The organism is Geobacter sp. OR-1 (genome assembly GCF_000813145.1).
Lineage (GTDB): Bacteria > Desulfobacterota > Desulfuromonadia > Geobacterales > DSM-12255 > Geoanaerobacter.
This window is the reverse complement of sequence record NZ_BAZF01000003.1, coordinates 115,344-169,582: the sequence shown is the minus strand read 5'-3', so window position 1 is coordinate 169,582 and position 54,239 is coordinate 115,344. Positions and strand designations below refer to the sequence as shown.

The following is a 54,239-nucleotide window of genomic DNA, read 5'->3' as shown; positions in this document are numbered from 1 at the left end:
ATGCTCCAACTCGCTTATAGCCTGCCCAACAGCTCGCTGGGACAATAATTCTTGTGTCCGTACGTCTTCCATTATCACGGGTATCCATCCGTTGTAGGGATTATGAGCTTTCAGCTGACCATGCACTTTCCGGTAAGGTGGAATGGGTCGCTCACTATATCCATTCATCTCATCAGAACACCAATCTCGGAAGTCATGAAGGCGAAGCTTCGATGCAACGACCATAGCCTTTCTAAGGATAGCCGCAACTTCTTGGCTCTGATCCATGGCGGATTTTTGCAGTTCAAGCACCAATGATGTCATAGTTACCTCCTTCATGTTCAACTACTTAATCACCCGTTAGAGCCGAGTTTCTAAATGTACAATCTTTGACGGTTTATTGCCTCACCTCTCAGTTTCTATATCTATAAACCCGGCAGATCACAAAAATTATAGACTTTGCCCTGAATCGCCCTAACCAAGTCTCAAACACAACAACCCCTCCCTGAACTATCCCTTCAAAACGCAAAAAACCGCCCGGCCGTAAATTTTACGGCATGGGCGGTTCTCGTTTGGGACAGGGGCCGGTGCATGGCACGCTCTCAAGGGAGGGGTGACACGCCTCCCCGATTACAAGGCTGCAAATTACGTCATATTGATGAAACGTTTGTAACCCTGCCGAGCAGCCACTGTCAAGGGCAATCAAACGCCCCTTCTGATTTGCGACGCAGCGGCGATATTGTGCGCGCCGGCGCGGGCATGAGCCGGGTTCTACCCCGGCATCAACCGTACATACTCCTTCTCCGTCATCAGCTCCCGCGTGTCCTCCACCCGGTCAATGAAAACCATCCCCCGGACATGATCGAACTCGTGCTGGAACACGCGCGCCAGGAAACCGTCGTACTCCTCCTCCCGGAGCTCTCCCGAGCGGGTCAGGTAGCGCACGCCGATCCGCCGGTGCCTGGGCACCGGGCCGCGCAGGCCGGGGATACTGAGACACCCCTCCCACCCCTTCTCCTTCTCGTCAGACATCCAGACGATCTCCGGATTGATCATTGCAGTCGGCTCCATCTGCGGCGCATGCGGGTAGCGCGGGTTGGGATGCGAGGCAACGATGAAGAGGGAGAGCGGCTCGAACACCTGCGGCGCAGCGATCCCGACGCCGTTGGCATCCGCCACGGTTACCAGCATATCATCGATGAGCGCCTGAACCGCAGGGTCTGCCGGATCGGCGACCGCCGCCCCCACACCCCGCAACACCGGCTGCCCCAGTTGTGCTATCTGTCTCAGAATCGGCATCTTCCCTATTCTCCTGTTGCTCCAAGGCTTGACTTTACACATCGCAGTGTGTAAACATTTGTGTACGGAGGTTCCCATGGCAACTAATCTGGCAATTGACGACAACCTGCTCGAAGAGGCCCGGATTGTCGGCAAACATGCAACCAAAAAAGCGGTAGTCAATGAAGCGCTTGCAGAGTATGTTCAGCGCCGCAAGCAAGCGGAGATCATTAACCTTTTTAATTCCATAGAATATGATCCGGACTATGACTACAAAGCTCAGCGCAAGAAAAGATGAGAGTCCTGATTGACACATCAGTATGGTCCTTGGCGCTGCGACGCAATCAGCCCGCTGACAGCCCGGTGGTAGCAGAACTCATCGAGTTGATCAGAGAGGTGCGGGGCCAGATAATCGGCCCGGTCCGCCAGGAACTCCTCTCCGGAATCAAGAACCAGCCGCAGTTTCGGAAACTGCGCAATCACCTGCGGGCTTTCCCCGACCTTGAAGTAACAACCAGCGATTACGAGACTGCTGCCGATTTCTTCAATCTCTGCCGTGGCAAGGGGATTCAAGGATCAAATACCGACTTTCTCATTTGCGCCATAGCTGCGCGCCACAAGATTCCCATATTCACCACAGATCAAGATTTTACGCTGTATCAACCTCACCTGCCAATAATGCTCCACCGCCCCCGTACCTTAAAGAGCTGATTAAATCAACGGCGCTCTTTCCCCCTGGTCGTTAAGTTCCATGAAGCGGAGCGCCAGCCTGGGGCCCGTGGCCTCTTCTTCGTGCTTGAAAAAGACGAACGCCCGTTCCCATGGCTGCGCCTGAATCCGCTTGGCCCACTGCGCCAGGTCGGCCTCGGTGTAACCGGGACGACGCAGGCGCAGATACCCCCACTGCGCCGTGCTGACGATCTCCGCTGCCGGGGCCTCGTCAGTATCCGCGATGCAGAGGGAGTGGCCGCGCTCGCGCAACAGCTCGGCAACGCCGGCCTCCAGCCAGGTCGGGCTGCGAAACTCGAAGGCGCAGCGCACATGGGCGGGGATCAGGTCGAGAAAGGTCTCCAGCCGGGGGAGATTGGCCCGGAAGAATGCGGGAAACTGGCACAGGATTGCCCCGAGTTTCTCCCCCAGAAGCGAGACGGTCCTGAAGTAGTACTCCGCTTCCTCGTTCACCTCTTTCAGCCGCTTCACATGGGTGATCACCTGGGGCGCCTTGAGGACAAAGACAAAACCGTCCGCTACCTGCTCGGCCCAGGGGGTCAGAATCCGCTCGGTCGGCATGTGATAATAGGTGTAGTTGATCTCCACGGCGTTGAAACGTTCGCCGTAGAAATGAAGCATCTCCTTGGGGGAGATCTTTTCCGGATAGAAGATCCCTTTCCATTCCTTGTAGCCATAACCGCTCGTACCGACATGGAATTTCATGGTCGAACTCCTTCGCCGCTATCGCGCACCACCTCGCGGGCGGCCTTGTCCTCGCGCATCCGGAGGAAAACCGGATGCCTCATGACCGCGTCATCGGTCCAGCCAGAGAACGTCACTTCGCAGACCAGCTCGGGCCTTACCCAGGTGACCGGGGCGTTGGCCGGTGGCACGACCCTGAAGGGGCATGTCTCCTGGACCAGAGGCTGCAGCCGTTCGTGGATCAGCTTCAGTTCCTCTGCAGCGAAGCCGCCACCCGCATGACCGATGCAGATCAGCTCGTTGCCATCGTATTGACCCAGCACCAGGGTGCCGAAATGGCCTCTTCCCCCGCGGGGCGCCGTGAATCCGGCGATCACCCCTTCCTGGGTGAGCTGCCTCTTCACCTTGAGCCACTGCCGGCTCCTTTTCCCCACCTGGTACGTGCTCTGGCCATGTTTGGCAATGATCCCCTCAAGCCCCTTTTCCCGAACGACCTGGAAGAACAGGATTCCGTCGTTCACGACATGATCGCTGAACCGGATGCGCGGGCCGGACGGGAGAACCCTCTTCAGGATTTCCTTCCTCTTGAGCAGCGGCAGGCCGGTGAGATCGTGCCCCTGGAAATGGAGCAGATCGAAGACGTAATAGAGGAGATAACCGCTGCCGGAGCTCCCGTAATCCTGCAGCAGCTGGAAATCGGGACGGCCCCGCTCGTCCACGGCAACTACCTCGCCGTCCAGGACTGCCTCGAAGCGGCAGGCCTTGAGCGCCTCCACGATTGGGGCGAACTTCCGGTTCAACGAGAGCAGGTTGCGGGAGTAGAGCGCCGCCTCCGCCTCCCTGACCTCGGCGACGGCCCGGTAGCCGTCCCATTTCATCTCGAAGATCCAGTCCGGATGATCGAACGGCTCCAGGGCCGGGGTCGCGAGCATCGGCCGGACCGCGTGCGGCATCTCTGCCTCAGGCGCATCCTGCAGCCCTTCGCTCTCCTCGGTTTCCCGCAGCCGAATCCGGTCGATTTTCCGGTGACGTGTCGGGGTCTTTGACCCTGTTTCAAGCAGTTCCTCCAGGGTCCTGCCCGAAGCAACGGAACGGCTCTCGCCAAGGATTTCTCCGGAATGAACGAAGCGATCCTTTTTCTTCAGCAGCAGCCACGATCTGGCATCCCGCGTCCTCACCAGCGCGAATTCGCCCCGGAGCTTTTCCCCTTCGAGGATGAACTTCAGGTCCCCCTTGGCCAGGCCGGCCAGGAGCAGCTGCTCGTTTTCGGCCCGGTTCCGGCCGGCCGGGTGGCGGTAAAAGCCCCGGTCCCAGATGATGACGCTGCCGGCGCCGTAATTCCCCTCGGGAATGACCCCCTCGAACTCCCGGTAGCTGAACGGATGGTCTTCAACCATGACGGCCAGCCTTTTCACAGCCGGATCGAGCGATGGCCCCCGCGGCACGGCCCAGCTCTTCAGCACCCCATCCAGTTCGAGCCTCAAGTCATAGTGCAGAGCCCGGGCCGCATGCTTATGGACGACGAACACGAGCCGCTCTTCCCCGGCGCGTTCATCCGGCTCCGGTTCCGGAGTTTCCTTGAATCTCCGTTTGGCTGTGTATTCTTTAAGGCCCATTTCCCTCTAAGCCTCCCACTCCTCGCGCGTCACAGATGCGGCAATTTCTGCTCTTTCACCAGCAGCTCGCGAAACAGATCCCCATCCTTTTCCGCTCTCTCTACCGCCTCTCCGGGATTGATCCGGAATTTCCGCGCGTCCCCTCGGTTTGCCAGCGCCTCCAGTTCACCCCAGCCAAGGGGGAACGAAACGACCGGTTCTTCCCGGGCCCGCAGGGAATAGGCGCAGACTGTCGTCAATTTCGCATCGTTCTGCGACCAGTTGATGAAAATCCGCCCCGGCCGCTGGTCCTTTGCCATCTTTGCCGTCACCAGGTCCGGATAGTTCTTCTGCAGGATCACTGCCACGGCCCGGGAAAACTCCTTGGTATCCTCAAAGGTCGTTTCCGGCCGGTTCAACGGGACATAGAGATGGAGCCCCTTCTGGCCCGAGGTCTTGACAAAGGCGACAAGCCCCAACCGGGAGAGGAGATCCCGGATTGTCAACGCCAGACGGGCGCAATCGAGGATATCGGCCGGCACGCCCGGGTCCAGGTCGAAGACCATGGCATCGGGAGTATCCGGGGAACCGGTCCTTGCCATGGGCACATGGAGTTCCAGGGAGGCCAGGTTGGCCACCCAGAGGAGCGTGGCCTGGTCATTGACCAGGCAGACGTTCATCTGCTCGCCGTCGTCCCGGAGAACGTCCGCGGTCTGCACCCATGATGGATGGTGTGAAGGGCAGCGCTTTTCGAAAAAGAACCCCTTTTCCACTCCGTCGGGATACCGCTTCAGGGTCAATGCCCGGTCCCGCAGATGGGGGAGGATGAACGGCGCGATCCGGCGGTAGTATTCCAGGACCTGGGCCTTGGTGAAGCCGACTGCCGGGTAAAGCGCTTTTTCCAGGTTCGAGAGCGCAAGCCGGTTACCGGCGGTTTCGACGATATTACGATTCACCGGTTCTCCTTCAGATCACGAATGGCCTCCTCCAGCGCCGCCATCAGATCGGGCGGCCCTTCGGCTTCTTCAGCCGTCTGCGGGGCTGTAACCGGCCCGGTTTCCTCGGCCTTGGTCTTCAGGAGCGCCAGGATCTTTGCCCGCCGGCTATCCGCATACTTACCAGGATCGAACTCCGTCATCATCTTCTCGATACTCCCCTTGATCCGGTCTTTTCCGCCAGCCGCGCTTTCCCCTGCCACCGGCACGGCAACGGGCAGGACTTCCTCGCTGTAATGGAGCGTGATCAGGGTAAGCGCACCCTGGGTGCTCTTGACCGCCACCAGGTACTCCCGTTCGGCCAGCACGAACCTGGCAAGGCCGGCCCTGTTCGTCTGTCGCATCACCTCGGCCAGGAGCCGGTACGATTTTTCGCCCCCCTTCAACGGAACGAGATAATACGGGCGGTCATAATAGACCGGGTCGACTTCAGCCATGTCGATGAAGTCGATGATCTCGATAGTCCGGCTCCGTTCGGGGGATACCGACTCCAACTCCTCGTTCGTAATCGGCAGGTAGTGATCGGGGGCAAGCTCGTATCCCCTGATGATCTCCTCGGGCGGAACCAGTTCCTCCTGCTGCGGGCAGTACATCCTTCGGGCAAGGGGAGCGTAATCGGTGCTGTGAAGCAGGTGAAACGAGATGCGGCCGGGTGCCACGGCCCTGACCAGCTGAACCGGAATCGCAACCAGGCTGAAACTGATCGTCCCGCTCCATATCCCTTGCAGAGCCATTTCATCCTCCTGTATGACCGCGGCCCATGCTGCCGGGCCGGTCAGGCAACCTTCTTGAGGCTTTCCTCCAGCGCCTGCAGCAGTTCATCCGCTCCGGTCGGCTTCAGGACCTTCGGCCGCAACACCGCAACCTTCTCGCCGCGGGCCTTCTTGTCGATCAGCTGCCGCAGTTTCTTCTCGTGCTCGTTCTCGAACTTCTCCGGCTGGAAAGGCGCCGTCAGCTGGCTGATCAGGTCTCTCCCAATCTGCAGTTCCCTTTCCGATACCGGAATCTCCTGCAGGCCGAGAGCCGTCGCTGCGATCACTTCGTCGGCGTAATGCAGGGTTGTAAGGCGCAGAGCATTGCCACACGCCTGCACGGTCCCCAGATAGGAGCGCTTCCTCATACTCCAGGTGCAGATGCCGGCCGCGCCCATCTCCTGCAGGGCAACGACGAGTTCGTTATATTCCCCCAGCGGTGAATCCGGTTCCAGGTAGTAGACCCGGTCGAAGAAGATCGGATCGATCCGGGCGCTCTCAACGAATTCGTGGACCTCGATCAGTCGGCTGCTTTCCGGAGTGGTCTGTTCCAACTCCTCGGGATCGACGATGATGTACTTACCCTCCTCGACCTCGAACCCCTTGGTCTGGGCCTCCACCGCTACCGGCTTGTTTTCATAGGTGCAGATCATCATCTGGTGCAAACGCACCCGGTCGCGCCGGTGCAGGAGGTGGAACTGAATCCGCTCTTCCCTGACCGCGCTGTGCAGCTTCACCGGTACGTTCGTAGCCCCGAAATGGATAATCCCCTTCCAGATTGTGCCAGCCATAACTCCCCCGATTTCGCTTATCGTTTCGCGGTGTTATTGACTCCGCCTTTAATTAAATTATCGCACAAAACGGCCCGCTGTCCAAGGTAAGACACGAAACGTTACGGTCAGGCGATCGCCAATAAAAAAACGCCCACGGAACTGGCCGTGGGCTGATTGGGGAGACGCAATGCGGGTCGCTGTTATTTAAAAACGATAACCCACGCCAGTCCCTACGATGAAGGGATTCAAATCCAGGTCGTATGTGGTTCCGTTGATTCTTGCTTCTGTATCGACATTCAAATACTTGAGATCGAGGTTGAAGAACCAGTTGTTGCCAAGGGGGACATCGGCCCCTGCTTGGGCTGCCCATCCGAAGCTGCTGGAGATATGAAAGTCGGAAACATTGAGAACGCCGTCAGCCTTGTCATTGAACGGAATGACGTAGTTGACCCCGAAGCCGATATAGGGGCTGATTTTGGCTGCGGGGAGCGGGTGATATTTCAGGGTCAGGGTAGGCGGAAGCAGCCAGGTGGAGCCGAGGCTTCTACCCTGGGCAATCAGGTCATGCTTGGTGACTCCCAGAATCAATTCAGTCGAGATATTCCGGGTGAAAAAGTACTCCAGATCGAGTTCAGGAGCAACTGCCGTCTTTGCTTCGATTTCCAGGTTATCGAGGCGGCTGTCAACAGTTTGGTCCGGAATGACGACCAGCCCCCTGAGCCTGACACCGTAATGGTTGACCTCTTCGGCAAAAGCCGTTCCGGTCATCGCCAGCACTAACAGCGCCCCCAATAAGAATTTTAGCGGTTTTCCAAGCCACAAATCTCTCATCTTGTTCTCTCCTTTTCTACGTTTTCAAAATTGGTGTTACTCACCCGCATCTCCCGATTACACAACACGACCAACAAGACCATTTTTATCTTTTATTCTGACATAACAATTTCATTTTTAAATCTGCGGTCCATTCTGGTTTGCAGTCGATTGCACCACGAATCTCTGGCGCAAAACTGCCGATGAGAAATTTTACTTTTTTGAAACTGGCGGCGTCCTGGCGTTGCCTCCATATCAACAACACAAACGGAAGATTTTCTGGATGCCAAACGTTTACGGAGATATAAGACCTTTTATGTCTTTATAAGAATTCTTTACTAATGTCAACTTATTTTTCATCATCTGTGCGCAAGGCCCATTTTCCGGGCTATGACATAATATCGGTACTGGATTCTCGATTACTTTGCTGCCGGCGCAATTTGCCTCCACCAATAACGTCAGGTAAGCTTTATGGAAAGAGAAGACATTTTCCCGGGGAAAGAACAGCAGGGGCGTCTGTGGCGATAGTTGCAACCTTAAGCGGGATCGTCTTGATCGGTCTGGTTCTCTGGGAGGGGTTCGAGACCATTGTCCTGCCGCGCCGGGTGACCCGGCGGTTCCGGATGACCCGATTTTTCTATCGCCGGACCTGGATTCCATGGGTCAAGACGATCACAAAACTGGTGCCCCCCCAACGCCGGGAGACCTGGTTGAGCTATTTCGGCCCCTTGTCGCTGCTGCTTTTGCTCAGCATCTGGGCGGGCGGGCTGATCACCGGCTTTGCCCTCCTGCACTGGGGTTTAGGCTCGGCGGTCCTGAGCCATGTCGGAGATTCGGGATTTTTGGTCGATCTCTACCTAAGCGGCACAACCTTTTTTACCCTGGGGCTGGGCGACGCCGTTCCCCGGAACAGTGGAGCGCGGCTGCTGGTGGTACTCGAATCCGGGACCGGCTTTGCCTTTCTCGCCCTTGTCATCGGCTATCTCCCGGCGCTCAACCAGACCTTTGCCAACCGCGAAGTCAGCATCTCGCTCCTTGATGCCCGTGCCGGCTCACCGCCGACCGCTTCAGAGATGCTTCGCCGCCACGGGCACGAGCGGGGGATGGAGGCTCTCCGACAACTTCTCCACGAATGGGAGCGCTGGTCGGCGGAGTTCCTGGAGGGGCACCTCTCCTACCCGGTCCTGGCCTACTTCCGCTCCCAGCACGACAACCAGTCGTGGCTCGGAGCCCTGACAGCAATCCTCGACACCTGCGCCCTGCTGATTGCCGGGGTGGAAGGAACTTGCGAGCGCCAAGCGGAACTCACCTTTGCCATGGCCCGTCATGCCGTAGTCGACCTGTCCCTTGTTTTCGGTACCCAGCCACGGGAGCACAAACCGGCGCGCCTTTCAACCGAAAAACTGGCGGAACTGCGCGCGCTCCTGGCGGAAAGGGGGCTGAAACTGCGAGATGGGAAGGCGGTCGAACAGAAGCTGACCGAGCTGCGCTGGCAGTACGAACCGTATGTCCACGCCCTGGCCTCTTACTTTCGCGTCGCCGTTCCCCCCTGGATCGCCGCGGACAACCGGCTGGACAACTGGCAGGTCAGCGTCTGGGAACGGCGTTCCGCCAGCAGAACACCGACGGAAGGGGCCTCGGGAGAGCATTTCTAGAATACAACCGTCCGGCGTCGTTAATTCATGCCTCACCGTCCGCCTGCCACCAACCGTGATAGCTGAACGGCACATGATGCCGCAGCATCACCCGGGCCAACGGCCCATCCTCAAGGCGTTCGCCATTCAGTACCGCCAGGAAACTCTTTCTGGTCCGGCTGTCATAGACCTCGGTCAGCACCCAGCCGCTCTCCTCACCGGCACTGACCGATCGCGGGACAAAGACCGGCTCGGTGCAGTAGTACCCTGCCCCGAAATCATAACGGCCGTGCTGCCCGGTCTGCAGATCGTGCCGCTCTACTGCCGACCAGAAGAACTCGGCAGGATTGGCTGCGCAGAGGTAGACAAAGCGGTGCGCCCGGCACCGCTGCCGCTCGTCGATCCGCGGCCACTCGAAGTTCCCCGCGGCCAGAAGCTCCCGCTCCACCCGCCGTTGCAGCAGATCGATCCGGTAGCGCCAGAGCCGGCCAGGGGTGCGAAAGACCCCTTTCCGGCCGGTCATGACCGTCTGGGCAACCGCCGCCGGTCCCACAAGGTGGTCCGGGTTGGCATACCCCACGAAATCGGCCAGAAGCTCCCCCCCATGCTCATAGCTATTTACGCCGTGCCACATGAACGATGCCTCGGTCGTCAACAGGAGTGGCTCGCCGTTGAAGTCCCGTGGCAGAACCATGAGCAGATTTCCCTGCTCCGGCCGCCAGCGCAGCGAATCGAGGATGCTGCGGATGCCGAGCAGCGGCCCCCAGACCGCCACCTCCAGGGGATGGAGACTCAGCAGCACATGGCGGCTGGCAACGAACCAGTCGTGGATATAAACGTAGCGGGGAAGTTCGATAATCCGGTGACGGACCAGGGTGCCGTCGCCAGCAAAACAGGTGAGGTGCAGGGAAACCTGCCGGCCGTACTGGATGCCGAAATGGAGCCATTCGCCGGTCCGGGGGTCAAACTTGGGGTGCGCGGCAAAGATCAGCGGCATTTCCGGAGGCACCCCCAGCCGGGACTCTCCGATCGTTTCCAGGGTTATCGGGTCGAGGGAGAACGGCAGGGAGGATTCGTCGAAGGCGTACAGCCGTCCGCGCCACGGAAAGACCGTTACCCCTGCCTGGCTGCGGATGCGGCCCGGCCCCCAGAAATTGTTCCAGATCCCGCCGGGCGCAAGGGTGCTCCAGGTAGGAAAGAGGAAACTGCCCGCAGCCTCTTCTTCCTGAAACTTGGGGGTCCGCACGAAACGGCAGCGAAACCTGACCCCGTTGTCGTGAAAGTGAACGCGCTGGACCAGCCCGTCTCCGTCCAGCAGACTCCGTTTGCGCAATCCGCCCCGATCGAACAGCCCCGGACCGTTGCGATAGAGCACTCCCCGCAGCCCCGGGGGTACTGCACCCTCCACAGCCGCGTCATAGTCATACTCCTGCATCAGCGAGGTGGCCAAGCCCAGGTAGGGGTGGTCCGGATCGCCGAAATCGATGAAGCCGGACTTGGGCAGTGGTGGGCTGGCAACGCAGCCGGTGGTTGCGGCAAGCGCCACACTGCCGCCACAGGCAAGGAATTCGCGCCGGGTCAGCATATAAAAGAGTTTACCACATAACAGCCGTGGCAGCGGCCACGCTAATGATCGCCACTTTTTCCCGGTCGGCGTATAATTAAATCAAAGCAGGGGATCGCAGAGAGAAAGGAGAGTATGTCATGGCAAATCCGTTCGTTCATGTGGAACTTGCAACCACTGACCTTGACAAGGCCAAGGCTTTTTATACCGGGCTGTTCGATTGGCAGCTGGAAGAGATACCCGGGATGGACTATACGCTGATCAAGGTGGGAGAAGGGACCGGCGGCGGCATGATGAAAACCCCGGTGCCCGATGCGCCGTCGTTCTGGATCGCTTATGTGCTGGTGGACGATGCGGCGGTCGCCACTGAAAAGGCGAGGACCCTCGGGGCAACGGTCTGCAAGGAGGTTACCGAGATCCCGGGTATCGGCTGGTTCAGCATCATTACCGATCCCACGGGAGCGACCCTGGCCCTGTGGCAGATGAACCCGGCCGGCGAAAAACCCGCAGTATGATCCGCGGGTGAAGGACAGGCGGCCGCTCCGGCCGCCTGTTTCAATAAGTAAGCACCCGCTATTACTCACCCACGGACAATTTCAGTCCCTTCCTTGCCGGCTATTGCCGCGTTGATCCTGTCGATGGCGGTTATAACGGCACGCTTGCCGCCACCCTCCATAAACTGCACGGCCGCTTCCACCTTTGGCCCCATGGAGCCGGCCGGAAATTGTCCTGCCCCCAGAAAGTGCCGCGCTTCAGCCACCGACATCCGTTCCAGGGGACGCTCTGCAGGGGTGGCGTAGTCAAGGCTAACCCGCGCTACGTCGGTGGCAATGACGAATATGTCAACTCCAACCTCCGTGGCGAGGCAGGCGCTGGCCAGGTCTTTGTCGATGACGGCATCGACGCCGTGGAAGGCGCGCCCCTCGCGGATCACCGGGATACCACCGCCACCGCAGCAGATGACGATGAAATCCAGTTCAATCAGCGCCTTTATCTCGCTCTTTTCGACAATAGTGAGCGGTCGCGGTGAGGCAACCACCCGGCGATACCCCTTTGCGGTCTTGCGGAACGGCCAGGGCAGTCCTCTGGATTCTTCCTCGGAATAATAGGGACCGACCGGTTTCGATGGATTGAGGAATGCCGGGTCGTTTTCGGCAACCACCACATAACTGATCAGACTCACCATGTGACGGCCAGCGACCCCGGCGGCCGTCAGTTCGCCATCCAGGGTTGACTCGATCATGTAACCGATCTGCCCCTGGGTCTGGGCAACCAGGATTTCCAGGGGGAGCCGGGGCACTGTGCTACAGCACTCCTGCTGCAGCAGGAGATTTCCCACCTGGGGGCCGTTGCCGTGGGTGACTATGATCCGGTAACGCTCCGCCAGTCGGGCGATCTGACGCATCGGCACCCGCAGGTTCTCGAACTGTTCGGCAATGGTCCCGGCCTCGCCGGCACGAATCAGCGCATTGCCGCCAAGGGCGACCAGGAGGGTTTCTTTTCCATTATTCCCCATGATTCTTCTGTCGCCCTCCGAGTAGCGTCATGCCGCAGTTACCCCTTCAGCTCGAAAGCCACCTTGAGGACCACCTGGTATTCGGCGACCTTGCCATCCGGCCCGATATGGCCGCGGACATCCTGCACTTCAAACCAGGACAGCTTGTCCAGCGAGTTCTGCGCCTTGACCAAAGCCGTCTCGATTGCCGCTTCGATGCTTACGGCAGCAACCCCTATGATCTCGACTTTTTTATAAATCCTGTCTTTGCCGTACATGGAAAACCCCCTTTCAAACAGCGGTCAGCCTTATAAAATAAGGATATCAGAGTCTCTCCCGCCCGCAACAGACCGCTCTTCAGGAGAAACTCGCGGGCTACCATTAGATCAGGTTATCCGGTAGTTGCACGGCCGGAATTCTGCTATACTAAACTCAGGCGGAAGAGCTCATGCGGTGCAGGCTGACGGTGGCCGCTAATTTAGACAGCGGCAGGGAGGTTCATCATGAGAGCCAGCAGAAAGCGGATGGCAATGGGGATGTTTCACGAAGTAAGGGGTACGGTCAAAAAGTTTGTCGGCACATTGATCGCTAACAGGAAACTGGCGGCAAAGGGCAAAGTTGAGCGAATGGCCGGAAAACTTCACGGTAAAATCGGCAAGGCCCAGGCGATGTGCGGGTTTTAACGGCACGACCTCCCTGCCCGGCCATTGCGGCCGGGCAGGCGTTTATCTTCAGCAGTAATCCGGCATGAAAACCAAAGGCGGCCAATCGGCCGCCTTTGGAATAATCGAGTTATAGAATTTCACCCCGGCAAAGTTCAAGGAGCTATTGATGGCAGATATCGATGTCCCTGATTATGAAGAACTGGCGGAACAGGCAAAAAACAGGTTCGGCCGGCGGGTGGCGCTGGTCACGGCAGTTTATGCCGTGTTGCTGGCCATTACCTCACTGGGAGGGAACAATGCCGGCAAGGATATGATGCTGTCGCAGCAACAGGCCTCGAACCAATGGGCCTTTTACCAGTCAAAGGTGATGCGGGAGCATACCTACCGGATCGAGGCGATCAAAACAAGGGCGCTGCTTGCCGAACGAGGCGTAACGATTGCCCCTGAAGCCCGAAGACAGTATGCGGAGCTGCTGGCACTGGCGGAAAAGGAATCGGCACGTTATGCCGGCGAGAAGAAAGAGATCGAGGCCAACGCGAAACAACAGGAGCGATCCCGTGATGTCTCCATGAGAAAAGACCCGTACTTCGATTTTGCAGAGGCCTTCCTGCAGATTGCCATTGTGATGTCTTCCATCGCCATCCTGGCCAACTCCTTTGCGGTGTTCTGTATTTCCGCAGCATCCGCAGCCTGCGGGACCTTTCTTATGGTCAACGGCTTTACGCTGCTGTTTGCCTTGCCTTTTCTCGGTTGAAGCGGGCATGCGAAGAGCGTTGCCTTGCCACCGGATTGTACCGGACCAGATGATCGCTATTATTGCTTTAACACAAACAGGCACGTAACCCTGGAGTATCTGATCAGACGAGCAAGGAGTAAACCATGAGGCAAAGCCCATTCCCGCCCCATTACCGGCATGAACACGGACCGATAAAGAACGTTAACGAGGTTATCAAAGAACGCCTGACTATCGGCCAGAAAGCTGCGGACTGGATAGCAGCAAAGGTAGGCTCGTGGCATTTCATCATCGGTCAGTCTCTCCTGCTCACCTTGTGGGCGCTGCTCAATGTTACCGCCTGGGTGCGGCACTGGGACCCCTATCCCTTCATCCTGATGAATCTGGTGTTGTCGCTTCAGGCCGCATATACCGCGCCCATGATCATGATGAGCCAGAACCGCAAGGCAGAACACGACCGGATCGAGGCGCACATCGACTATGAAGTCAACCTGAAGGCGGAAACCGAAATCCAGGTCATCCTGGAGAACCTTGAAGCGCAAAACATGGTCATCGCCGAGATCCACAAAATGCTGGAGGAACTGCGTAGCGGTAGAGAAGGTAAGGCCTGAGCGGAGTCCGAAAACAAACAAGGCGGCCAATCGGCCGCCTTTGCTCAGCCAGTAAACTCACGACTCTGAATTATCTCTTCTTTTCAGCCTTTTTAATCTGTTTCTCCACCTTTTTTCCTTCGGGGTCTTGGTCGGGGCCTTTTTTACTTCCTTCTTGCTATCCACGCCTTTGCTCATGATTTTCTCCTTATCTGACACGGTTATCAACTGAACAGCCACCTATCCATACTATACCATTCATTGGCCCCCTTGGCGATCACGCCCATCCGTGCCACTCATTCCCTAAGCCCTGCCTGCCATAATGGACTGCTATTGATTTTTATCTAATTAGACTAAAATGGTCTTGTAGGATTGATAATGAAAAGGAGGTGGGATCATGAATTCATTCATGTCGAAATACCGTGACCACTGTTACGCCCTGATGCGGATCGTCGTCGGTTTCCTGTTCCTCTGGCACGGCGTCCAGAAGCTGTTCGGCTTTCCTAGCGGCATGCCGGGCAATGTCCCAGCATTCATCACCTACGTCGCCGGTCCGATCGAGCTTATTGGCGGCATCCTGGTAATGATCGGGCTGTTCACAAACTGGGCGGCCTTCATAACCAGCGGCCAGATGGCATTCGCTTACTGGATCGGGCATGGAACCAAGGCGTTGTTGCCGCTTCAGAACAATGGCGAGCTGGCAGTGCTGTACTGCTTTGCGTTTCTGTTTATTGCCGCATACGGTGGCGGGATCTGGAGTGTCGATGCCCTGATAAACCGGCAAAGGGCTCACGGATGAGCATGTCCCGGCAAGGAGGCGTCAGATGCAATGGTGCAACGAAGCCCCATCCGGTGCGATACTGCGGGCATTCGGCGAGTTCAATCGCGGCGACTGGTATGAATGCCACGAAACTCTCGAAGACCTCTGGATCGGTTCCGAGGATGAGCCCCGCTGGTTCTACCAGGGAATGCTGCAGATTGCCGTTGCCATCCTGCACTGGAGTAATGGCAATTATGGCGGTGCGGTCTCCCTGCTGACCAAGGGGACGGAATACCTGAAGCGTGTCAGCCCGGTCTGCCGCAGGATCGAGGTGGCAACGCTCGTTACCGATGCGGAGAGGTTCCGGACAGAGCTCATCAGGCTCGGACCGGAGCGGATGGCCGAACTCCCCGAAGCGCTGATTCCGAAAATGCGCCTGGCGCCGGCGTGAATTAGCGGGGAGACTTCTCCAGAAGCGGCTTGAGGAACTTTTCAAAGGTGGCCAGCTGCTTTGAAGAGAGGAGGTCTATGTTGCCTTCGTTATCGAGCAGGAAAGTGCCGACGCCGATGACGGTCCTTGCCAAGTAGCCGGTTCCTTCCACGCTTCGTTCAATCTCGTCCCTCTGTTTGCTGATCAGATTGCGCAGCCGGCGCAGATCGATTTCCATAGTGTGCTCTCCTGTTGTCATGATATCGCAATTAGCATCCCCGGAATTTTAACGCCATATCCTTTCGCAGTAAAGGGGGCTCCGTAAACACCCGGCGCAGATCGGTTTGCGCATAACTTTACAATCGTTGACCCTTGATCAGAGTTTCTCGGGAAAGGCGAAGCAGTTTTTCCGGAGCCTGTTCGGGATTTTCCGGTGAACGCGGTGTCCGTAATTTTCATGGACAGGCAGATTGCGTTCCACTGAGGATAATAGTAAACTCCTGGCCGGAGGATAGATCTGTGACCCTGCTCTACAGTCTCGACCTGCTCGGCACCGCCGCCTTCGCTGCTTCCGGCGCACTGGCCGGCATCCGCCGCGACATGGACCTCTTTGGCGTCCTGATGCTTGGGATGGTGACCGCAATCGGCGGCGGAACCCTGCGCGACCTGCTGCTGGGGGATACTCCGCCGTTTATCTTCAAGGACGAGACCTATTTCTACCTTTCAATCATCGTATCGCTCGCGGTTTTCCTGTTCCACAAAAGGATCGGGTTTATTGAGCACCCCCTGCTCTACCTAGACGCGCTTGGGCTGGGGACCTTCGTGGTAATCGGCACCGGCAAGGGGCTTGATTTCAATATCGGGTTCGTCGGTTCCGTCATGATGGGGGTTATGACCGCCACCGCAGGGGGCATGATGCGCGACATCCTCTCATCACGGGTGCCGCTGGTGCTGCAAAAGGAGGTCTATGCGTCGGCCTGCCTGGCTGGGGGAACCCTCCTCTATCTGCTGCACCAGACCACACTTCCTGCCCAGTGGGCGCTGGCGATCTCCGCCATTGCCACAACCCTGCTCAGACTCTGCGCCATCCACTTTAACTGGTCACTGCCAAAGGCGCACCACGCAGAAGCGCCAACTGACCATTCATCCTCCCGATAATAAAAAGGAGACCGATCGGCCCCCTTTGGATTGAATGCAGTGCAGCCGGAATCGCTAAACAAGCAGCAGTGAGACCGCGTGCAGCAAAAGGCCGATGACGCCGCCGACCAGAGTGCCGTTCATCCTGATGAACTGCAGGTCTGAACCGATGCTCAGCTCGATCTCGCTGATATAATCTTCGTTTTCCCACCTTTGCACCGTGCCGGAAATATGGCCGGCTATTGCGGTGCGCAGCGCATCCCCGTAGTGCAGGAGCAGCTTTTCCAGGTGTTCGTTCAGAGAATCCTTCAACCCGCTGTTTTGCGCCAAGTTATTGCCAAGCCCGCTGACCGCTGCCGAGATCTTTTCCTGCACCTTTGAATGGGGCTGATGCAGGTCATTGCTCAGCCAGTTCTTCAGGTCACCGGTGATATTCTGCACGTAATCGGCAATAACCCGGTCGTGGACGATTTCGAGCTTGATCGCCTCGATCTTGTGGCGCAGCACCGGGTCGGTCTTCAGCCTGACAATGAACTCCTTAACGGCATGATCGAACTTGTACCTGAGCTCATGGCAAGGGTCGGCATTAATTTCCTGAATCAGTGCGTTTATCCGTCGGGCCACCTTTTCGCCCGCCCCCTTGGCAAACTGGTCCCGGTTGGGAATGAAGACGCTTAGCAGCGGATACTCTTTGGTGCACATGTCATCGATGGAGCTGGCCAGTCTGGCCTGCGCCTCGGCGGTCGCCAGCCAGGCGGCAACCCGGTTCAGCAGGTCATCGAGCACGATCTGGTGGCGATTGTCTTTTTTGAGGGTATCGAGAAGCGCCCCGGCAGCGGACGAGAGATCGAGGTTTTCGATCCGGTCGGCCAGTGCGGTACGGAGCAACTGCTGCACCCGGTCGTCATCGATAAAATCCAGGGATTCGGCCAGTAACCGGGTCAACCCTTTGGCCAGGCCGGCGCTGTTATCCTTTGCCATCAGGTAGGCGCCAAGATGCTCGGCCGGGTTGTACTCGCGCAGCTTGGCGACCAAGGTCTCGCTGGCAAGAAACTTGTCCCGGATAAAGTCGGCAAGATTCGAGGCAATCACCTCTTTCTTGCTCGTAATGATGGCCGTATGCGGTATCGGCACCCCCAATGGGTGGCGAAACAGCGCCACAACGGCAAACCAGTCCGCCAGGGCGCCGACCATGGCTGCTTCAGCAAAAGCGGCCAGCCATTCCCAGGCACCATGCCCATTCTGCGAGCGGGCCACAACAAACAGTATGGCTGCGCCGATCATCAAGCCGGTGGCTATTGCCTTGTTTCTGATCAGTAGTCGTTTTCTGGGGTCCACAATCATTCTCCAGGTTTCTTTGCTCGTTCGTATCACACGCAAAAGCCGCTTCAGCAGGTAGAAGCGGCTTTCCCTCATACCATCAATTTTATGGCACGGATGCGCTGTTGTTGTCAACGCCTGGTGCTTTAATCCCCTGCTGCCGCACTGTCTACCTGTAGTGCCAGCCCGTGAGCAAGGTTGACCAGGCCGGTGGAATCTTCCAGTCCATCGATAAAGCGTTGCGGTATCCCGGTCAACCCAACCTGGGCGCCAACCAGGGCAGCGGTCAGCATGGCGCGGGCCTGGTTCTGGCCGCCGCCATTTATGGCATGCAGCAGGCCGGCTTCGAAATCGTCATGGAACCGCGCCGCCAGATAGTAGACCGCCGGCAACTGGTGGTAGATGGCGCAGGGCATGCCGTAGACAATGGAGACCTTCCAGGCCGGTTCGATGCGGATATCCGGATCGATGGCGGCGGCCGCCATGTAGGATGGGGTCAGCAGGGCATCGGGAGAGGCAAACAATCCGGCATTGGACGGGTCCGGGTCGCCCGGACGGGGCGGCTGCAGATTGTCACCGGTAATGTGGTGAAAAGGGAGTTCCCCCTTGTTAACCAGACGCATCAGCTTGCCCGACAGCTGCGGGTTCATGGCATGCCCATGCACAAGCATCCCGAGCACCGCGCCGTAGGCCACGGTCATGGAGACAATGGCCGGATCGTTCTGGGTCAGAAGCGTGTTGCTCTTGATGGTGGCGGCAAGTTTTCCGGGATCGAGGGCATAGCGCACTGCCAGGGCCAGGGTCCGTTCGATCGCTTCGGTATCGTCCGCCGGGCCGCCGGTCCGGCCCCATGGCACCCGCTGCTGTACCCGCTGGCGCCAGAGTTCGCGGATCGACTGGCTGGTATACCCTCCCGGACCGCTGATGGGGGTACCGTCAAGCAGTGGCAGGAGATCCTCATCCATACGGCGGCAGAAATCTGCTTCGTCATATTTGCCGCGGCTAACCAGCGAATCGAGTGTCAGCCTGAGGATGAAACCAGCCTGGGAGAGCTGGCCGGCCTTGAATCCGCTATGGTAGCGCCCCGGCTTGGGGTCGGTATAATCGGTGACCCAGTCGCCATAGTCGCGGCGCAGTTCGTCAAGATCGTAATACCAGTGCGGCCCCAGTCCCATGGCATCGCCGATGAAGGCACCCATGATGGCGCCGGCCGCACGGTCGTGAATGGTTCTTTCAGGCATGGTGGCCTCCTTTGCCGCAGTATCGCGACAATACGTCCCCAAGATTCAATAACTCACCCGCTATTACGGGCAACTATGAACAGCTCGATATCGATCCGGTCGTGAACCAGATGCATCCCCAGCTTTTCAAACAGCTTGCCGGAACCGTAGCAGATATTCCACTTGGTCCGGTCGATGTCAAAAGTGGCATGGGCCTTCAAGCTGCCGTCCTCCTGCGGTGCAACAGCGGCCGGGAAGGCTATCGGACGGGTAATCCCCTTGATGGTCAACTCTGCCTGCACGTAGTGATCCGGCGTTCCCGGTGTGGCGGCGGCGATCGGTTGCCAGCCGGTGATGGCAATGGCCGCGACCGGGTAACGGTCGACATTGAAGAAATCATCCGATTTCAGATGCCGGACGAGCATCTGCCGGTAGGCTTCGTCCTGCAGGTCCAGGTTGCTGATCCCGGTCATATCCAGACTCATTTCCCCCCGTAGAAGCTCCCCGTTGCTGATGACGATTTCGCCGCTCCTGAACGGGATCCGGCCGTAGTGGCGATTGTTGAAATTACGGCCGGTCCACTCCAGAACCGAAGCTGACGGGTCGAGCCGGTAGATACCGTCCCTGAGCACCGGTTCCTCTGGCAGTGGTTCTACCGTTTCCACCGGGTAGCCGCTGGCGGCCCAGCCGGACAGACCACCGGTCAGAACCCGCACAGACCGGTAACCGGCTGCCAGCAGCTTTTCCTGTGCCGTCGCGGCTGCCATGGTAGTACCGGAAGCATCGTAAAGCACGATCGGCTTCTCATGGTCGGGCGCCAGTTCGATAGCCCGGTTCAGGAATATCGTCTCATAGATGCAGGCGTTACAGGCTCCGGGAATGTGCCGGCCGGCATAAACCTCAGGTGGAAGGACATCGATGACAAGCGGTGAGTCGTTGCCGGCGAGCCGCTCGTGCAACTCTTGACAGGAAATGGTAGCGGTCATGATTGCTCCCCCCGTTTCACTCTATATGTATAGTTTAGCGCCGCAGCCCGTTGTTTGCCAGCTATATCAGGGATTAACACCCTGTTTGACAGGGGGTCAGACAGGGATAAACTTTAAGGATCGTTTGCATCGCCGTATTCCTGCCCGCAGTATTTGCAGGAAGTTGAATGGTTCTTTACGCTGGGGATTGCCAGAACTAGCGGTTATCGAAATGGAGGCAACAATGCGGGAACTTCGTTACGGAGTCATTGTGCTGTGGATGCTGCTCATCTGCGTGCCCTCAGCCTCGGCCGAGATAAGCATCGGAATCGGGTTACCCAACCTGCGCATCGGCATCAACCTGCCGGTGTTCCCGGAGCTCGTGCCGGTGCCGGGCTACCCGGTCTATTACGCCCCGCAGGTGGATAGCAACTATTTCTTTTACGACGGCATGTACTGGGTTTACCAGGACGATAGCTGGTACTCGAGTTACTGGTACGACGGCCCCTGGTACCTTATGGAGCGAACCGCCGTGCCGCTGTTCATCCTGCGTGTTCCGGTGCGCTATTACCGGCACCCCCCGGCATATTTCCGCAGCTGGCGGCCGGATGCGCCGCCCCGCTGGGGCCAGCACTGGGGCCGGGAGTGGGAGCAGCGTCACAGAGGATGGGACAAATGGAAGCGCGGCTCCGCCCCGGCGCGTGCCCCGCTCCCAGTCTATCAGCGGCAGTATTCCGGAGACCGGTATCCCCATCCGGAGCAGCAGCAGACAATACGCCGCGAGCATTATCGTTACCAGCCGCGCGACAAGGCGGTCCGCCAGCACTTTCAGCAACAGGGTGAACGGAAAGCTCCCGAGCCTGGCCGACGCGAAAAGCGGGAAGAACCCCGGGTGAGAGCCCCTGAGCATCAGGATATCCAGCGACCGGCGCCGCACCAGCCTCCTCAGCAGCGGGAACCGGCATACCGGGAGCAGAGAGAGCAGAGACAGCCAAGGCAGCAGCCAGGCGCTGTGCAGCAAGAGCGGCAGGCACCACGGCCGCACGGCCAGGAACAGCGCTTGGAGGATAAAGGAAGGTCTCACGAGCCAAGGGGTCAAGGCCAGGAGCAAGGTCAGAGGCGGGAAGAGGACCGAGGCCGGGATCGCCATAATTGAATCATCATTGCCCTCAACAACAAAAGGCGGCCGATTGGCCGCCTTTTGTATGGCTATCCCACCTAAGGACGCAACTAAAGATCCAGGTCGTAATGCCCATTGGCGAGGCGGTCCCGCTCCTCGGACACCTCGGCGCTTTCCAGATACTCCTCGAAGCTCATCACCCGGTCGATGATCCCGGCGGGAGCGAACTCCACGATCCGGTTGGCAACGGTGCTGACAAACTCATGGTCATGGGAGGCGAACAGCACCACCTCGCTGAAGGCGATCAGGCCGTTGTTCAGGGCGGTGATCGATTCCAGGTCCAGGTGGTTGGTCGGCTCATCCAGTATCAGGGCATTGGCGCCGGTGAGCATCATCCGGGCCAACATGCAGCGCACCCGCTCCCCGCCCGAGAGGACCGTGGTCTTCTTGGTCGCTTCATCCCCGGAAAAGAGCATGCGGCCGAGAAACCCTCGGGCAAAGGTCTCTCCCTCGGTCGGCGGCGAATACTGGCCCAGCCACTCGATCAGGTTCAGGTCATTGGCAAAATAGACCCCGTTTTCCTTAGGGAAATAGGCGCTGGTGATGGTCACCCCCCAGCGGAAGGAACCTGAGTCAGGCTCCAGCTCGCCGGCCAGGATCTGGAACAGGGTGGTCTTGGCCAGGCTGTTGCCACCCACAAAGGCGATCTTGTCCCCCTTGTTTACGGTAAGGGTCAGGTCCTTGAACACCTGTACGCCATCCACCTGTTTGGACAGGTCGTTGATCTCCAGGATGATATCGCCGCAGGGGCGCTCCGGCTTGAAGACCACGTAGGGGTATTTGCGGGACGAGACCGGCATCTCCTCGATGGTCAGCTTTTCCAGCAACCGTTTGCGTGAGGTGGCCTGCTTGGCCTTGGAGGCGTTGGAGCTGAACCTCTGGATAAACTCCTTCAGTTCGTTGGCCTTGTCGGTTATCTTACGGTTTTCGTCCTGCTTCTGTTTCAGGGTCAGCTGGCTGGCCTGGTACCAGAAATCGTAGTTCCCCACATAGACCTGAATCCGGCCGAAGTCGATATCCGCCACATGGGTGCAGACCTGGTTGAGGAAGTGCCGGTCGTGGGAGACCACGATCACCGTATTGTTGAAGCGGGACAGGAAATCCTCCAGCCAGGAGATCGATTTCAGGTCCAGGTGGTTGGTCGGCTCGTCCAGCAGCAGCACATCCGGGTTGCCGAACAGGGCCTGGGCCAGCAGCACCCGCACCTTGTCCCCCCCTTCCAGCTCCTTCATCTGCTTGTGGCGCAGCTCTTCCGGTATCCCCAGGCCGTTCAGGAGCACCGCGGCCTCTGACTCGGCCTCGTAGCCGTTCAGCTCGGCAAACTCCCCCTCCAGCTCGGCCGAACGGATGCCGTCCTCTTCCGAGAAATCGGGCTTGGCGTAGATCGCCTCCCGGGCGGTCATCACCTCGTACAGCCGGCTATGCCCCATGATGACGGTATTGAAGACCGTGTGCTCGTCAAAGGCAAACTGGTCCTGCTGCAGGAAGGCGATCCGCTCCCGCGGCCCGACCGAGACGCTGCCCGAGTCCGCTTCCGACCGACCGGCCAGGATTTTCAGAAAGGTCGATTTGCCGGCGCCGTTGGCGCCGATCAGGCCGTAGCAGTTACCTGCCACGAACTTGATGTTGACATCCTTGAAGATCACCCGCTTGCCATAGGCAAGGGAGATGTTATGTGCACTGATCACGTTGCCACTCTCTTTCTGCAGCCATAAAAAAACCACAGGGGGTCTCCCTGTGGTTCAGGCGCGGTTCAGATATAGCACATTACGCTGTTCGGAGCAATGGCTACCTGCACTAGCGCCAGAAACATGCGTATACATTGGCGCTCCGGCAACGCCGGCGGACCGGCCTCAGAAGTCGCAACAACCTGTCCGGGTCAGCTGCCGGATCGATTCCGTCGGTAGCATTTCCGCTAGAGCAACTCCAGAGGCGGTTCATCCAGGACAGCCAGCTGTTCGCGCAGCTCCAGGATATGTTCGCCCCAGTAGTGCATGGTATTGAACCAGGGGAAGGCAATCGGAAAGGCCGGGTCATCCCAGCGGCGGGCGAGCCAGGCGCTGTAATGCAGCATCCGCATAGTCCGCAAAGGCTCAATCAGCCGCAACTCATTCGGATCGAATTCGTAAAATTCGTTATACCCCTCCAGCAGGGCATCCAACTGGGCAATCTTGCGCGGCCGATCGCCGGACAGCATCATCCAAATATCCTGTACTGCCGGGGCCATGCGGCTGTCGTCGAAATCCACAAAATGGGGGGCATGGTCCCGCCAGAGGATATTGCCGCTGTGGCAGTCGCCATGCACCCGGATATAGCGGACCGGCCCGGCTGATTCCAGCAGCTGGTCGATTGCCTCCAGCAACTGGCCGGTCAGCGCGGTGTAGCTTTCGCAATACTCCGCCGGGATAAACCGTTCGCGGATCAGGGCAACGCTTTCGTGCCCGAAGCCGGGGCTGTCCAGGACCGGGCGATGCCGGAACGGCCTGACCGCTCCGATACCATGCATCCGACCCAGCATCCGGCCAAGGATCAGCAGGTTGTCCAGGTTGTCGAACTCCGGGGCATGCCCACCCTGCTTCGGGTAGAGCGCGAACCTGAAGTCATGGTATTTAAAGAGGCTCTCACCGCTTGCGTTCCGCCATGGGGCCACCACCGGCAGCTCGTGCCCGGCCAGCTCGATGCTGAACTGGTGCTCCTCGATGATCTGCCGGTCAGACCAGCGGCCGGCACGGTAGAACTTGGCGATCAGCGGCTTGCCGTCCTCGATGCCGACCTGATAAACGCGGTTCTCGTAGCTGTTCAGAGCCAGATTGCGGCAATCGCACCGAAAGCCCTGGCTCTCGACGGCGTCCATGATGAAGTCCGGGGTAAGTCTCTGAAAAGGGTGCTTGTGTGCTGTCATAGTGCAGTTCCTGTGCGGTCCGCCGAATTCACTCATTAACCCACCGGATTCCCGGTCACTTGATATTCCTGCTGGTGAAGAGAACCGCCTTGCCGCCAACGAAATTCACCGTGATATTCTTCTGCTCGTTACCCCAGACGCAGTTCCTTACAAACAGCGCTTCCGAGCAGTTATCGGGCTTGCCGAGAATCTTGACCACCTTGTCGTACTCGATCCCCACCTTTATTTTCGAGTAGTTCTCCATTGTCAGCTTGCTGCAGCCAAAGAGCATGGCCAGTGAAAACAGTACGATTGCCAAACGGCTTACCCGCATTTTAACTTCCCTTTCCGATTGTCACCGTGTCCGGCGCTTCTTGGCCTTTGGCCTGGCCGATGCGGCAACAGGCACGAATTCCGGTTCATATCCAACGCTGAAGCTGGTGGTGATCGTGTTGCGCATGCTAAGAAAGTGCGCGTTGTCTTTGTCGAACGGACAGATAGGCATACTGCAGGGCTCAAAACCGAATCGTTTGTAATAGCCGGGTTCACCCAGGACAAACAGGGTCTCGTTCTTGATCGCCTCCTGCCGCAAGGCAAACCGGAGCAGTTCCGATCCCACCCCCTGTTTCTGGAAATCGGGCGCCACGGCCATCGGCGCCAGGTGCAGGCCGCAAACCTCGTTGCCATGATAGGCGTTGGTAAAGGCAATATAGGCGATGACCTTGCCGACATGAATGCAGACCCATTCATGTATCGGCCGGCTATTTTCGTGGAGTTTCTTCACCAGAACGGTTTCGTAATCACTGCCGGGAAAGGCGCGCTGCAGGAGCGCGTAGGCCTTGGGGCGGGTCTCAATCGTCACTTTTTGTATTTTCATATTATCTCCCAAAACTCCCCAGGGACACTAAGCCGTCAACCCCTCGGCCAGCTCATCGAGAGTGGCCACCGCTAGATCGGCCAGTTCGGGCCAACGGAAGGCGCTGCTGCTGTCCACATGGATGGTGGCGGTGCCGGCGGCGCGCCCCACCTGAAGGTCGAACAGGTAGTCGCCCACCATCACCGCATCGTCCGGCCGGCTTCCCCAGGCGTCGAGAAGCATGGCGATCCCCTCAGGATGGGGTTTTGGCGCGGCCTCGTCTCGACCGAGGATCGCTTCCGGAGCAAAGAAATGTCTGAGACCAACCTGAGTCAGGGTATGGAGGGCAATCTCCCGCGTGTTGCGGGTGAGAATGCCGACCTGCGAACCACGGCGTGATAACAGGTCGAGCAGTCTTATGGCACCGGGCGCGGCTGCAGTCCGGGCAGCCAGCTCATACTCGATCTCTATCAACCGGCTATGCCTGGCCGCGGCCTCTGCCGCCGGCAGGGAGGCAAGGAACCGCAGGATATCGGGGTCGTTGTCCGTCATGCCGAGCGCCGCGCGGATGGCGGCGAAATCGTGCACCGCCAGGGTCAGCGTCCCGTCCAGGTCGAAGATCCAGCAACGTCGGCGGAGTATCTGCTGCTGATGAGTCATAGCAGCAGGATAACCTTTTTTGCTCAGTGCGGCAAATACGATTATTCAGGGCAGATGCTGATAAGGCGTGCCCACCTTTACCGGTTGTGCTATGATTCTCATGCAAACGAAAAACACTTACACAACAAGGAGTAAACAATGGCAAGAGCCACTGCCCGCCACATCCTGGTGGCAAGCAAGGAGGTCTGCGAAGACCTCAAGAAGCAGATCGAAACCGGCGCCGACTTTGCAGCCGTTGCCCAACAACATTCCCTCTGCCCATCGGGCAAGCAGGGTGGCGGTCTGGGTGAATTCGGCCCGGGCCAGATGGTGAAGGAGTTCGACCAGGCCGTTTTCACCGGCGAAGTGGGCAAGGTTCTCGGCCCGATCCAGACCCAGTTCGGCTACCACCTGCTGGAAGTCACCAGCCGCACCGAATAGGTCATATATCCATTGCCCAGGAAATAAGAAGGGGCCAAGCTGCTTGTGTTAACGCAGCCTGGCCCCATGACTTTCTGCAAAAGCGGAGACTGCCATGGCCAATAACGATATATTACGCAGCATCCGGTCGTGCAGCAGCAACAAATACCCATAAGAGCGAGGCAGAAATGGCGGACACGTCGCAGGGGTTATCGGATCTAGGGGATGTTGCCGTGAAGTTACAGGCAGCTGCAGCCGGTTCAGACCCGACCACCGGATTAGGGTCGCTGCTCGGTAATATGAGCATGACCGCGATCTGCATAAACATTCTTGCCGGACTCATCGGCACGGCCTATTTCATGTACGGCAGGAAAACCTGCAACATCAAGATAGTCTGCTGGGGCGTAGCGCTCTGTGTTGTGCCGTGCTTCATCGGCAACACAATACTTTTGACCATCGCCTGCATCGCAATGGCAGCCGCACCCTTTGTTATCTGATTACCAGACCTAACAGCCGGCTAATGCTTATATGTAGTCAGCCTGACCATCCTCAAGGCATCCGCCGAATAAAGAAGCAATCCCAGCCAGATGAAACCGAAACTTGTCAGGTTCGCAACAGTGAACGGTTCGCGATACAGTTTCACGGCAATCAGAAAATGCATGGTCGGAGTCAGATACTGCAGAAAACCGATGGTGGCCAGCCTGAGCCGGCGCGCCGCAGCGGCGAAAAGCAGGAGCGGCAGCGAAGTAACCAGCCCGGCGCAAACGAGCAGCGCATCAATCCCCGCACCTGAGTGCCAGAAACCGGCCATACCGTGCAACTCGGCATAAACAAGATAACCGGCAGCCGCCGGAGCCAGGATAAATGTCTCAACCGCCAGCCCGGCAAGGGCATCAACCCCGGCAACCTTGCGCAACAGTCCGTAGGTGCCGAAGGTGGCTGCCAAGGTCAGCGCCGCCCAGGGTAGCCCGGTCTGCTGCAAGGTGATCAACGCCACCCCAATCAAAGCTAGCACCAGGGCTGCCACCTGTAGCCGCCGCAGCCTCTCCTTTAACAGGACAACACCGAGAATTACCGAGACGAACGGGGTCATGAAGTAGCCAAGGCTCGACTGCAGCACGTTGGCATGGTCAACGGCAATAATGAAGATGAGCCAGTTGGTGGCGATGAGCAGGGCGGTGGTGGCCAAGAGCAGCAGAGTCCCGCGGCGGGAGAAGGCAGCGGCAACCTCTCCCCAGCCGCGGCGTAGCGTGATCACCATGGCCAGAAAGAGCGCCGACCAGACGATCCGGTGGGAGACAACCTGCAACGGGGGAACGCTGCCAAGCGCCCTGAAGTAGATCGGAAAAAATCCCCAGATAAGATAAGCGGAAATGCCGAATATCAGCCCGACCGATGGGGGGGTAGTAGTTGTTCCGGGAAGCTTATTCATGCCTGAGTCGATAAATAGAAGTAAAAAGCTATTTTCAGATTTGTAGCACAAGTTGCATTGACCAATACCAAAAATTTCGCGGATCCCGCACTTTCAAGAAGGAATGCCGGTGACTCACATTCCGCTTGCCTTATTATTAGATATGGCTAATAATATAACCATGGAAGCAGATCTTTGACAACTGTTCTGGGGTGATCGTAACAACTGATGTGGGGAACCTATCGACCAGTCTCGAATTCTGCCTGTCTTCAAGACGTGGTGAGCAAGCCGTTGATGACAAAGGGACGCCTGAAGCGTTGCAGCAGGCAATTGGTATTAAAAAAGGATGGACGCTCACACGATTCTACGGCATCCCGGAACATACGTGGAAATTGGCGCTGACCGAAATCACGTGGAAAGCGACATGTCTCATCCGCCAGGCGTGTGACACCGCTTGAAAAAGGGGATATCGGGTGGTTGACCGGTCGGCCCGCGAGGGTCGGCATGATCGACCTGCCGGTCTTCACCGACGGATCAGAATAAAGCATTTCGCTTCAGCGCCAACCACAATGCTAAAGGCGGCCGATTGGCCGCCTTTAGCATTACAGCTACTATTCAAATTCCAAGCAGAGTCACGCGCCGGTTATTCTCGTTGCTCACCGGAATCCTCGAAACTACCGGGGGAAGCCCCTCTATTTCTCCGTAATACCTGTACAGATTTCCTCAATCTGCTGCAACAAAGCCTGGATCTCCGGCTCTTGCACGATCTCACACTGTTCAGCCAGAATCGATGCCAGAATCTCGTTTGTCGTCAGTGGATTGGCCAACACGACGCGCAGGACAGTGAGCTCTTCATCATGGCGTATGCGTAGCCGTGTCCGGGAGACAAAGGTTTTTCCCGCTTCCCGCTGATGCTTCTGCAAAAGCATGCAGACCTGGTCGAGGAGGACATTGATAGCGGCGCACCGCTCAGCCGGCGCTGCAGCCAGGGCCTGTTGAACCTTAAGCGGGCAGTAGCGATAGGTAAGGATATTCAACTCCGGCTCGCTGGTCAGTTCGAAATCGGGATGCTGGCGGATCATGGCGGCGAAGGTCTTCGCCCGCTCGATCCCCATATCGATGAGGAGTTCGTACCCCTTGCGGCCGATGATGGATAAACCGGCATGAACCAGCATCGCCATCCCCGGCCGTGACCCTTCCAGGGTATGGCTCCCCAGATCCTTTGAGCCATGACGCAGGATATAGTTGGCGTGATGTTCGATCGCCGAAAGGGCTGTCGGATCCTTGAATACGACCATTCCCGCCCCCATGGGCACATAGAGCTGCTTGTGCGCATCGATGGTGACCGAGTCGGCCCGCTCGATGCCGCTGAGCAGGGAGCGGAACCGGTCGGAAAAGAGGGTCGGCCCGCCCCAGGCAGCATCGACATGGAAATGGCAGCCGAGTTCCGCCGCGAAATCGGCCAGCGCCTCCAGCGGGTCGACGTTGCCGGTTTCGGTGGTGCCGGCGATCCCCACCAAGGCGAGCGGGAGTATGTTCCTGTCCTGCAGGCGCCGGACCTCTTCCCGCAACAGCCTCAGGTCGATGCGGTTATGGGCATCGGTCTGCACCTTGATCAGGTTGTCCCGGCCCAGGCCCAGGAGGTCGGCGGCCTTGCCGAAAGAATAGTGGCCGCGCTCGGAGACGAGGACGGCAATGCCGTCAACACCGCGATGCTGCAGCGCCCGGAAAAGCCCTTCCTGGGCAATGCCGTCAAAATCAACACTTGGCGCAAAGAGCCGGTTGCGTGCCACCCATAGCGCCGTAACGTTGGCAATGGTACCGCCGGAACAGAAGGCGCCCAGGGCATGCTGACTGTTGTGAATCCAGGGAGGATAGAAATCGGGATCACGGCGATAGACCAGGTGATGGAGCATGGCGAGCACCTGGCGCTCCATTGGAGTAAAGGCTTTGGAAGTCTCCACCTTGACCAGATTCTGGTTGAGGGCTGTCATGAGGCGCGCCAGGGGGAGCATGAAATAAGGGATCGCCGAGGTCATGTGGCCGACAAAGCCCGGGGCAGCGGTATGGACCGAGTGGGCGACCAGGTTCTCCTTGACGAATTCGGTGTATTCGGAGACGTAGGTCGGTTCTTCCGGGATAACGGCGGAGGCGAAATCGGCCTCTATAGCTTCAAGGTCGCGTTCGATGGCAACGATATGGGTCTGCAAAAAGCCGGTGACATCTGCGGCAATCGCCTGATCGATAGCGCCAAGGGTCGAATCGGGCGCTTCCGGCACGGTGAAGATCCGGTATAGATTTTCCAGGTTGGCGCGGGCTGCATCACGATTTTTCGGCATTATGGTCACCTTTGGCGCTTTTCTGTTGCGGTCCCCACTTCGGCTCCTGAGCTTGCTTGACGGGAGTATACAGTTACATTGGTCAAAAAAGCAAGAAGGGCGCCCTTGGCCGCCCTTTGAATGAGGTAGTGTCCTAGACTGTACAGCAGTGCGGAAACAGTAAAGGCGGCCGATTGCCGCCTTTTGAATTGAATTAAATGGATCACCGGAATTTCCGGATTGTGCGATAATAGAGTTATGGAAAGAGGTGAGACGATATGAGATGCGACTATAAGGACGATTTCAAGGTCGATTACTCTGGCGGTTCACTGCATATTACGAAAGGCAAGGATGTTGACTTGGTGGTCAAGGAAGGACAGATTCCTGCCAACTATAAGACATGCCTTGATTCAGCGGTGAAACGCGACAGCTGTCACGAATTGAGGTCGGCAGCGCGTGGTATAACGAACAAAATTGATCGGGCTTTCAGCATAGAATGACGAAAAACCCGAGCACCACAGGCGGCTGATCAGCCGCCTTTTGAGTAAGTACACAATAACGAGGTCCCTGTTTAGTCTACCCCAGCGGTCAAAAGGGACAGGCTGCGGTTTTCAATTGCTGCCCGTCCCCTTTTCCATTTAGGCCGTTAAGGCACCTGTGCGTAGCCGGTAAAGAGATAGTCGTTCCCTTTGACCGGGGTGTGGCAGCCAAAACACTCCATGACGAATCCGGCATCCTTGCCGTAGGGCTTGTAGCTGTTGCCGACAAAGCGGGCAAAGCCCCATCCTCCGGTGTCCTTGTATTTGGCGGTATCCTTGACCATGAACTCCACCTGGGCGAAGCTGTCGGGCACGGTCGCCACCGGAAAATCCGGATGCTTGCGAACAGTCCAGGCCACCTTTGCCAGCACCGCACCGTCTGGCATCGGCCGCACCTTGGCGCGCATGGCCTTTACCGCCGCCGGGTTGCCGAGCACCACCCGGATATGGTTCTTGTCTTCGCGATACGAGGGGGCGATCACCTCCCAGCTGCGATAATCCCCGAACAGGGCGATGCCGTTGGGGGCAACCGGGGCATCTGCGGCCGATACGCCAAGCGGTGCTAGTGCCAAAGCCAGAAGCATCATCGGAAACCATTTCATGGTCATTCTCCTTTGCAGTTGATGGTGCGAGTCATCGTTTTTAAAAGTATAACATCTCCTTCCGATTCTTTTTACCCTCAGAGAGATGTTGCGCCGCACCGGTCGAAAATGCTACAAAGATGGGCAACCCTCTTCACGTTGCCCTGATGGATCAGGGCATGCGGAGTCATATTCCATTTATGAGGTTGAACGATGACAATGAAACTCTTTGGTCCAACCAAACTGGACGCAACGCTCATCCCGAAAATCGCCCAGCAGTGGGGAACACCGGTGTATCTGCATGATCAGGAATACATGGAAAACAGCTGCGAACAGCTGCTGAACATGCCGAATGCGTACGGTCTGCATGTCCGCTATGCCATGAAGGCAAACTCGGATCGTACCGTCCTGCGAGTCGTCACCAGCAAGGGACTGGATCTGGATTGCTCATCGCTTGACGAAGCGGCCCGAGCCTTTGCCGCCGGGATACCGTACAGCCGGATGATGCTGACGACCCAGGAGGTACCATCCGGTGCGGAGCGCGCCGAGCTGGAGGAGATGATCAAGGCAGGCCTCAAGTACAATGTCTGCTCCATGTTGCAATTCCAGCTGATTGCCGACTTTGCCAAAGCAAACAACGTCGACCTCTCCATCAGGGTCCATCCGGGAGCCGCCGGCGGCGGTGAAAGCGCCACCCGCGATACCGGCAGCGAATACTCCTGCTTCGGCGTGCATTTAAACGATGTCCCGCAGGTGAAGGCTCTTGCTGACAAACAGGGGCTGCGCTTTATCCAGGTCCATGTCCATATCGGTTCCGGGGGCGACCCGGAAAAATGGCGAGAGAACATCGACCGTGAACTGGGCTTTGTGAAGGCCTATTTCCCGGATGCCACCACGGTAAGTTTCGGCGGCGGACTCAAGGTCGCCAGGATGCCGGGGGAAAAGCAGGCCGATATCGCTAGCTTGGGTACCTATGCCACGCAGCGGATCAAGGAATTCAAGGAGGCAACCGGACGCGAACTGCAGATGGAGATCGAGCCGGGAACCTTCGTGGTGGCCAACTCGGGCCATATCATCACCAGGATCATCGACAAGAAGCTGACCAACGAGCTGAACTTCCTGATCGTTGACGGCGGCATGGAACTGCTGACGCGCCCGCTCCTGTACGGTTCCGAGCACCCCATTGCCATTGTGCGCCAGGACGGTACGCTGCTTTCCAGCGAATATGACTCCAAGCCAACGGCTGGGCTGAAATCGTTCGGCATTGTGGGGCGCTGCTGCGAAAGCGGCGATTCGGTGCGTCTGGACAGTGACGGAAACATCGTGCCGGTGCTGATTGTCGAACCGGAAATCGGCGACTATGTAGTCATCGGCGGCACTGGGGCCTATTCCGAGAGTATGTCGCCGGAAAATTACAACTCGCACCGCAAGCCGGGAGCTGTCATGAGGACACGTAGCGGCGAACTGGTACAGATTAGGAAGAAGCAGGTGCGTGAGCAGCTGGTGCAGAATGAACTGGATGTGAAACTGTAATTAATCAAAGTGCAATCTGTAATCAAAAAGGCGGCCACTCGGCCGCCTAATTTCATTATTGCCTCAACGATAACTGTCGATTATATAGTCACAGAGCTTCATGGTATCGTCATTCATATTAGATACAAAATCTAATCTTATTTTAGTTAAGCTATTCATGAAATTCGGAGAATGGCATTGGCCGCTTTCAAGCTTAACCGGTTCAAAGGTTTTAAGAAACAAACTATGACGCTTTTTCTGTTCATTGACTGATGGGTAGTTAATACCTTCTAGCAATTGTTCCTCATACATGAAATGCAACTCGAAAAGTTGCTCAAGTTGATTTATCAATTCATTTGTATGCTCACAACTCCTCTCTGGGTCTTCGATATCATCATGAATATGTTTGATACACTCATTTATCTTATCAAAATGTATATTTATTAAATCAACAGTTGGATTCAATTTGTTGTTCCAGACTAACGAGGCCACGGTACACCTCCCGTAACAATTAGGCTGTCTTCTCTGTCTGAATTATAACATACCACTTTGAATTCATTAAGGAAAACTAGCAGCACTTTGTATGGGCAAGAAAGGCGGCCAAGTGGCCGCCTTTTGCTGTTTAGTGAGTGTCACCTTCCCACGTATAGAACGATTTCTTCATGGTGGAGATGATAGCGACGGTTTTTCGATGTAACGATAAAATATGGGGAGAATCCCTAATTTTTATGTGAGCAGAACGAACGCGCCACCAGTGGGTTCACCGCCAGCGGCGAGAGTCCCAGCTTCGTCACCACCTGCCGGCAAAGTGCCATGGCATCCTGCTCCTCTCCACCTGCCTGCCGAATCGCCGTATCCACTGCCTGCAGCCATGCTAGGCCTTCGGCAAGCCGGCTGGATGGAATTGCCGCGCGCGGCTCCTGCCATGCTTCCAGAAGCAGCTCCACCCCCTGAAGTCCCTGCAGCCGCTCCAGGGTGGCAACTGACGTGCGGTAGTCGTCATAGATGGGGAGATCGCCAGGCACCGGCACGGCATCGCCAGAGAACAGCGCCCCTTCACTGCGGAGGAAAAACGACAGAGAGCCGGCCGAATGCCCCGGAGTGGCGATCACCTCCAGCAGCAGCCCACCACCCAGCTCCATAGTCTCTCCATCGGCAATAACCCGGTCCACCTGCACCGGACCGCCCACCAGGGCAGAGAAGCCGGGTACCGGCCGCTCTCGCTCCTGTCGCCCGGTGTCCTCGATCCAGCTCCGCTCCGCTGAGCCGGCCAGCACCGCACAACCGGTGGCTGCCCGTATGGCCCGCGCGGCACCGATATGGTCCGGATGGCTGTGGGTAAGGAGCAGACGGCTGATCTCCCTGCCGCGGCCGATAGAGTCGAGATAGGCAAAGATCAGCTCATCGGCCCCGGCCACGCCGCTGTCGAAAAGGGTGACCTGCTCGCCGCAGACCAGATAGGCGTAGACGAAGCGTTCGATGGGCCCAAGGGGAGTGGGCACGGTAAAGGGGATTCTGATGGCGTGAATTCGGCTGCTGATCTGCATCTGGTGTACCTCCGTACGGTAATGGTGGCCGCAGAAGCAACAAAGGCCGCAGGAAAAACCCCGCGGCCTCGTGAAACGAAAAAGAGCGCGGGCTTTGGGCCCGCGCTCCGGTTACCGGTAGCGCAGAGCCGTCACAAAGTGACGACTGCGACGACGTTGCTGGTCTGTGGTCTGTTGTTCATGGGCAATTTGTAGCGCATGTTTTCCGGCCTGTCAACAGTGTGTGATTGATCTGCTGTTTCAACTTATTCCATGGTCAACGTGTTCTCCATGGCCGCTTACCAATTGCGGATCAGTAGCGCTTCCTTTTCGGAGATCCCGAGTGATGGCAGAAAGGCCAGGACAACGCTAAACTGTGAAGCGATAGACGGGTCAAGAGTTTTTTGTTCGTGATAGCAAGAGCGCCCGGTTGGTCACTTTGTGAAATAAGTAAACTATTCCCAAATTCTCCTGGGAAACTTCATATAAACATCTTTGCCAAAGAGCAGTAGAATGAAGGTGACAGAGAAATCGTCAAGGGCTAGGTACACTGACCGCTCACTACCGACACATATTTCAGAGCGGCGCATCGCGAAGGAGAATTGACATGACAACGCATGCAAAGAACACAATTTGCCTATGGTACGACCGCGACGCCGAGGAGGCAGCGCGGTTTTATGCAGCAACCTTTCCCGATTCATCCGTTGACGCTGTACATCTGGCACCGGGGGACTATCCGTCCGGAAAGAAAGGGGATGTTCTGACGGTCGAGTTTACCGTGATGGGAATTCCCTGTCTCGGTCTCAATGGCGGCCCCGAGGTCAAGCACAACTGGGCATTCTCGTTTCAGGTTGCAACCGCTGACCAGGAAGAAACTGATCGTTACTGGAACGCCATTGTCGGCAACGGTGGCGAGGAGAGTCAGTGCGGCTGGTGCAGGGACAAATGGGGTCTGTCGTGGCAGATTACTCCGATTGCTCTGACTGAAGCGATAAGCGATCCCGATCCCGCCGCCGCCAAGCGGGCGTTTGATGCGATGATGCAGATGAAAAAGATCGACATCGCGGCAATAGAAGCGGCGCGCCGCGGTTGAAGTTGCGGAAAAGATCTTCAAACAAAAGGCGGCCGATTGGCCGCCTTTTGCATTAAAGTATGGTCCCTGCGGTCACTAGCGGTAGACATCGCCATGACCGCCGATGTCGAGGAGAATGATCTCTTTGTCGGTGATCATAACGGTCAGGGTGATCCGGTAACTGTGGGTGATGCTCACCGCCTGGATTACCTTCAGTTTACCGGTCAGATGGTGATATCTCAGGTGGGGCTGGAACGGGTCGTTCTCCAGGTCTCGCAGGGTGGCGGCTAACTTGGTGCGTAGTTCGCGATGCTGGTCAACGAACTTATTTGCGGCGCGGGTAAAACCGGCAGTCCAGACAAGCTCGTACATGCCTAGTCCGCGAGCCCCAGCTCTTTGATCAGGTCAGCCGCGCTGCCCCGCTTGACCAGGCCCGCCTTCACATCCTCCAGCGACGCCTTCACCCGGGCCACGTAGGCCTCTTCGGCATCGGCCACCAGCTCGGCATAGCGCGCCTCGGAAAGCACCACATACTCTGGACGGTTGTTGCGGATGACGTGTACGTCGCCCGCGGCGATCAGGTCATCCACCGCGGCAATGCCGCGCCGCTTCAGTTCCTGGGCGGGGATGGTATTCATATCGGCACTCCTTCTGGTACTTGATCAGGTACTTAAAGTATGCCACAGCAGATGCTGTGCGGCAAACCATTTATTGCTCAGAAATTATAAAGGCGGCCAATCGGCCGCCTTTAAAAAAATGAAAATACGGGAAGTGTCCCTCATTTTCAAGTTCTCGATCATTGCATTTTTCTGTCAGAAATTTTCTGTTCTTGGCAAACCACAGCGGATATCCTTCAGAAGGTGGTTTAGTATTATAATGTAAGTTTTTTGCTTCCGATGAAAACATCTGGGCATAGAACTTCAAATTCCCATCTTTAGATTTGCCCCACTCCAAGGCCAGTTGCTGAAGCGCCCATACTGCCAATGCCTCGCAAAAAGTTTCTTCAAACCACAACTGGGGGTCAGCAGAACCATTTAAATTGTCAATTAACGCATGACCCAGTTCTTGCCCGAATCCGAACGCAATATATGGCGCTTGATTGCTATCACCAAGTAGAACTAAATATTCGTTGTTAGGCCCTCTATTGAATAGAATCCGTGGGTGATCCCATTTTGAAATCTGAATTTTCATAGGGGTGCTAAACGCAAATGGAATTGCCTTATAAACAACGTATGCCACCGTAGCGGAATGAAAGGCGATTTCGTCAGTTGGAGCACTCCAAATACTGTTATCCAAAGTAACTTCAATCAGCAATTTCCCATCATTGCTTAACGTAACGGATTTGTTATTTATTTTTATCATTGGAAATGCTTGGAGTTCAGCTGGTGGAACAAAACCATAGCTCTTACATTCAAGTCCAGGAACAGTGCTAAATACCAGCAAAAACATTATAATTCTACAAAATGTAATCACGATACCATCTCCATCCAAGACTAATTCTGCATAATTCTGAGGACAGTCTACTTAATTCCATCAAACATCATCTGAACTGAATCCATCAACTAGTTTCAAAATATCAGTTCCTTGACATCTCCCTTAATACTGCCAGTTTATTCCAGCACCCACGTCCCTTTACTCTTTATCTCGCGATACATGGCATCCGGTGCGATGTCGATATCACCCGGCCAGGAAACGAACCCGTCCGTAACCCGTAATTCCTTGAAGAAATCAGGGTCCCGGAGCTTTTCAAAGACCCCGTACAGATGCGTCGGGAGAATCTTCACTTTTCCGCTTAAACCGTCGGCAAACGTCACGGCAAACTCAAGAGTCCCCAAAACTCTTGCTTCAACAACATCCCAGTACATACGTCACCTCCTGATACTACTGCAACGGCTCAATGGGGCGTGGCTCCACATGTTTGCGGCACAGCTCCCAATCTTCCATAAGTTCAGTCTGGTGAAGCTCCGCCCAGTCAAGCACTAGCTCCAACGCGCGACGTGGCAGCTTGCCTTCTATTACTTCAAAAGTACGAATATCGATAACGGCTTTGAATTCGGAATATTCTGCGTGGAAGTGCGGCGGCGAATGTTCATTGAAAAACATCCTGATCAGAATCCCGAAAAAGGCGCTTATTGTCGGCATACTCACTCCTTGGATATTCCTAACCGGAGTATACTTATGCACCAGCCAAAAAGCAAGAAAGGCGGCCTTGCGGGCCGCCTTTCTATCTACTTCAAATTCTTCTTTATCCTCGCCATCGACTCAATCACATTCTCGCGATGGCCGAAGGCGGACAGTTAGGGGAACATTGGTGCATGAGCCTCAATCTTTTTCCGGCGACGACCACTCCCCGCTCTTCCATCGCTCCACCGCCACCCCGGCCCGAAACCCCAGCAACCCCGATTCGAGCGCTATCCGGCTCAACACCGCCAAACAGCGGTCACTGTTGTGGTGGATCGAATAGACCGCCGCCATTCCCGCCACAACTGGGTTGGCATCGTCAACCAATGCCAGCAGTGCCGCTCTGCCGGCTTCCCCCTCGCCGATGATTGACCCGTATAACCCGGAAATCACCCGCGCATGGGTGGCAGCACCTTTTTCGTTCATCGCTTCCATCGCCTCGTGGTGCGCCATGGCTGCTGCGGCAAATCGACGCAGCAGTCGCGCCAGTTTATCGTCGGGCATGTTCTGACCCCAATCCCCTGACCATCGTTTGTTTCAATCTTTTCAGCCACGTTGGCTTTAGCATATATGTTACAGCATCGCAAGGATCGAGGGAATTCCGGAGAGGGATGGAAGAGCGGCTGCTGCAGGAGCTGGAGTCCCGCACGGGACACTAAAATGCGAACTGCTGCCGGATCTCCTCCAGGCGCCGGCGGTTCTTTCCCAGATCCCAATACCCGGTACGGGCGGCGGACCGCCAGTGGATAAGACTGTTGGGACCATCGAGGACGAACAGACCGTCATCGACAAAACCGAGGAAGGTCCTGAACTCGACCCGAATAGTGGCGCTATCCGCGGCAATGATCGTGGCATCAGCCCGTTGCCCCAGGATATCCTTCAGCCGGGCAATAGCAGCCTCGGGCTGGCCGGTGAATGCAAGCGGTGCAATAAAATGACTGTCCTTTGCCTGGCTTGAGACACAGTTGGGGGATGAGAGACAGGGAGGAAGCGACGGTTCCGGGGATGCCGCGGCGATTGCAACCATACCTAACACCAAGATGGAAGTATAATACCAGTATGTCATAAACGCCTCTGCACGTCCGCGCTTCTTTCCCTCGGTCACATCAATAAACTCAGGCAGGTAGCCGTCAGGGTTCCACTCGTCATACTTACGGCTTAAAAACTTTCAATTCCAACTCTTTTACCGCCTTGAAGTGCTTTGCATTACCGGTTGCCAGCGGCATGCCATTCTCCGATGCGGTTGCGGCGATTATGGCATCACCTGCCCGCATTCCTGACGACAAACCGTATTCCTCGACGTAGACCAGTGCCCGGTGACCAATGTTCTCCGTCAATGGCAGGACGGAAAAGCGGAAATCCGAGATAAAGCGCTTTACCAGGCGAAGCTGTTGCTTGTCTTTGGCGCACTGGAGCAGTTCCATGTACGTCTGAATGGACAGGAAACGATCCTTTGTTCCGTCGATCAACGCGGCAGCCTTGGTGTTACCCCGCTGTACCCAGATAAAGATGTCGGTATCAAAGATCATGACGCCCGCCCCGCAGACGCTCCATAACCTCATCTACCGCTTCGGTTTCACCTGCATACATATTGAAAAACTCGTGTTCGCAAACCCTGCCGGCAGTGGAATCTTCCAGCGGAATAATGGTCCCCTTCGGCTTGCCGTGGTAGAGAATGGTGATTGACTCACGCTTTTCCAGTGCGGCCAGAATGTCACTCGTTTTGTAACGCAGATCGAGAATCGAAGCGTTCATTTCGGCCTCCAATAAATGTCTATATCAATATAGTCATTTTACTGAGCGAATACAGGATTGTCAATGAGAGGTTATATTAAAAAAGGCGGCCTCATCGGCCGCCTTTCAGTAGGTCATATTACTTCAAATTCTTCTGGATGCGCTATGCCGCCCTCTCCTGCCTGCTTTCGGCGAACATAGCCTCTATGCTCAGATGATAATCTAGCTCCGGCCACTCGATGCCGGTGCCACGGCAGATGAAACGATACTGCGCAAGCTGGGTCAAGGTGGCGCTCTTCAGTTCGGGGTACCAGCTCATCGGCGTGGAAATCATTCGACCATCAGCCAACTCCACATGAAGGTACCGTTCATCAACATGAACTGCTTTACCTTTTAAAGAACTCATCCCATTTCCCTTCGAACAGTTGCCTGTTTGCTTCAACAATCACCAGTGCGTTTTTCAGGTCAGACGGCTTCATGAAGTTCTCTCGGACTGTCATTGAAGACAGATCGATTGTAGCATAATCATCCCCCTTCACAACATGAATGTGCCTGGGAAGATGCTCGTTGGCGTAGAAGAAAAACTTGAACCCATCCTTGATAAGCAGCGTTGGTGACATCAGGTCCTCGCAAAGCAAAGGCGGCCAAAACCGGCCGCCTCCATGATTCTACTTTAGATTCTTCTTTATCCTCTCCACCGCCTCAATCACGTTCTCGCGATGGCCGAAGGCCGACAGCCTGAAGAACCCTTCACCGCTCGGGCCGAAGCCGCTTCCCGGCGTCCCGACCACGTTGCATTCGGTGAGCAGCTTGTCGAAGAAATCCCAGCTGGTCATGCCGCCCGGGGTCTTGAGCCAGATGTAGGGGGCGTCCACGCCGCCGTAGCAGGTGACACCGGCGGCGGTCAGGCCTTCGCGGATGATCCGGGCATTCTCCATGTAGTAGTCGATGATCTCCTTGGTCTGCTTCCACCCTTCATCAGAGTAAACGGCCTCGGCGGCGCGCTGCACCGGGTAAGAGGCACCGTTGAACTTGGTGGTGGTGCGGCGCAGCCAGAGCTTGTTGAAGGAGTATTTCTCACCCGTGGATGTCGTACCCATCACCTCTTCCGGCACGACCACCAGGCCGCAGCGGACGCCGGTAAAACCGGCGGTCTTGGAGAAGGAGCGGAACTCGATGGCGCACTTCTTGGCCCCTTCGATCTCGTAGATGGAATGCGGAATATCAGGGTTGGTGATGAACGCCTCGTAGGCGGCGTCGAAGAAGATCACCGCGTCGTTGGCGTTGGCGTAATCGACCCACTTCTTCAGCTCGCTCTTTGTTGCCACGGTGCCGGTCGGGTTGTTGGGGAAGCAGAGGTAGATGATGTCCACTTTCTGCGTCGGGAGCGACGGGATGAAGTTGTTCGCCTCATTGCACGGCATGTAGACGATGTTCTTGTAGTAACCCTTGTCGTCCGCCTCGCCGGTCCGGCCGATCATGACGTTGGTGTCGTTATAGACCGGGTAGACCGGGTCGCCGATGGCCACCACGTTGTCCAGCGCGAAGATGTCGAGGATGTTGGCGCAGTCGCACTTGGAGCCGTCGGAGATGAACATCTCCTCCGTTTTCAGGGAGACGCCGAGCGGCTTGTAAGACTTGTCGATGATGGCATTGATCAGCCAGTCGTATCCCTGCTCCGGGCCGTAGCCGGCGAACTGGTCGATGGTTGCCAGGTCGTCCACCGCAGCGTGGAACGCCTTGATTACTGCCGGGGCCAGCGGACGGGTCACGTCGCCGATCCCCAGGCGGATCACCTTGGCGGACGGGTTGGCGGCGGAAAATTCGCGCACGCGGCGACCGATCTCCGGGAACAGGTAGCCGGCCTTCAGTTTGAGGTAGTTGTCATTGATTTTTGCCATTACTTTAAAATTCTCCTTGGTTCATTTATTCAGAACTGAATCTTGTTCACGATGATTGTTTGTATCTTCACGGCGATACCATAAGCCAGATTAGCTTCGTACATGGTCGGCTCATAAAAATCGTCGGGATAGCGAACGCCAACTCCGTATTCGGAAATCTCTTCCAACTGCTCTTCCAAAGGGAGCAGCTCAGGTACAAGATCACTAACGTCCGACAACAGTTTTACAAGATCGTGGGTCTTGGCGATGTTGCGACCATTGGCTACCAGCAGCCCCTTGAGGAGCTTTTCGATGGCCTGCTGAGCATGGAAGCAAACAGTATCGGTGGGAATGGTTTCCGCAGCCAGGTTATTTCGAATATTGAGCAGATCGTGCTCGACCTTGTGCAGCCACTGCCGGACGATTTCAGCCGTCACGTCATCCATAAAGCAGTTTTCCGTGATGCGCGGCGTTGTAAACGATGGTGCCGGGGATATCCTTGTACCGGGCAAACTCCTGAGGCGTATACACAAAGGCATCCAGGGAGAAAGATCGCCGCGGAAAGAGCCGTTTCAAGGCAATGTTGCGCTGATGTGGCGCCAAATCTGAATTCACCACAACCACCAGATCCACATCACTGTCTTCGGTTGCCCGGTCTTCGGCATAGGAGCCGAAAAGGAAAATCTTCTCCGGTTTCAGTGCCTGGGCAATACGATCCTTCATCTGCTCTATGTCCAATGAAGAAAGCATGAATCCCCTAGCGTAATCCTAGAACGTCTTGCATGTCATATAACCCCGGGTTTTTCCCCACCACCCACTGGGCCGCCCGCGCGCTGCCTCGGGAGAACATGTCGCGGGTCATGGCGCGGTGGGAGATCTCGATCCGCTCCCCCATGCCGATGAAGTAGACGGTGTGCTCGCCGACGATGTCGCCGCCGCGCACGGTCTGCATGCCGATCTCTTCCTTGGTCCGCTCGCCGCAGATCCCCTCGCGGTGGTAATTGGCCACCTTGTTGTAGTCCCGTCCCAACGCCTCGGCTACGACCTCGCCCATGCGCACGGCAGTTCCTGACGGTGAGTCTTTTTTCTTGTTGTGATGCAGTTCGACGATCTCGACGTCGAAGTCGTCGCCAAGGGTCTTGGCAACATCCTTGAGGACCTTGAAGCAAACGTTGACCCCGACCGACATGTTGGGGGCGAGCACTGCCGGGATCTCACGCGCCAGCTCTGCAGCCAGGGCGCGCTCTTCCGGGGTGAAGCCGGTGGAGCCGATAACGATCGCCTTCTTCTTGAGGGAGCAGACTTCCAGGTTCTTGAGCGACACCTTGGGAGTGGTGAAGTCGATCAGTACGTCGCACCCCTCGACCACGGCATTGAGGTCGTCGGAGATGGCGACGCCAAGTGGGCCGCAACCGGCGATCAGCCCGGCATCCTGGCCAACCAGCTCGTGACCCGGACGCTCCAGGGCGCCGGAAACAATGCAACCCGCCTCCTTGACCGCTACGATGATTCTCTGACCCATGCGGCCGGCAGCACCGCAGACAGCTACTTTAATCATGGATATTGTCCTCTATTCAGATGTAAATGCGCGCCAACTGGGCTCATAGGCAGAATGCCCGTTTGGTCGGCTTCTACCTATTTTACCCTGGTGGCACTGATATAATACGGTCTGTTCTTGGTATTTGTGGCTTTTGCCTTGACGGAGTCGCCACTCACTTCATAGTTTTCATACCAGTTTTCGCCCTTGCAACTGAAAGCCAAGCCGGTCTTTCCTGAGTCAAGCGCGCAATTCTTTCGAATCATTTCCCTATTATGATAAAAGTCGCTGGTCACCTTGACAATAACCTTGCCGGTCGATGGCTCGATTTTCATGATTTCCATTTCAAAATCATAATCTTTGGGGCCTTTCGTGGCAATCAGCGTGATACGACCCTTATAGGCTCCCAGCGCTGATCCGGGGATAACAGCTTCGCTCCCCGCATCAGCAGCAAAGAGTGTGGTTGACAGCAGCCCCATCAGTATACAAGTCATTGCAATGACCGTTTTCATGATGCTACCTCCAAGAGCTTGTCTACCTCTCTATCAGATCAGCTTGTACTCTTTCATAATGGCCGCCAGCTTCTCCTTGTTCGCCGCGCCCATTTCGCACAGCGGCAGACGGAGCTCGGCAGAGCACTTGCCCATCAGCCCGAGGGCGGTCTTCACCGGAATCGGGTTCGACTCGATGAACATGGCGTTACCGATCTTCAGCGTATCCAGGTGGAGTTGACGCGCCTTGGCCAGATCGCCGCTAAAGAAGGCGTCGGTCAGATCGCCGACCGTCTTGGGCATGATATTGGCTAGGACCGAGATGACCCCCTTGGCGCCGCAGGCCATCATCGGAAAGGTGATGAAGTCGTCGCCGGAAAGGACGTCGATCTTGTCGCCGCAGAGGGCAATGACCTCGGACGCCTGCTGCAGCGAGCCGGTCGCCTCCTTGATGGCCACAACGTTCTTGTGCACGGCAATCCTGGCCACGGTTTCGGGGAGCATGTTGACCCCGGTGCGGCCGGGTACATTGTAGAGGATCTGCGGGAGGGCCACAGCATCGGCTACTGCCGTGTAGTGGCGCACCAGCCCTTCCTGGGTCGGCTTGTTGTAATAAGGGGTCACCAGCAGCACGCCGTCGGCGCCGGCCTCCTTGGCCTTCATGGAGAGCTCGATCGCCTCGGCAGTAGAGTTGGAACCGGTGCCGGCGATGACCGGAACCCGCTTCTTCACCTGGTCGATGACGGTCTTGATCACGTCCAGGTGCTCGTCGTAATCAAGCGTCGAGGCCTCGCCGGTGGTGCCGCACGGCACGATGGCGTCGGTGCCCCCTGCGATCTGGAACTCCACCAGCTCGCGCAGTTTTTCATAATCAACCTGGCCGTTATTGAACGGGGTAACGATGGCAACTATGCTTCCTTTGAACATGTTTATGCCTCCTGATAAGGTATTGGTTTGTATTTCAGTAACAGGCGAAAAAGGTTACGTATGTTCCGGTCCTGGCAATGCCGACACCGGTGATGACCGGGTCGAGCAGGTTCCGGTCATGGCCCGGCGACTTCTGCCAGGCAGCAAGAAGGCCGTTGGCTGTCTGATAATTCCAGCCCGAGTTCTCGATGCAGCCGTTGGCGCCAACGGTGACCGCTCTGCTGAAGCGGTCATGGAAACCGTCGTGGCTCAGGCGGCGGGCCCTGTTCATTGCCCGGCTCTGCTCTTTCGCCAGGGCGACGTAATCGGGGTGCACGGTGAGCGGCTTGAGACTGTTTGCCGCCCGATACCCGTTAATCAATGCCAGCAGGTCATCCTCGTATTTGCCGGCCAAAGCCGGCCTTGTAAACGTCAGCAGCAGGAGAGACAGACCACCCCATACGAGCGCCCCGATCAACGCCTGCCCGCGCCGCTTACAGAAACGAAGCGACCCGCTCACCTTTAATCAGGTCTTCGACTGTTCCGCGTTTGCGAACCACTTCGAACTTGTCCCCCTTGACCATCACCTCGGCCACGCCCGGCCGACTGTTGTATGAGCTGCTCACGGCAGAACTCCGCTAGTAATATATATTTTATTATGAAAAGTTGCCAAGCCCGGCTGGATACGGTAAAAGTGGTTTTATGTATCATAAGGCACGGTAAAAGTAAAGGTTTTCGGCAGTTTTATCGCAAGGGGGGCAGGTTATGAAAATTCGCAAGAAGATTCTGGATTACGAGTACGAGGAGGTGCTGGACACCAAGACCCGCGAACTGATCCGGGTCGGCTGCGCCGTGGCGGTTGGGTGCCCCACCTGATTGAAGAAACACTTCGCGGTCGCGAAGGAAGCCGGGGCAACCGAGGCGGAACTGAAAGAGGCTATGGCCTACGGGATCATCGCACCATCGGGCCGGGCGAAAAATTTTGCCCTCGCCATGTTTGACGAGCTTGATTTGCAGACGACTTGATCCGATAATGCCGGGTCATGACCTTTCCAGCGAAAACTACCAATCGGGGCGGCAGCACCCGCCGCCCCGTCTCCATCAGACGCAACGTCATCAACCTCTCCCTGCCGGTACTCCTGTCATCCCTGTTCCAGCGACTGGTTTCCATTGTCGACATCTTCCTGGTCGGCGGACTGGGCGCAGCGGCCATAGCCGCCACCGGGCTTGGCCAACTCCTCATCTTCGTCACCATGACCGTTTTCTGGGGACTGGCCACCGGCACCACGGTTGTCATTGCCCATCTGTGGGGCGCCGGCCGTCGCAATGAGGCCAACCGGGCAGCATTTGCGGCTTTTGTCGCCTGCGGCGCCATGACAATCGGCGCTTCGCTGCTTGGTTGCCTGTTCGGCACCGAGCTGGCAAGATTTCTCGGCGCCAACGACGAGATCATCCATTTTGCCGACAGCTACATCCGGCTGGTCTTTCTCTGGTTCGGCTTCACTGCCGGCCTGAATATCCTCTCCGCAATCATGCACGGCAACGGCGACACCCGAACCCCGATGACGGCAATCATCCTTGTCAACGTCCTCCATGTGCTGATCGCCTGGCCACTTATTTACGGCAAGCTCGGGTTCCCGCGCATGGAGGTGATCGGTGCCGCCTATGCCATCAACATCTCCGAGTTCTGCGGCTTTAGCTACCTCCTGTTCCAGGCGTTCCGGCGGCGTTATCTCAAGATCGGCATCCCCAGCCCGGAGCTGTTCAGGCGGATCTGGCGTGTCGGCTACCCGGTGGCCCTGGAACGGATCGCCCAGCAATCCGGCCAGCTCTTCTACTCCAAATTCATCATCTCCTACGGCACGGCCGCTTACGCCGCCCACCAGATCGGGCTCTCCATAGAGTCGCTCTCGTTCATGCCCGGCGCCGGAATGGGGATCGCGGCGGCAACGCTGATGGGCCAATCGCTCGGCGCCCGCAAATTCAAGCGGGCAAAGATCGGACACCGCGAGGCGCTGCGGCTGGCAATCATCGTGATGTCGGTCATGGCAGCACTGTTTTTTTTCGTCCCCGCCCCGCTGATCAAGCTGTTTACCCATGACCCGGAGGTCATCGAAAAAGGGTGCGTATTTCTCAGGCTGGTCGCCTTCGCCCAGGTGCCGCTGGCCGTTTCCTTTGTTTATGCCGGCAGCCTCCGCGGCACCGGCGACACGCATTACGTGTTCCTGGTCACCCTGATTGCCATGTGGGGTATACGGGTCTTGCTCGCCTATATTGCTGCCGAGCTGCTCCATTGGTCGCTTTATGTAGTCTGGGGAGTATTCCTTTTGGACTGGCTGTTCAGGTCGATTGCCTTCTGGTGGCGGTACCAGAAGCGGGACCTGCACGAAGTCATAATCTGAAGGGAACACGGAATGAAAAAAGGGGCTTTTCGCCCCTTTTCGCTCCCGCTTCGGATGTGAGGCGGTGTTATTTCAGCCTGAGCACGATCGGGATGATCTTGCCGGTCCCTGTCTCCCTGAGCTGCAACCGGATCGACTTGGCTGATTCGGCCTCACCCGGGAAAAAGAGAAAGCCGTTGGCAAGATGGGCGGTGGGAATGGTCTTCCCTTCCAGGCTCTTGGTGCGCAGGTCGTCGGTAATCCGGTATTCACGCTCGCCCGAGGTTCCCTCCTTGACGCCGCCGATCACCGCGCCGCCGGCGGCACCCAAGGCAGCGCCCTTACCGAGTGCGGAACCGACGTTGGTCCCGGAAACAATGCCAAGCGCGGCGCCGATAACGGAACCGGCGGCAGCACCGATCAATGCCCCTTTCCCGGCGCCTTTACCGAAGAATGATGCCAGCTGCGTCGATTCTTCGAGCCGCTCGATTGCCACGCCGGTGGGGATGAGTGTCCAGTACTTGCCGGTGTCGTCCACCAGGAAGGTCTGATTGGCAACCACCTCAAGGGTGGCGCCGCTGTTATTGTTCAACACCAGCTGGACCGGAAGCAGCCCGGCGCCCTTGATATCGAACCCGAAGGCATCTTCAGCGACATCCCGGTTGGCATACGCCTCCCCGCCGATGGAGATCCCGTTTACCACCTGATTATTGATGTAATCTTCCGGCGGCCTGAACCCGGCATACTGGGTCTTGTAGGTCGTGCACCCCGACATGATGAAAACGGCTAGAATCATGGCCGTGATTAATCTGTTTCGCATCGAATCCTCTCCTCCACGTTCATAATTGGCTTCTACATGGTTATTATATCAGCTTAGATCCGGCAGGGTGAAATAAAAGCTGGCCCCTTTTTCCACTTCACCTTCCGCCCAGACCCGGCCGCCATGCCTCTGGACGATGCGCCGCACCGTGGCCAGGCCAACACCGGTCCCCGGGAATTCATGCGCCGTATGCAGCCTGCTGAACGCCTGAAAAAGCCGGTCCACGTATTCCATGCGGAATCCGGCGCCGTTGTCTTTCACATGATACACGGTTTCACCGTCGATAACCGAAGAGCCGAAGCTGATTTCCGCTAGCGACTTTCTGGATGTGTATTTCCAGGAGTTGTTCAGCAGATTCTGGATAACCGCTTTCAACAGCCCCTCGTCGCCATGGGCCGTCACCTTGTCCTGGATGGCGAATTCGACCCGCCGGTGCGGATACTGCAACTGCAGCTCGGCGGCAATAATCTGCGCCATCTCGCTCAGGTCCACCCAGGTCCGCTGCAGCTCGGTCCGGGCAGCCCGGGACAGGCTCAGAAGATCGTCGATCAACTGCAGGGTCCTGTCGGTAATGTCGAGTACCCGCAGGATGTAATCGCGCTCGGTCCGCGCCGATGACTCCAGTTCATCCAGCAGCAACTGGCTGAAGCCGCGGATGCCGGTCAGAGGGCCGCGCAAGTCATGGGAAACCGTGTAGCAAAACGCCTCCAGCTCCTCGTTGGCCAGCTCCAGCTGGGCGGTCCTGTTTTTTACCCGCTCTTCCAGCAACTGGTGCTGTGATGCAATCTCTTCCAGGGCCTGTTTGCGTTCTATGTGCTGGCAGAGGGTCATGGCCGCAGACCTGAGGAGATAGATCTCCGAATCCTCCCATTCCCGCACTCGGTCGCATTGATCGAACCCGACAAACCCGAAGAACGTTCCGTTGACATGCATCGGGAGGATCAAGATGCTCTTGATCTGCTGGATCTCCAGAAACTCGCGCTCTTCCTGGCCGAGCTCGTCAATCTTGCCGGTTACCGGCTTCCCCTGCAGCAGTATCGCCAGCCAGCGCCGGCATGGCGATTCTTCCAGCAGCACCCGCTGCAGCAGCTGGTTGTCAATCTGCGGCTCAACCCCCGGGCCGCACCATTCGGCCCTCTGACTCGACAGGACTTTTCCCTCTTCACCCGGGTGATTCTCGAATATATAGACCCTGCTGGCACCGGTGGCCAGCCCGAGCAGGCGGAGGATTCCCTCGTACGCCTCACGGTAGCCCGGATTTGAGAGCAGGAGCTGATTGACTTCGGCCAGGGCTTTCAAGTAGCGGCTGCGGCGTTGCAACGCCTGTTCGACCTGCATCCGTTCCCGGATCTCCCCAGCCAGCTTCCTTCTGGCCTGCCATTCGCGGTAGGCGACAAAGATCAGGATTGCCCAGGTAACGGCAGGGAGCAGTACATGAACCGATAGATGAAACAGTTTGCTCTCCTCTATGTCCAACAACCAGGACGGAATGTTCATGTACCGTAACCTATGAGGGGAATTGCTCTTGCACGAACGATATCACCAAATATAATCCTTCGCAATCTCCCGCTTGTCGTGGCCGTACAAAACATGGAGAACCCGGATCGCTTTCAGCTTGACCGGCGAGAGGCTTCCCAGCGGCAGGTAGACGATCTTCTTCCCCATGCGGGCGGCAATCTGCCGGAAAATGCTCCGTGGCGGCCGCGGCGCAACGTACACCACGTGGGCCTCCCTGGTGTAATCCAGGGCCGAGAGGAGCAGCACCTCATGCTTGCCACGGGCAAAGGCATAGTCAGGGTCATGCCAGATATCGTGCATCCGCCGCGGTGGATAGGACATGACAAACCCGCCGTACTCGCAGCGGCAGATTCCGGGCCCCACCACATTGCCGGCAGGCGGAGTTGCGTAAAAGGCCATATCCGATTCCTGGTCATGCTCGCCGAGCCAGGTCATCATGTAGGGAAACTTCTTGCCGTCCCGGTCAGGGTCAAAAACCACCACGACACTCCCGACTCCGCCTTTGACGCGCTGCTGCTCCCGAACATAGATCCGCCCTTCAAAGGCGTTGCGCAGGGTTTCCCTCATGTCGATCCCATCCAGAAGCGACGATGTCAACGGCTCGACCCGCCACTGCTCTTCGGACAGCTGCTTGACCCCTTTTTTTTTCAGGAACCGGCCATAATCTTCGATAGCCAGGTCTTCCGGCGGAAAGGAACAGATCGATGGGTTGTCGAAACCATCCAGCCATTCGCCCGGATGCTTCTCGCGTCTCCGTTTGAGGTACTGCAGCGGCGAAAGCCCTTTTGCCGCTTTCGGGGAGCGCGGGCGGAACCTGATCGACCGGCTTCCGCCCCAGACATCTTCCGGGTCCAGCATGATGGTGGGAAGATCCGACTCCAGCCGCTGCCAGGGATAGAATGTGGCCAGCCGGCAGAAGGCATAGGCAAAATTATCGTCGAGGCACCCCCGCGCAGAGGCCAGCATCTGGAAAAGGTCCGGGAGCAGCCGGCCGGAGATCGCCGCATAGTTGCGGGAAAACCGGAAAAATGCCCGCTTCTGCCACAGATGGACCGCCTCGCCGGTTTCCTGCTTGTAATGCCTTGCCGCCTCCTGGAAAAGCTGCAGGTGAACCCTCTGCCGGTCCGGCATCTCGCCTTGCGCTCCGACATGGCCTGCCGATCTGTCGATTGACCGGCGCAAAACTGTTTCCTCGCCAACCTCCTGCTTACCCCCGGCGATCAGCTCCAGCATGTTGTAGCGCTTGCGCAGCGAGCCGTCAATTTCCGCGGGGTCATGGGGGAGCGGCTTGCGGCGCAATTCATAAATCGAGGAAAGAAAAGGGAACTCTCCGAGGATCTCGCGGCAGGAGTCCGGATGAAGATTGGCGGCATGGACCCCGGTGCGATGACTGCGGGCCAGGGGTTGGCTCTGCGGCCGGGAAAACTCTCCTCTCAACCGCTCCAGATGAAACATGCCGCAGACCAGTAGAATATTGTCGTACTTCTCTGCCAGCTGTTGCAGCCTCCAGGCCATCCCGGATTCCCGGCGCCGGTCAATTCCGGACGGCTCGGCAGTGGACGCCCCGCAGCAGTACTGGAGATAATACGGCGCCAGGCCGATCCTCTGCACCGCATAAGAGTCGGGGAGCAAATCGTAGTGCTCGGGATACTGCTCCAGGTCCAGATCGATCAGCCTGAGCGGGATCTCCCGCTCCAGCGCCAGCCTGGCCCCCTCCACCAGGGGGTCTGCCGGTTCGACCAGCAGATAAACGGTCTGCGTCCCGCCGGCGTGGCGCTTGACCTCGTACCAGAGCGCCGAGATCTCGGGCAGCCTCTGTACGCACCGGACAAACTGTTCCTGTAAGGTATCGGGAAGCTCAATGGCGATACAATCAGGCTTGACCCGGTCAACAGCCTGTCGTACCAGATGGGCAAACTCCATCCGGCAGTGGAGAATGGGGAGAGCGCTGACCGGGCCGAATTGTTCGAGATGCAGACGGTGGGGCATTGATTGGTTATTCCTGATCTCCGGCAACCTGGTTCCGTCCGTTGCGCTTGGCCTGGTAGAGCAGCTGATCTGCCCGGTTGAGCAGCTCTCTGGCCTCCAGTTCCGGGGCAGGGACGCCGCAGGTGGCTCCCACGCTAATAGTCACATAAGGGGCAACCTGGGAAGAACTATGCGGAATCTGCACGGCTTCGATCACGTAACGTAGTTTCTCGGCAATGATCATCGTTCCGGGGAGTTCCGTTTCAGGGAGAATGCCGACAAACTCCTCGCCGCCGTACCGGGCCACAAAATCGGCAGGGCGCTCCAGCGTCCCCTCCAGCATATATGCGACCCGTTTCAGGCAGTCGTCCCCGGCCAGATGGCCATAGGAATCGTTATAATCCTTGAAATGGTCGATGTCGATCATAATGACGGATATCGGCGTCCTGTTGCGCAGCGCCCGCCGCCACTCCTTGTCCAGATATTCGTCGAGCCCCCGGCGGTTGGCCAGCCCGGTGAGACCGTCGAGACAGGAGAGACGCCCCAAGAGGTCCCGCTGGCGTTTCAATTCCAGTTGATTGCGCACCCTGAGACGGACAATTGCCGGGTTGAAAGGCTTGGTGATGTAGTCGACCGCTCCGAGCTCAAGCCCGGATGACTCGTCCTCCTGCTGCGACATTGCAGTTATGAAGATGATCGGGATGTCCTTGAGCAACGGATCGGCCTTGAATTCCCGGCAAACTTCGTAGCCGTCCATATCCGGCATCATGATATCCAGCAGGACAAGGTCCGGGACCGTGTTGGCCGCAATCCTGATGGCATCCCTGCCATTGGTGGCAAAAAATACCCGGTTGTTGTCCTGCAACACATCATTGAGAAGCTGAATATTGATTGCCGCATCATCCACTATCAGTATTTTAGGCGTGTCGCTGCCTGTTTTCATTCCCTCTCCCCAATCTGCAACCCGAGCGATTCAGCGAGTTTTTCCAGCAATGTCAGGGCAGTTCTGAAATTGAGCTGTCTGACATGCCCCATGATTGTCAGGCTCTGAGCACCGAATGCCCCTTCCCCCAGCAGGGAACAAAGGGCCGAGCATAACCTTACGGCCTGAAGATCCTGGAGTTTCAGGAAATACGCCAGCTCATTCATTATCGGTTCGACCCCGGCACCGGTGCCTCCGGTCGCTTCATGCGGCAACTGATCCTGGTGCTGCGCAGATGCAAACGATCGCGCGGTATGCACAACTTCGGCAAGATACCGCTCCAGTTTGGGCGTCAGCCGGTCGGCTTCGTCCCGATTATGATTCCTGCAGGCGTCTTCGAGCATTATGATGACGTCATAAAGCTTTTCCGCGGAAATATTGCCTGATACCCCTTTCAGACCATGGAGCAGTCGCAAGGCATTGTCCCAGTCACCGGCCGTGATCGCGGTACGGATTGCTTCTCCGGCCCCCTTGTTGCCGGCAGCGAAATCAGCCAGAATCGTCTTGAACAGCTCGACATTCCGGCCGACCCTGGCAAACCAGGCTTCAAGGTTGATCCCGGGGAGCACCGGCAACCGGCCCCCCTTGCCGGGCGGAAACCGGTCCTCTCTCAGGGCCGCAGACCGCTCGTGCGACCCTGTAACCCTCAACAATGTGCCATAAAGCTCCATCACATCGATCGGTTTGGCAACATGCGCATTCATGCCGGCATTAAAACATCTCTCCTGCTCTTCGACCAGGGCATGCGCAGTCATGGCGATGATCGGCAGGGCTTCCAACTCCGCGATCTCCCGTATCAGGCGGGTCGCTTCATAGCCGTCCATGACCGGCATCTGGATGTCCATCAGGATCGCGTCGAATTGCGCCTGTTGCACGGCATGTACTGCTTCCAGGCCGTTGACCGCGATTTCCGTCACCACGCCGGCATTATTGAGCACTTCCATGGCAAAGAGCCGGTTCACCGCATTGTCCTCGACCACAAGGACGTGCATCCCCTCCAGTCCCGGCGGCTGTTCCGACTCGCCACCGGCTCCGGCAACATCTTGCAGTGCCTGATCGTGGCCGTATCCCATTGCCCGGCAAATTGTCCGATAGAGGCGCTGAGGATGAAAGGGCTTGGCGAGGAAATCCATGACGTCAAGCTCCCTGGCCCTCTGCCTCACGTCTTCATTGCCGAATGCCGAGACCATGACCACCACAGGCAATGCCCCGATCTGATGCTCATTCCTGATCCGCTCCACTGTGTCCAGGCCATCCAGTTCCGGCATGAACCAATCCATCAGTACCAGCCGGTACGGGTCCCCGCCATCCTGCGAGGCGGCGAGCAACTCCCTGATCCCAGCTTCCCCGGATTCGACGGCCGTGACCCGGAAACCATGCGCGGACAACTCTTCCTGCAGGATTTCCCTGGCGCAGGGGTTGTCGTCGACCACCAGGATCCTCATATCGCGAAGGGGAAAATGCTCCTCATGCATTGCCGGGTGTTCGCCCGAACGCTGCAGAGTGACGGTGAAATAGAAACAGCTTCCCGCTTTCGGCGCGCTCTCGACCCAGATACTACCACCCATAAGCTCCACAATGCGCCGGCAGATCGATAGCCCCAGCCCGGTTCCGCCATACCTGCGGGTTGTCGAGCTATCAGCCTGGGTAAACGGTTGGAAAAGCTGGATTCGCTGCTCTTCGCCCATACCGATGCCGCTGTCCCTTACCGAAAACAGCAAAGAGACATCCTCCTCGTCGTCCCGCAGCTCCTCAACCGCCACCTGCAGGACGACCTCGCCGCTTTCGGTGAACTTTACCGCATTGTTGAGCAGATTGCTCAGCACCTGGGAGAGCCGCAACGGGTCGCCGCGCAACACCAGCGGGATTCTCGGATCAACGGCGAATAGCACCTCCAGCCCCTTGGCTTCGGCCCAGACCGAGACGATATCGGCCAGGTTATCCAGCAGATCGGGCAACCGGAACTCGACCGATTCAAGCACAAGCTTTCCGGATTCGATCTTGGAAAAATCGAGGATGTCGTTTATGATCCCGAGCAGAGACTGGGCCGAGGAGTGGATCTTGGTCAGGTAATCGCGCTGCTTGGCGGTCAGTTCCGTCTGGAGGGCGAGATGCCCGAGCCCGATAATGGCATTCATCGGGGTCCGGATCTCGTGGCTCATGTTGGCAAGAAACTCGCTCTTGGCCCGGTTTGCGGCTTCTGCCGCTTCGCGGGCTTTCCGCTGCTCATCTTCGGTAAGAATCCGTTCGGTTATGTCCCGTGCCGCCGCATATATAAAGGAATCATGCGGGTAGGCGCGCCATTCGATCCATCGGTAGGAGCCGTCCCTGCACCGGTAGCGGTTGGTAAAGTCCAGCACCGGCTTATCGGCAGAGAGTTGCGCAATGGCTGCCAGAGTGGCGCCCAGGTCATCCGGATGGACAAAGTCGAGAAACCTCACCCCTTCAAGCTCGTGCAACGAGTACCCCAGGGTCGTTTCCCACGCGCGGTTGAGGCGCCGGAAGTTCCCCTCCAGATCGGCTATGCAGAGGAGATCGAGGGCCAGGCTGAAGAAGCGGTCCAGTTCTTCGGTTTTTTCCAGTAGTGCCTGTTCCGCTCTCTTCTGCTCGGTAACATCATGGACGATCGAATAGAGGAGCTTCCTGGAGTTGACCGTTATCGGTCCGCTGAAGACCTCGACATCGCGAACCGAGCCATTGGCCAGGCGGTGCACAAAGTAGAAATTGGAGCGCTCCTCTTCGCTCGCCAGAGCCATTTGCGCCCGGATCTCTTCCATGGAGAGGCAGTTGATCCGGTC

The 54,239-nt window shown here is 57.2% G+C and carries 67 protein-coding genes (2 of these 67 cut by a window edge); 18 read left to right on the top strand and 49 right to left on the bottom strand.

Annotated elements, in window-relative coordinates; all coding sequences use genetic code 11:
- On the bottom strand, positions 1 to 303 hold the 5' end (the start) of the coding sequence (locus tag OR1_RS04420) for a hypothetical protein (protein ID WP_052440250.1). 525 nt of this gene lie to the left of the window's left edge; only the first 303 of its 828 coding nucleotides appear in the window; it begins with the start codon at positions 301 to 303; the stop codon falls past the left edge of the window.
- A 447-nt stretch (positions 304 to 750) separates the two neighbouring features.
- Complete coding sequence (def, locus tag OR1_RS04415) at positions 751 to 1,278, bottom strand: peptide deformylase (protein WP_041970251.1); 528 nt, start codon at positions 1,276 to 1,278, stop codon at positions 751 to 753.
- 76 nt (positions 1,279 to 1,354) lie between these two features.
- Here def and OR1_RS04410 point away from each other — a divergent pair, with 76 nt between their 5' ends.
- Positions 1,355 to 1,555 (top strand): type II toxin-antitoxin system VapB family antitoxin, encoded by a 201-nt coding sequence (locus OR1_RS04410; RefSeq protein ID WP_041970250.1) that lies wholly within the window; start codon positions 1,355 to 1,357, stop codon positions 1,553 to 1,555.
- Positions 1,552 to 1,968, top strand: coding sequence for a PIN domain-containing protein (locus OR1_RS21380; protein ID WP_082002795.1), 417 nt, complete (start codon positions 1,552 to 1,554; stop codon positions 1,966 to 1,968). Before OR1_RS04410 ends, OR1_RS21380 begins: the two co-directional genes overlap by 4 nt.
- Here the strand turns inward: OR1_RS21380 and OR1_RS04400 are convergent, their stop codons facing one another.
- The 6 genes from OR1_RS04400 to OR1_RS04375 all read right to left on the bottom strand — a co-directional run bounded on the left by OR1_RS04400 (position 1,969) and on the right by OR1_RS04375 (position 7,616).
- Entirely contained in the window at positions 1,969 to 2,691 is a 723-nt protein-coding gene (locus OR1_RS04400; protein WP_041970247.1) for a DUF72 domain-containing protein, read from the bottom strand.
- Positions 2,688 to 4,286 carry a non-homologous end-joining DNA ligase gene (gene ligD / locus OR1_RS04395; protein ID WP_052440249.1) on the bottom strand — a complete coding sequence of 533 codons (1,599 nt, stop codon included), beginning with the start codon at positions 4,284 to 4,286 and terminating at the stop codon, positions 2,688 to 2,690. Before ligD (OR1_RS04395) ends, OR1_RS04400 begins: the two co-directional genes overlap by 4 nt.
- A 29-nt stretch (positions 4,287 to 4,315) precedes the next feature.
- A complete protein-coding gene (ligD, locus tag OR1_RS04390) occupies positions 4,316 to 5,221 on the bottom strand; it encodes a non-homologous end-joining DNA ligase (protein WP_041970246.1) in 906 nt (301 codons plus the stop codon).
- Positions 5,218 to 5,994, bottom strand: coding sequence for a Ku protein (locus tag OR1_RS04385; RefSeq protein ID WP_041970244.1), 777 nt, complete (start codon positions 5,992 to 5,994; stop codon positions 5,218 to 5,220). The genes ligD (OR1_RS04390) and OR1_RS04385 overlap by 4 nt, the downstream gene beginning before the upstream one ends.
- 41 nt (positions 5,995 to 6,035) lie before the next feature.
- Entirely contained in the window at positions 6,036 to 6,803 is a 768-nt protein-coding gene (locus OR1_RS04380; RefSeq protein ID WP_041970243.1) for a Ku protein, read from the bottom strand.
- Positions 6,804 to 6,989: 186 nt separating this feature from the next.
- Positions 6,990 to 7,616, bottom strand: a complete 627-nt coding sequence (locus OR1_RS04375) for an OmpW family protein (protein WP_052440248.1) — start codon at positions 7,614 to 7,616, stop codon at positions 6,990 to 6,992.
- 497 nt (positions 7,617 to 8,113) lie between these two features.
- Here OR1_RS04375 and OR1_RS04370 point away from each other — a divergent pair, with 497 nt between their 5' ends.
- Positions 8,114 to 9,250 carry an ion channel gene (locus tag OR1_RS04370; protein WP_041970242.1) on the top strand — a complete coding sequence of 379 codons (1,137 nt, stop codon included), beginning with the start codon at positions 8,114 to 8,116 and terminating at the stop codon, positions 9,248 to 9,250.
- Between the two features lie 25 nt (positions 9,251 to 9,275).
- Here the strand turns inward: OR1_RS04370 and OR1_RS04365 are convergent, their stop codons facing one another.
- Complete coding sequence (locus OR1_RS04365; RefSeq protein WP_041970240.1) at positions 9,276 to 10,814, bottom strand: carotenoid oxygenase family protein; 1,539 nt, start codon at positions 10,812 to 10,814, stop codon at positions 9,276 to 9,278.
- A gap of 119 nt (positions 10,815 to 10,933) precedes the next feature.
- Here OR1_RS04365 and OR1_RS04360 point away from each other — a divergent pair, with 119 nt between their 5' ends.
- Entirely contained in the window at positions 10,934 to 11,308 is a 375-nt protein-coding gene (locus OR1_RS04360) for a VOC family protein (RefSeq protein ID WP_041970239.1), read from the top strand.
- 65 nt (positions 11,309 to 11,373) lie between these two features.
- Here OR1_RS04360 and arcC read toward each other — a convergent pair whose 3' ends face one another.
- Both arcC and OR1_RS04350 read right to left on the bottom strand, forming a co-directional pair.
- Positions 11,374 to 12,309, bottom strand: a complete 936-nt coding sequence (gene arcC, locus OR1_RS04355) for a carbamate kinase (protein ID WP_041970237.1) — start codon at positions 12,307 to 12,309, stop codon at positions 11,374 to 11,376.
- 38 nt (positions 12,310 to 12,347) lie between these two features.
- Complete coding sequence (locus OR1_RS04350) at positions 12,348 to 12,566, bottom strand: dodecin (RefSeq protein ID WP_041970235.1); 219 nt, start codon at positions 12,564 to 12,566, stop codon at positions 12,348 to 12,350.
- 225 nt (positions 12,567 to 12,791) lie between these two features.
- Here OR1_RS04350 and OR1_RS04345 point away from each other — a divergent pair, with 225 nt between their 5' ends.
- From OR1_RS04345 to OR1_RS04325, 5 genes are all read left to right on the top strand, one after another.
- Positions 12,792 to 12,971, top strand: coding sequence for a CsbD family protein (locus tag OR1_RS04345; RefSeq protein ID WP_041970234.1), 180 nt, complete (start codon positions 12,792 to 12,794; stop codon positions 12,969 to 12,971).
- Between the two features lie 148 nt (positions 12,972 to 13,119).
- On the top strand, positions 13,120 to 13,707 hold the full coding sequence (locus tag OR1_RS04340) for a DUF4337 domain-containing protein (protein WP_052440247.1): 588 nt from the start codon (positions 13,120 to 13,122) through the stop codon (positions 13,705 to 13,707).
- Between the two features lie 125 nt (positions 13,708 to 13,832).
- Positions 13,833 to 14,297 carry a DUF1003 domain-containing protein gene (locus OR1_RS04335; RefSeq protein WP_041970232.1) on the top strand — a complete coding sequence of 155 codons (465 nt, stop codon included), beginning with the start codon at positions 13,833 to 13,835 and terminating at the stop codon, positions 14,295 to 14,297.
- A gap of 376 nt (positions 14,298 to 14,673) precedes the next feature.
- Positions 14,674 to 15,075 carry a DoxX family protein gene (locus OR1_RS04330; protein ID WP_041970231.1) on the top strand — a complete coding sequence of 134 codons (402 nt, stop codon included), beginning with the start codon at positions 14,674 to 14,676 and terminating at the stop codon, positions 15,073 to 15,075.
- 25 nt (positions 15,076 to 15,100) lie between these two features.
- Positions 15,101 to 15,487 carry a DUF309 domain-containing protein gene (locus OR1_RS04325; protein ID WP_041970230.1) on the top strand — a complete coding sequence of 129 codons (387 nt, stop codon included), beginning with the start codon at positions 15,101 to 15,103 and terminating at the stop codon, positions 15,485 to 15,487.
- 1 nt (position 15,488) lies between these two features.
- Here OR1_RS04325 and OR1_RS04320 read toward each other — a convergent pair whose 3' ends face one another.
- Positions 15,489 to 15,704, bottom strand: coding sequence for a hypothetical protein (locus OR1_RS04320; RefSeq protein ID WP_041970229.1), 216 nt, complete (start codon positions 15,702 to 15,704; stop codon positions 15,489 to 15,491).
- A gap of 281 nt (positions 15,705 to 15,985) precedes the next feature.
- On the opposite strand from OR1_RS04320, the gene OR1_RS04315 reads away from it, so the two are divergent.
- A complete protein-coding gene (locus OR1_RS04315) occupies positions 15,986 to 16,624 on the top strand; it encodes a trimeric intracellular cation channel family protein (RefSeq protein ID WP_041970227.1) in 639 nt (212 codons plus the stop codon).
- A 54-nt stretch (positions 16,625 to 16,678) separates the two neighbouring features.
- On the opposite strand, the gene OR1_RS04310 is transcribed toward OR1_RS04315, so the two are convergent.
- From OR1_RS04310 to OR1_RS04300, 3 genes are all read right to left on the bottom strand, one after another.
- On the bottom strand, positions 16,679 to 17,947 hold the full coding sequence (locus OR1_RS04310) for a DUF445 domain-containing protein (RefSeq protein WP_041970226.1): 1,269 nt from the start codon (positions 17,945 to 17,947) through the stop codon (positions 16,679 to 16,681).
- 122 nt (positions 17,948 to 18,069) lie between these two features.
- Positions 18,070 to 19,164: an ADP-ribosylglycohydrolase family protein gene (locus OR1_RS04305; protein WP_041970225.1), complete on the bottom strand. Its 1,095-nt coding sequence runs from the start codon at positions 19,162 to 19,164 to the stop codon at positions 18,070 to 18,072.
- A 53-nt stretch (positions 19,165 to 19,217) separates the two neighbouring features.
- On the bottom strand, positions 19,218 to 20,129 hold the full coding sequence (locus tag OR1_RS04300) for a YceI family protein (protein WP_041970224.1): 912 nt from the start codon (positions 20,127 to 20,129) through the stop codon (positions 19,218 to 19,220).
- Positions 20,130 to 20,352: 223 nt separating this feature from the next.
- Between OR1_RS04300 and OR1_RS04295 the strand changes: the two genes are divergently transcribed.
- Complete coding sequence (locus OR1_RS04295; RefSeq protein WP_041970223.1) at positions 20,353 to 21,264, top strand: hypothetical protein; 912 nt, start codon at positions 20,353 to 20,355, stop codon at positions 21,262 to 21,264.
- Positions 21,265 to 21,338: 74 nt separating this feature from the next.
- Here OR1_RS04295 and OR1_RS04290 read toward each other — a convergent pair whose 3' ends face one another.
- The 5 genes from OR1_RS04290 to OR1_RS04270 all read right to left on the bottom strand — a co-directional run bounded on the left by OR1_RS04290 (position 21,339) and on the right by OR1_RS04270 (position 25,685).
- Positions 21,339 to 22,976, bottom strand: coding sequence for an ABC-F family ATP-binding cassette domain-containing protein (locus tag OR1_RS04290; RefSeq protein WP_041970435.1), 1,638 nt, complete (start codon positions 22,974 to 22,976; stop codon positions 21,339 to 21,341).
- Between the two features lie 227 nt (positions 22,977 to 23,203).
- Positions 23,204 to 24,190 carry a serine/threonine protein kinase gene (locus OR1_RS04285; RefSeq protein ID WP_041970221.1) on the bottom strand — a complete coding sequence of 329 codons (987 nt, stop codon included), beginning with the start codon at positions 24,188 to 24,190 and terminating at the stop codon, positions 23,204 to 23,206.
- 55 nt (positions 24,191 to 24,245) lie between these two features.
- The gene (locus tag OR1_RS04280; protein ID WP_041970220.1) at positions 24,246 to 24,503 is read right to left on the bottom strand and encodes a DUF3862 domain-containing protein; all 258 of its coding nucleotides are present in this window, start codon (positions 24,501 to 24,503) and stop codon (positions 24,246 to 24,248) included.
- Between the two features lie 21 nt (positions 24,504 to 24,524).
- Positions 24,525 to 25,046, bottom strand: coding sequence for a GNAT family N-acetyltransferase (locus OR1_RS04275; protein ID WP_041970219.1), 522 nt, complete (start codon positions 25,044 to 25,046; stop codon positions 24,525 to 24,527).
- 27 nt (positions 25,047 to 25,073) lie between these two features.
- A complete protein-coding gene (locus OR1_RS04270) occupies positions 25,074 to 25,685 on the bottom strand; it encodes an HAD family hydrolase (RefSeq protein ID WP_041970217.1) in 612 nt (203 codons plus the stop codon).
- A gap of 138 nt (positions 25,686 to 25,823) precedes the next feature.
- On the opposite strand from OR1_RS04270, the gene OR1_RS04265 reads away from it, so the two are divergent.
- Positions 25,824 to 26,105: a peptidylprolyl isomerase gene (locus OR1_RS04265; RefSeq protein WP_041970215.1), complete on the top strand. Its 282-nt coding sequence runs from the start codon at positions 25,824 to 25,826 to the stop codon at positions 26,103 to 26,105.
- 167 nt (positions 26,106 to 26,272) lie between these two features.
- Positions 26,273 to 26,581, top strand: a complete 309-nt coding sequence (locus OR1_RS04260) for a hypothetical protein (protein ID WP_041970214.1) — start codon at positions 26,273 to 26,275, stop codon at positions 26,579 to 26,581.
- 20 nt (positions 26,582 to 26,601) lie between these two features.
- Here OR1_RS04260 and rarD read toward each other — a convergent pair whose 3' ends face one another.
- Both rarD and panP read right to left on the bottom strand, forming a co-directional pair.
- On the bottom strand, positions 26,602 to 27,516 hold the full coding sequence (rarD, locus tag OR1_RS04255) for an EamA family transporter RarD (protein ID WP_041970213.1): 915 nt from the start codon (positions 27,514 to 27,516) through the stop codon (positions 26,602 to 26,604).
- Positions 27,517 to 28,187: 671 nt separating this feature from the next.
- Complete coding sequence (gene panP / locus OR1_RS04250; protein ID WP_041970212.1) at positions 28,188 to 29,834, bottom strand: pyridoxal-dependent aspartate 1-decarboxylase PanP; 1,647 nt, start codon at positions 29,832 to 29,834, stop codon at positions 28,188 to 28,190.
- Positions 29,835 to 30,091: 257 nt separating this feature from the next.
- Here panP and OR1_RS04245 point away from each other — a divergent pair, with 257 nt between their 5' ends.
- The gene (locus OR1_RS04245; RefSeq protein ID WP_041970211.1) at positions 30,092 to 30,313 is read left to right on the top strand and encodes a hypothetical protein; all 222 of its coding nucleotides are present in this window, start codon (positions 30,092 to 30,094) and stop codon (positions 30,311 to 30,313) included.
- A gap of 146 nt (positions 30,314 to 30,459) precedes the next feature.
- Here OR1_RS04245 and OR1_RS04240 read toward each other — a convergent pair whose 3' ends face one another.
- Positions 30,460 to 30,954 carry a cytochrome P460 family protein gene (locus OR1_RS04240; protein ID WP_041970209.1) on the bottom strand — a complete coding sequence of 165 codons (495 nt, stop codon included), beginning with the start codon at positions 30,952 to 30,954 and terminating at the stop codon, positions 30,460 to 30,462.
- A gap of 192 nt (positions 30,955 to 31,146) precedes the next feature.
- Between OR1_RS04240 and OR1_RS04235 the strand changes: the two genes are divergently transcribed.
- Entirely contained in the window at positions 31,147 to 32,466 is a 1,320-nt protein-coding gene (locus tag OR1_RS04235) for a diaminopimelate decarboxylase (protein ID WP_041970207.1), read from the top strand.
- A gap of 63 nt (positions 32,467 to 32,529) precedes the next feature.
- Here the strand turns inward: OR1_RS04235 and OR1_RS04230 are convergent, their stop codons facing one another.
- On the bottom strand, positions 32,530 to 32,937 hold the full coding sequence (locus OR1_RS04230; RefSeq protein WP_041970206.1) for a hypothetical protein: 408 nt from the start codon (positions 32,935 to 32,937) through the stop codon (positions 32,530 to 32,532).
- Positions 32,938 to 33,164: 227 nt separating this feature from the next.
- Positions 33,165 to 33,992, bottom strand: coding sequence for an MBL fold metallo-hydrolase (locus tag OR1_RS04225; RefSeq protein ID WP_041970205.1), 828 nt, complete (start codon positions 33,990 to 33,992; stop codon positions 33,165 to 33,167).
- Between the two features lie 586 nt (positions 33,993 to 34,578).
- Here OR1_RS04225 and OR1_RS04220 point away from each other — a divergent pair.
- A complete protein-coding gene (locus OR1_RS04220; RefSeq protein ID WP_041970203.1) occupies positions 34,579 to 35,064 on the top strand; it encodes a VOC family protein in 486 nt (161 codons plus the stop codon).
- 75 nt (positions 35,065 to 35,139) lie between these two features.
- Here the strand turns inward: OR1_RS04220 and OR1_RS04215 are convergent, their stop codons facing one another.
- The 19 genes from OR1_RS04215 to OR1_RS23005 form a co-directional block, all read right to left on the bottom strand.
- Complete coding sequence (locus tag OR1_RS04215) at positions 35,140 to 35,415, bottom strand: plasmid stabilization protein (protein ID WP_041970202.1); 276 nt, start codon at positions 35,413 to 35,415, stop codon at positions 35,140 to 35,142.
- A gap of 2 nt (positions 35,416 to 35,417) precedes the next feature.
- Positions 35,418 to 35,681, bottom strand: a complete 264-nt coding sequence (locus OR1_RS04210; protein ID WP_041970200.1) for a prevent-host-death protein — start codon at positions 35,679 to 35,681, stop codon at positions 35,418 to 35,420.
- Positions 35,682 to 35,751: 70 nt separating this feature from the next.
- The gene (locus OR1_RS04205; RefSeq protein WP_041970198.1) at positions 35,752 to 36,492 is read right to left on the bottom strand and encodes a hypothetical protein; all 741 of its coding nucleotides are present in this window, start codon (positions 36,490 to 36,492) and stop codon (positions 35,752 to 35,754) included.
- A gap of 161 nt (positions 36,493 to 36,653) precedes the next feature.
- On the bottom strand, positions 36,654 to 36,908 hold the full coding sequence (locus OR1_RS04200) for a DUF2442 domain-containing protein (RefSeq protein ID WP_041970197.1): 255 nt from the start codon (positions 36,906 to 36,908) through the stop codon (positions 36,654 to 36,656).
- A gap of 16 nt (positions 36,909 to 36,924) precedes the next feature.
- Positions 36,925 to 37,185, bottom strand: coding sequence for a DUF4160 domain-containing protein (locus OR1_RS04195; RefSeq protein ID WP_041970196.1), 261 nt, complete (start codon positions 37,183 to 37,185; stop codon positions 36,925 to 36,927).
- A gap of 180 nt (positions 37,186 to 37,365) precedes the next feature.
- Positions 37,366 to 37,728 carry a hypothetical protein gene (locus tag OR1_RS04190; RefSeq protein ID WP_041970195.1) on the bottom strand — a complete coding sequence of 121 codons (363 nt, stop codon included), beginning with the start codon at positions 37,726 to 37,728 and terminating at the stop codon, positions 37,366 to 37,368.
- 151 nt (positions 37,729 to 37,879) lie between these two features.
- Positions 37,880 to 38,251 (bottom strand): DUF1499 domain-containing protein, encoded by a 372-nt coding sequence (locus OR1_RS04185; RefSeq protein ID WP_041970193.1) that lies wholly within the window; start codon positions 38,249 to 38,251, stop codon positions 37,880 to 37,882.
- 124 nt (positions 38,252 to 38,375) lie between these two features.
- Positions 38,376 to 38,753, bottom strand: coding sequence for a type II toxin-antitoxin system VapC family toxin (locus OR1_RS04180; RefSeq protein WP_041970192.1), 378 nt, complete (start codon positions 38,751 to 38,753; stop codon positions 38,376 to 38,378).
- Entirely contained in the window at positions 38,743 to 38,979 is a 237-nt protein-coding gene (locus OR1_RS04175; protein ID WP_041970190.1) for a type II toxin-antitoxin system Phd/YefM family antitoxin, read from the bottom strand. Before OR1_RS04175 ends, OR1_RS04180 begins: the two co-directional genes overlap by 11 nt.
- Before the next feature lie 142 nt (positions 38,980 to 39,121).
- The gene (locus tag OR1_RS04170) at positions 39,122 to 39,364 is read right to left on the bottom strand and encodes a DUF2442 domain-containing protein (protein WP_041970188.1); all 243 of its coding nucleotides are present in this window, start codon (positions 39,362 to 39,364) and stop codon (positions 39,122 to 39,124) included.
- The gene (locus OR1_RS04165; RefSeq protein WP_041970434.1) at positions 39,345 to 39,578 is read right to left on the bottom strand and encodes a DUF4160 domain-containing protein; all 234 of its coding nucleotides are present in this window, start codon (positions 39,576 to 39,578) and stop codon (positions 39,345 to 39,347) included. The genes OR1_RS04170 and OR1_RS04165 overlap by 20 nt, the downstream gene beginning before the upstream one ends.
- Before the next feature lie 48 nt (positions 39,579 to 39,626).
- A complete protein-coding gene (locus OR1_RS04160; RefSeq protein ID WP_041970186.1) occupies positions 39,627 to 40,859 on the bottom strand; it encodes an LL-diaminopimelate aminotransferase in 1,233 nt (410 codons plus the stop codon).
- Between the two features lie 29 nt (positions 40,860 to 40,888).
- Positions 40,889 to 41,284, bottom strand: coding sequence for a HEPN domain-containing protein (locus tag OR1_RS04155; protein ID WP_041970184.1), 396 nt, complete (start codon positions 41,282 to 41,284; stop codon positions 40,889 to 40,891).
- The gene (locus tag OR1_RS04150; protein WP_041970183.1) at positions 41,277 to 41,588 is read right to left on the bottom strand and encodes a nucleotidyltransferase domain-containing protein; all 312 of its coding nucleotides are present in this window, start codon (positions 41,586 to 41,588) and stop codon (positions 41,277 to 41,279) included. The genes OR1_RS04155 and OR1_RS04150 overlap by 8 nt, the downstream gene beginning before the upstream one ends.
- 7 nt (positions 41,589 to 41,595) lie before the next feature.
- On the bottom strand, positions 41,596 to 42,396 hold the full coding sequence (dapB, locus tag OR1_RS04145; protein WP_041970182.1) for a 4-hydroxy-tetrahydrodipicolinate reductase: 801 nt from the start codon (positions 42,394 to 42,396) through the stop codon (positions 41,596 to 41,598).
- 77 nt (positions 42,397 to 42,473) lie between these two features.
- Positions 42,474 to 42,887, bottom strand: coding sequence for a hypothetical protein (locus OR1_RS04140; RefSeq protein ID WP_041970180.1), 414 nt, complete (start codon positions 42,885 to 42,887; stop codon positions 42,474 to 42,476).
- Positions 42,888 to 42,920: 33 nt separating this feature from the next.
- Positions 42,921 to 43,793: a 4-hydroxy-tetrahydrodipicolinate synthase gene (gene dapA, locus OR1_RS04135; RefSeq protein ID WP_041970178.1), complete on the bottom strand. Its 873-nt coding sequence runs from the start codon at positions 43,791 to 43,793 to the stop codon at positions 42,921 to 42,923.
- Between the two features lie 34 nt (positions 43,794 to 43,827).
- Complete coding sequence (locus OR1_RS04130; RefSeq protein WP_082002794.1) at positions 43,828 to 44,292, bottom strand: CAP domain-containing protein; 465 nt, start codon at positions 44,290 to 44,292, stop codon at positions 43,828 to 43,830.
- A complete protein-coding gene (locus OR1_RS23005; protein ID WP_272946188.1) occupies positions 44,267 to 44,398 on the bottom strand; it encodes a hypothetical protein in 132 nt (43 codons plus the stop codon). Before OR1_RS23005 ends, OR1_RS04130 begins: the two co-directional genes overlap by 26 nt.
- Before the next feature lie 139 nt (positions 44,399 to 44,537).
- Here OR1_RS23005 and OR1_RS23000 point away from each other — a divergent pair, with 139 nt between their 5' ends.
- Positions 44,538 to 44,798, top strand: coding sequence for a GSU3128 family (seleno)protein (locus OR1_RS23000; protein ID WP_272946187.1), 261 nt, complete (start codon positions 44,538 to 44,540; stop codon positions 44,796 to 44,798).
- Positions 44,799 to 44,815: 17 nt separating this feature from the next.
- A complete protein-coding gene (locus OR1_RS04125; RefSeq protein ID WP_041970177.1) occupies positions 44,816 to 46,174 on the top strand; it encodes an MATE family efflux transporter in 1,359 nt (452 codons plus the stop codon).
- 67 nt (positions 46,175 to 46,241) lie between these two features.
- Here OR1_RS04125 and OR1_RS04120 read toward each other — a convergent pair whose 3' ends face one another.
- The 5 genes in view from OR1_RS04120 to OR1_RS20570 are tightly spaced (at most 48 nt apart) and all read right to left on the bottom strand, a layout consistent with a single transcriptional unit that may run on beyond the window.
- On the bottom strand, positions 46,242 to 46,973 hold the full coding sequence (locus OR1_RS04120) for a hypothetical protein (protein WP_041970176.1): 732 nt from the start codon (positions 46,971 to 46,973) through the stop codon (positions 46,242 to 46,244).
- Between the two features lie 48 nt (positions 46,974 to 47,021).
- Positions 47,022 to 48,470, bottom strand: coding sequence for an ATP-binding protein (locus tag OR1_RS20575; RefSeq protein ID WP_052440245.1), 1,449 nt, complete (start codon positions 48,468 to 48,470; stop codon positions 47,022 to 47,024).
- 42 nt (positions 48,471 to 48,512) lie between these two features.
- Entirely contained in the window at positions 48,513 to 50,480 is a 1,968-nt protein-coding gene (locus tag OR1_RS04110; RefSeq protein WP_041970175.1) for a hypothetical protein, read from the bottom strand.
- A 7-nt stretch (positions 50,481 to 50,487) separates the two neighbouring features.
- Entirely contained in the window at positions 50,488 to 51,402 is a 915-nt protein-coding gene (locus tag OR1_RS04105) for a diguanylate cyclase (RefSeq protein WP_041970173.1), read from the bottom strand.
- Positions 51,399 to 54,239: the 3' portion of a PAS domain S-box protein gene (locus tag OR1_RS20570; RefSeq protein WP_052440244.1), read on the bottom strand. The gene runs 1,839 nt beyond the window's last position; 2,841 of the gene's 4,680 nt are visible here — the last part of the coding sequence; the start codon falls outside the window, past its right edge — the gene reads right to left on this strand; its stop codon occupies positions 51,399 to 51,401. The genes OR1_RS04105 and OR1_RS20570 overlap by 4 nt, the downstream gene beginning before the upstream one ends.

Coding starts and splice junctions, on each gene's coding strand:
- def (WP_041970251.1), bottom strand. CDS start 1,278: ATGCCGATTCTGAGACAGATAGCACAACTGGGGCAGCCGGTGTTGCGG.
- OR1_RS04410 (WP_041970250.1), top strand. CDS start 1,355: ATGGCAACTAATCTGGCAATTGACGACAACCTGCTCGAAGAGGCCCGG.
- OR1_RS21380 (WP_082002795.1), top strand. CDS start 1,552: ATGAGAGTCCTGATTGACACATCAGTATGGTCCTTGGCGCTGCGACGC.
- OR1_RS04400 (WP_041970247.1), bottom strand. CDS start 2,691: ATGAAATTCCATGTCGGTACGAGCGGTTATGGCTACAAGGAATGGAAA.
- ligD (WP_052440249.1), bottom strand. CDS start 4,286: ATGGGCCTTAAAGAATACACAGCCAAACGGAGATTCAAGGAAACTCCG.
- OR1_RS04385 (WP_041970244.1), bottom strand. CDS start 5,994: ATGGCTCTGCAAGGGATATGGAGCGGGACGATCAGTTTCAGCCTGGTT.
- OR1_RS04380 (WP_041970243.1), bottom strand. CDS start 6,803: ATGGCTGGCACAATCTGGAAGGGGATTATCCATTTCGGGGCTACGAAC.
- OR1_RS04375 (WP_052440248.1), bottom strand. CDS start 7,616: ATGAGAGATTTGTGGCTTGGAAAACCGCTAAAATTCTTATTGGGGGCG.
- OR1_RS04365 (WP_041970240.1), bottom strand. CDS start 10,814: ATGCTGACCCGGCGCGAATTCCTTGCCTGTGGCGGCAGTGTGGCGCTT.
- OR1_RS04360 (WP_041970239.1), top strand. CDS start 10,934: ATGGCAAATCCGTTCGTTCATGTGGAACTTGCAACCACTGACCTTGAC.
- arcC (WP_041970237.1), bottom strand. CDS start 12,309: ATGGGGAATAATGGAAAAGAAACCCTCCTGGTCGCCCTTGGCGGCAAT.
- OR1_RS04350 (WP_041970235.1), bottom strand. CDS start 12,566: ATGTACGGCAAAGACAGGATTTATAAAAAAGTCGAGATCATAGGGGTT.
- OR1_RS04345 (WP_041970234.1), top strand. CDS start 12,792: ATGAGAGCCAGCAGAAAGCGGATGGCAATGGGGATGTTTCACGAAGTA.
- OR1_RS04340 (WP_052440247.1), top strand. CDS start 13,120: ATGGCAGATATCGATGTCCCTGATTATGAAGAACTGGCGGAACAGGCA.
- OR1_RS04335 (WP_041970232.1), top strand. CDS start 13,833: ATGAGGCAAAGCCCATTCCCGCCCCATTACCGGCATGAACACGGACCG.
- OR1_RS04330 (WP_041970231.1), top strand. CDS start 14,674: ATGAATTCATTCATGTCGAAATACCGTGACCACTGTTACGCCCTGATG.
- OR1_RS04325 (WP_041970230.1), top strand. CDS start 15,101: ATGCAATGGTGCAACGAAGCCCCATCCGGTGCGATACTGCGGGCATTC.
- OR1_RS04320 (WP_041970229.1), bottom strand. CDS start 15,704: ATGGAAATCGATCTGCGCCGGCTGCGCAATCTGATCAGCAAACAGAGG.
- OR1_RS04310 (WP_041970226.1), bottom strand. CDS start 17,947: ATGATTGTGGACCCCAGAAAACGACTACTGATCAGAAACAAGGCAATA.
- OR1_RS04305 (WP_041970225.1), bottom strand. CDS start 19,164: ATGCCTGAAAGAACCATTCACGACCGTGCGGCCGGCGCCATCATGGGT.
- OR1_RS04300 (WP_041970224.1), bottom strand. CDS start 20,129: ATGACCGCTACCATTTCCTGTCAAGAGTTGCACGAGCGGCTCGCCGGC.
- OR1_RS04295 (WP_041970223.1), top strand. CDS start 20,353: ATGCGGGAACTTCGTTACGGAGTCATTGTGCTGTGGATGCTGCTCATC.
- OR1_RS04285 (WP_041970221.1), bottom strand. CDS start 24,190: ATGACAGCACACAAGCACCCTTTTCAGAGACTTACCCCGGACTTCATC.
- OR1_RS04280 (WP_041970220.1), bottom strand. CDS start 24,503: ATGCGGGTAAGCCGTTTGGCAATCGTACTGTTTTCACTGGCCATGCTC.
- OR1_RS04275 (WP_041970219.1), bottom strand. CDS start 25,046: ATGAAAATACAAAAAGTGACGATTGAGACCCGCCCCAAGGCCTACGCG.
- OR1_RS04270 (WP_041970217.1), bottom strand. CDS start 25,685: ATGACTCATCAGCAGCAGATACTCCGCCGACGTTGCTGGATCTTCGAC.
- OR1_RS04265 (WP_041970215.1), top strand. CDS start 25,824: ATGGCAAGAGCCACTGCCCGCCACATCCTGGTGGCAAGCAAGGAGGTC.
- OR1_RS04260 (WP_041970214.1), top strand. CDS start 26,273: ATGGCGGACACGTCGCAGGGGTTATCGGATCTAGGGGATGTTGCCGTG.
- rarD (WP_041970213.1), bottom strand. CDS start 27,516: ATGAATAAGCTTCCCGGAACAACTACTACCCCCCCATCGGTCGGGCTG.
- panP (WP_041970212.1), bottom strand. CDS start 29,834: ATGCCGAAAAATCGTGATGCAGCCCGCGCCAACCTGGAAAATCTATAC.
- OR1_RS04245 (WP_041970211.1), top strand. CDS start 30,092: ATGAGATGCGACTATAAGGACGATTTCAAGGTCGATTACTCTGGCGGT.
- OR1_RS04240 (WP_041970209.1), bottom strand. CDS start 30,954: ATGAAATGGTTTCCGATGATGCTTCTGGCTTTGGCACTAGCACCGCTT.
- OR1_RS04235 (WP_041970207.1), top strand. CDS start 31,147: ATGACAATGAAACTCTTTGGTCCAACCAAACTGGACGCAACGCTCATC.
- OR1_RS04225 (WP_041970205.1), bottom strand. CDS start 33,992: ATGCAGATCAGCAGCCGAATTCACGCCATCAGAATCCCCTTTACCGTG.
- OR1_RS04220 (WP_041970203.1), top strand. CDS start 34,579: ATGACAACGCATGCAAAGAACACAATTTGCCTATGGTACGACCGCGAC.
- OR1_RS04215 (WP_041970202.1), bottom strand. CDS start 35,415: ATGTACGAGCTTGTCTGGACTGCCGGTTTTACCCGCGCCGCAAATAAG.
- OR1_RS04210 (WP_041970200.1), bottom strand. CDS start 35,681: ATGAATACCATCCCCGCCCAGGAACTGAAGCGGCGCGGCATTGCCGCG.
- OR1_RS04205 (WP_041970198.1), bottom strand. CDS start 36,492: ATGTTTTTGCTGGTATTTAGCACTGTTCCTGGACTTGAATGTAAGAGC.
- OR1_RS04200 (WP_041970197.1), bottom strand. CDS start 36,908: ATGTACTGGGATGTTGTTGAAGCAAGAGTTTTGGGGACTCTTGAGTTT.
- OR1_RS04195 (WP_041970196.1), bottom strand. CDS start 37,185: ATGCCGACAATAAGCGCCTTTTTCGGGATTCTGATCAGGATGTTTTTC.
- OR1_RS04190 (WP_041970195.1), bottom strand. CDS start 37,728: ATGCCCGACGATAAACTGGCGCGACTGCTGCGTCGATTTGCCGCAGCA.
- OR1_RS04185 (WP_041970193.1), bottom strand. CDS start 38,251: ATGGTTGCAATCGCCGCGGCATCCCCGGAACCGTCGCTTCCTCCCTGT.
- OR1_RS04180 (WP_041970192.1), bottom strand. CDS start 38,753: ATGATCTTTGATACCGACATCTTTATCTGGGTACAGCGGGGTAACACC.
- OR1_RS04175 (WP_041970190.1), bottom strand. CDS start 38,979: ATGAACGCTTCGATTCTCGATCTGCGTTACAAAACGAGTGACATTCTG.
- OR1_RS04170 (WP_041970188.1), bottom strand. CDS start 39,364: ATGAGTTCTTTAAAAGGTAAAGCAGTTCATGTTGATGAACGGTACCTT.
- OR1_RS04165 (WP_041970434.1), bottom strand. CDS start 39,578: ATGTCACCAACGCTGCTTATCAAGGATGGGTTCAAGTTTTTCTTCTAC.
- OR1_RS04160 (WP_041970186.1), bottom strand. CDS start 40,859: ATGGCAAAAATCAATGACAACTACCTCAAACTGAAGGCCGGCTACCTG.
- OR1_RS04155 (WP_041970184.1), bottom strand. CDS start 41,284: ATGGATGACGTGACGGCTGAAATCGTCCGGCAGTGGCTGCACAAGGTC.
- OR1_RS04150 (WP_041970183.1), bottom strand. CDS start 41,588: ATGCTTTCTTCATTGGACATAGAGCAGATGAAGGATCGTATTGCCCAG.
- dapB (WP_041970182.1), bottom strand. CDS start 42,396: ATGATTAAAGTAGCTGTCTGCGGTGCTGCCGGCCGCATGGGTCAGAGA.
- OR1_RS04140 (WP_041970180.1), bottom strand. CDS start 42,887: ATGAAAACGGTCATTGCAATGACTTGTATACTGATGGGGCTGCTGTCA.
- dapA (WP_041970178.1), bottom strand. CDS start 43,793: ATGTTCAAAGGAAGCATAGTTGCCATCGTTACCCCGTTCAATAACGGC.
- OR1_RS04125 (WP_041970177.1), top strand. CDS start 44,816: ATGACCTTTCCAGCGAAAACTACCAATCGGGGCGGCAGCACCCGCCGC.
- OR1_RS04120 (WP_041970176.1), bottom strand. CDS start 46,973: ATGCGAAACAGATTAATCACGGCCATGATTCTAGCCGTTTTCATCATG.
- OR1_RS20575 (WP_052440245.1), bottom strand. CDS start 48,470: ATGAACATTCCGTCCTGGTTGTTGGACATAGAGGAGAGCAAACTGTTT.
- OR1_RS04110 (WP_041970175.1), bottom strand. CDS start 50,480: ATGCCCCACCGTCTGCATCTCGAACAATTCGGCCCGGTCAGCGCTCTC.
- OR1_RS04105 (WP_041970173.1), bottom strand. CDS start 51,402: ATGAAAACAGGCAGCGACACGCCTAAAATACTGATAGTGGATGATGCG.